This is a genomic window from Streptomyces sp. NPDC096040, assembly GCF_040303265.1.
In the GTDB taxonomy this organism is placed as follows: domain Bacteria; phylum Actinomycetota; class Actinomycetes; order Streptomycetales; family Streptomycetaceae; genus Streptomyces.
In genome coordinates this window covers 1-56,969 of the sequence record NZ_JBEOTA010000042.1, presented here as the reverse complement: position 1 = coordinate 56,969, position 56,969 = coordinate 1, and the positions used below count along the sequence as shown (strand labels likewise).

Here is a 56,969-nt window from a genome sequence, read left to right as displayed (position 1 = left end):
GGATGCCACCTGCCCGCCCACAATCACCACCCCGAAACCGGCTCAGGATCAGTCAGAAGATCACTTTCAGACCACGTCGGTGGATCAAGGCTAAGGCGGTCAGGTCTTCCTTGGCGTCCAGGAGCATCTGCCTGACCTTGGGGAACTGCTGCCCGAGCACGTCGGCCACCGCATCGAGCTGGTGATGGACGCTCTCGGCGGTGGGCTGGAGCGGTGCTCCGAACCTGCGGCGGCCAGCGTCCATCCAGCTCAGCGAAGGCGTCGAAACCTTCGCGGAGCGGATCTCCCTTCCAACGCGCAAAGGCTCCGCCCCGGGTAGCGGGAGCGCAGTCATTGCGGCCGTCATCTGGGAAATGAGGCTTCCGGTTCAGGCTTCAATCGGCTTGGTGTTCAACCTCAGCCGTTCACCGGACCCGCTGATCTTGGTTCGTTCCCGGGACAGCAGGGCGGCCGTTCTTCACGCTTCGAGGTGTCGAGCAACGTCGTGTGAAGGAGCGGCCGCTGGTGAAGAGTCCCGCCGCTGAACAGTCCGCTGACGCCGCGTTGGGCGTCCTGTTCCACTTTCGTATCCAGTTCTACGGCTGCCTTTACACCCGGGCGGATGCGCTCTTCGAGCTGACCGACGCGGTGCTGGCTGTGACGGAATTGCGCAGGTTGCCCGGTGCCACCGAGTCAGGACGTATCACGCGCTCTGTTTGTGGAGACCCCATAACCGGGGCTGCGGTCAGCATGGTTCTGGAGAGGGTGGGTGTTCTTGCGCGCCGTGGGAGGAGCAATTCGCCGGCGACTCGGGGTGCGGGTCCGAGGACGCCGAGGTGAGTGTGGCGCGTGAAGCGAGAGTGGAGCCCTCCCCAGAGATCTGACTAACTGTCAGTAGAGTCGGCGTTGGGCGGTATTGGGTCAGCATCAGTCCGATCAAAGCTGACTACGGCTGGCGAAACCTGCACTTTGAGGCGCGATGGAACGAGTGCTGTGACGGGGGTTTGCTTCCACCGTCTGGGCGAACCGGGCGGGGTGCGTTTCACCTCGCCCGGCGATGCGTGCGATGAGCTGCGAAGTACCAGCTCAGCGCACTCGGCCTCGCGGCTTCAGTGGTGTCGGCGGCAGTTCGGGGGCAGGGAGAGGTGCCCCGTCGTAACCCTTCACTTCCCCAAATCTTGTCCCGCTCATCCAGTCCTCGCGGGCCTGTTTGATCTCCTCCTGCGTGCGCCCGACGAAGTTCCACCACATCACGAGCTCCTCCTCGAACGGCTCGCCGCCGAGGAGCATGATCGCCGCGTCCGACTCGGCGCGCAGCGGTAGTTCGGCGCGGCCGCAGCCGAGGTAGAGCATCGAGCCCGGGAGCACCGGTACGCCGTCGACACGCACCTCGCCGGACATCGCCAGCACGCCGTACTCGAAGTCGGGCTCCAGTGGCAGCCGTAGATCGGCCCCCCGCGTCAGCGCCAGGTCGGCTCCGACGATCGGGCTGAACGTCGTACCGGGCGAGGCGGCGCCGTCGAGGGTGCCGAGGATGAGGGTCGCGGTGAGGCCGGGCGCGGTGACCTTCGGCAGGTCGGGATGGTGCTCGAACATCGGCTCGGTGTGCCGGTGGGCGTCCGGCAGCGCGACCCACAGCTGGGCGCCGTGCAGGTACCGCGCGTGCGACTTGGGGCTCTCCTCGGAGTGGCTGATCGCCCGGCCCGAGGTCATCAGCCCGAGTTCCCTGGGCCGGATGGTCTGCAGGCTGCCGGTCGAGTCGCGGTGCAGCACCTCGCCCTGGTGCAGCCAGCTGACCGTCTGCAGCCCGATGTGCGGATGGGGCGGGACCTGCATCCCGGGCTCGTCGGCGATGTCGTCGGGGCCGTAGTGGTCGACGAACGCCCAGGCGCCGATCATGCGACGGCCGAGGTTCGGCAGCAGCCGGCGCACCTCGGTCGACTCGCCGAGTTGCACGTGGCGGGGGCTCAGCAGCTCGCGGACGGGTTCGGCGACGACGAATCCGCGGCCACCGCACACGCTCGGTACGGGCGCGCGGTCAAGGTTGCTCATGCCGCCCAACCTAGCGGCCGAAGGTCACGGTTGCCGAGCGGTCGGCCCGTCGTGCGGAACCCGTCCCTCACGTTGTCGAAGACCGGCCGGTAGGTCTCCCACGTGGCCCCCGGCGCGGAGAGGTAGATGTCGTATTCCCGGCCGCCCTCCCTGCCGTAGCCCAGGTCGATGGCGCGGAAGGCGCGGGCCCGGCCCTGGAAGGTGAACTCCCAGATCGCGGCGGGCTGCCCCCGGAAGTCGGTCCGCTGCATCCGCAGCCTGCGGTAGGTCGGGTAGTTGACCTTGGTGTTGGTCTCGATGTCGGCGAAGTGCGTGATCGGGTTCGCACCGGCCGGGTCCACCGTTCCGATGGTGACACCGGCCAGGCCGGTCGGGTCCTTGTAGATGACTCGTCGGTGGCGCGGGTGCCGACGGTCCAGTCGTCGGGCACCGGGAAGGAGACGCCGAGGCTCTTGTCGGTGACGCGGTGGTATCCCCCGGGGAGCGGGGAGGACGCGGGCGTGCTCGTCGGCGTCCTCCTGGCGGGCGTGTGCAGGAGCGTCACGGCGGTGCCCGCGGCCGCCGCCAGGGCGACTGCACCGGCGACAAGGGCGAGGCGGCCGCGTCGGCCGCGCCGCCTGCGCCGGGCACCGGGGGCTGCCGGGGGAGCAGGGGCCCGCACCGGCTCGGTCGGCAGCACCAGCTCCGTCACGGCTCCCGACCAGGTGGCCAGCAGCGCCCGTTCCGCCTGCTCGGCCGAAGGTCGGTCCGCCGGGTCCTTGGAGAGCAGCAGTCGGACGAGCGGCTCCAGCGGGCCGGCCTGTTTCATCGGCTCGACGGGGTCGGTGACGATGGCGTACGCCGTCTCCATCGCGGTCTCGCGCCTGAACGGCGGCCGGCCCTCCACCGCCTGGTACAGCGTGGCCCCCAGCGACCACAGGTCCGAGGCCGGTCCGGGCGTCAGCCCGCGCAGCCGCTCCGGGGCCATATAGGGGATCGAGCCGACCATCTGCCCGGTCTGGGTGAGCGTCGACGACCCGGCGGTCAGCGCGATACCGAAGTCGGTGAGGACGACCCGGTCGTCCGGTCCGAGCAGCACATTGCCGGGCTTGACGTCCCGGTGCAGAACGCCGGCGGCGTGCGCGGCCCGCAGGGCGGCGACCATGCCGAGCCCGATCCGGGCGGCCTCCTCGGGCACAAGCGTCCGTCCGCCGTCCAGGAGGTCGGCGAGGGTGGTCGCGGGGACGTACTCCATGACGATGCAGGGGCGGCCGCCGTCCTCCACCACGTCGTGCACGACGACGACATTGGGGTGCACGACCCGTGCGGCGCTGCGGGCCTCCCGGCGGGTGCGTTCGTAGAGGGTGGCCAGCTCGTCGTCGGAGAGCTGCGGACGGGCGTGGATCTGCTTCAGCGCGACCTGCCGGTCCAGCACCTCGTCGTCGGCCCGCCACACGGTGCCCATGCCGCCGCGACCGATCCGCTCGGTCAGCCGGTACCGCCCGGCGACCAGCCGCCCTTCCTCCGACACCGCCCCGTCCTCCGCCAGCTCTGTCCGTGTTCGATCAGTCCCGTCACGATAACCGCCCGTTCCTGATCACCTGTGGGGATGTTCCGGAGGCCCGGGCAGCCGGCCTGCGAAGGCGCGGCCGCTCGGGCCTTTTCTGCTGCGAATCAAGAGGGAAGACCGTTGTACGGCTACGATTCCCGGCTCCAGCCTCTCCCGGGTGTGCGGTGGTTCACTGTCGGGTACGTCAGCGCGCTGTCAGCTTCCAGAGGTGGTCGGCGGTGCCGTTGTCGTCCCACTGGAGGACCTGGGCGCCGGACGAGGTGCTCATGTTGTTCACCCCGAGCAGTAGCCCGCTGTTGTAGTTGGCGATCTTGTAGTAGCCGTCGCCGGACGGGATCAGCTGCCAGAGATGGTCGGCGGTGCCGTTGTCGCCCCAGATCAGGGCCGTACCGCCGTCGCTGGTACCCATGTTCGTGATGCCGAGGAGCAGCCCGCTCGCCTGTTGCTGGATCTTGTAGAGGCCGTTGCCTGCGGCCACCAGGGTCCAGTTCTGGTCGGTGCCCGTGGTGGCGGTCGCCTGGACGACGGCGGTGCCCTGTGCGGTGCCCGCGCCGTTGGTGTCCAGGGCCAGGCCGCTGTTCCTGTTGGTGATCTGGTAGCGCCCGGCCAGCGAGGTGGCGGTGCCGCTCGGGGTGATGGTCAGGTGGTAGCCGTCGGAGGCGTTCATGGTCACGGGCACGGTGATCGAGCCGCCGCTGACCGTGTAGTCGGTGTCCGAGACGGTGATCGGCCCGGAGACCGCGGTCGTGCGGCCCTTGGAGGGCGTGTACTCCAGCTTGACGTGCACGGTGCTGCCGAAGGCGGAGAGTGACGACAGTCCGTTGACAGTGACGGCACACGAACCGGTGCAGCCGCCGGTGACCACGCTGATCTGGTTGCCCGCGCCGTTGCGGGAGGCGAAGCCGTCGATACCCGTCTGCGCTGGGGGTGTGGTGACCAGCATGTTCCCGGACATGTCGCCGTACCACTTGTACAGCCAGTACGCCCCGTTCGGTGAGCCGCCGGTGTCGGTGAGGGTGTCGCCGAGGGTGCCGTAGTGGTTCCAGAAGGCGAGTTCGGCGTCGTGCACGCCGGCCCGCTCGAACTTGGCGACATAGCTCGCGAGCGGTCCGGGGACGCCTACCTCGCTCGTGGTGCCGTACTCCTCGATGGCGATCGGGCGGGGGCTGATACCGAGGCTGGTCTCCAGGGCTCGGTAGGCGGCGACATGGGCGGCGATGTTCTGCGAGCCCTGCAGCTCGTGCCAGGCGATGATGTCGGGGACGGTGCCGCTGGCCTTGGCATCGGTGAGGAACGTGCTCATCCAGCTCTGGTTCCACGCCGAGTAACTCGGGCCCTGGATCGGGGTGCTGGAATCCTTCGCACGGACCTCCTTGTACGTCGTCGCCCACCCGGAGTCGAAGCTGCCGGCCGCCGAGGTGTCCCACGTCCAGTCGGGCTCGTTCCACAGCTCGTAGGCGGCGACGTTGGTGGCGCCGGAGGACTTCACCGAGGCGACCTGCTTGTCCACGGCGGCCAGCCAGTCGCTCCAACTCACCCACTTGTAGGGGAAGTTGGGATACCAGTCCGGCATGCGTATCACGACCTTGGCGCCGGCCCTGGCCGCCTCGGGGGCGACGACGAGGGCGTCACCGCCGGGGCTGGGCTCGCCGTTGGGCAGCTGGCTGCCGCCGGGCGCCATCTGCACGAAGGTGTTGGGCTTGAGCGGCTCGACCAGACCGTCGGCCGGGACGCTCGCGGTGTCCAGGCCGTACAGGCTGCCCGAGGCCACGTGCGTGACCGGGCGCAGGGTCTGGTTCGCGCTCACCACCAGGGTGGTGGAGGAGGTGGGCGCCGCCTGGGCGGGGGCCGCGGTGCCGAGGGCGGCGGCGAGTGTCAGGGCGCCGAGGGTGAGTCTGAGGGTGATGCGGCTCATGACATGGATCTCCTCAGGGAATCGGGGGAGTCGGAGGGTTCAGTCCTTCACCGCGCCCGCGGTCACGCCCGCGGCCACATAGCGCTGGGCGAGGACCAGGAGGACGGCCGCGGGGATCGACGCGACCACGGCGGTGGCCATGATCGCGTTCCACTCCTGGTTGTTGTTGCCGATGTACTTGTAGATGCCGAGGGTGATCGGCTTCCAACTGCCGCCGCCGTCGAGGGTGTTGGCGAAGACGAAGTCGGACCAGGCCCACAGGAAGCCGAACAGCGAGACGGTGACGATCGCGTTGCGGCTCAGGGGGAGAACGACCGACCGGAAGGTGCGCCAGGTGCCGGCGCCGTCGATCCGGGCTGCCGAGATCAGCTCGCCGGGGATGCCCGACATGAACGCGGTGAAGATCATGACGCCGAACGGCACGGCGATGGTGGAGTCCGCGACGATCAGGCCCCCCCAGGAGTCGAGCAGGCCGAGGTCCAGAAAGATGCCGTAGAAGCCCATCGCCATGACGATCCCGGGGACCATCTGCGCGATGAGGAGGGCCAGGCCCAGGGCACCGGCGCCGCGCGGACGCAACTTCGCCAGCGCGTACCCGGCCGGGGCGGCGAGGAGGAGGGTGAGGGCGACCGTGCCGAGGCCGATGAGCAGGCTGGTGCCGAGGTAGGGCAACTGGTCGTCCAGGACGGCCCGGTAGCCCTCGAAGGTGGGGTGCAGCGGGAACAGGTCCGGCGGGCTCTTGCGCATGTCCTGCTGTGGGGTGAGGGACACGTTGAGCATCCAGTACACCGGGAACAGCATCAGCGCGGTGAGGAGAAGGCCGATGACGGTGTACCGACGGTCTCCTGTACGGGGCTTCACGCCTCCTGCCTCCTCTGGACGCGGATGTACAGCAGGCCGAAGGCCAGGGCGATGAGGATCAGGATGTCGCCGACGGCCGCACCGGGACCGAACTTGGGCAGCAGCGTCCCGAAGCCGAACTGGTACGACCAGGTGGCCAGGGTGGAGGAAGTGTCGCCGGGACCGCCCTTGGTCATGATCCAGATCAGGTCGAACACCTTGAGCGTGTACACGAGCCCGAGGAGCAGCGTGATGGCCGACACCGGGCGCAGCAGCGGGAAGGTGATCCGGCGGAACTGCTGCCAGGCGCCCGCGCCGTCCAGCGCCGCCGCCTCGTACAGCTCGCCGGGGATGTTCTGCAGGCCGCTGTGCAGGATGACCAGGTTGAAAGGGATGCCGATCCAGATGTTGGCGACGATCACCGAGGTCAGCGCCCAGTCCGGCGAGGTCAGCCAGCCGACGGGGGCCACGCCGAAGAAGTGCAGGAAGTAGTTCACCACTCCCGATTCGCTGTTGAACATCCACGACCAGGTCGACGCGGACACGATCAGTGGCAGCAGCCAGGGAATCAGGAACAGCGCCCGCAGCACGGTCGACAGTCTGAAGTGCCGGTTGAAGAAGACCGCGAGGGCGAGCCCGATCACGTACTGGAAGACGATCGACACGAGGGTGAAGACCATCGTGTGCCGCATCGCCGGCCCGAACGTCGGATCGTCCAGCACTGTCCGGAAATTGTCCCAGCCGGAGAAGGGCGCGTCGCCCGCCACGAAGGACCGGACGGTGTAGTCGCGCAGACTCAGATCGAGGTTGCGATAGAGCGGATAGGCGTAGAAGGCGGCGAGGTAGGCGAGCAGCGGTGTCACGAAGGCGAGTGCGGTCATTCGCCGCCTGCGGCGCAGGGACCGGGCACCGGCTTCGCTCGCCTCCGCGGCGGCGGCCGGTGCGCGCCGCCGATGGTCGACCCGGGCGACGGTCATACCGGGCCTAGCCCTTCTGTGCGCTGGACTGGGCCGTGTTCAGCGCCTCCTGCGGGCTCTTGCTCCCCGAGAGCGCCGCCTGGACGGCCGTCCACAGGGGCTGGGAGATCGTCGGGTACTTGGTGCCGAGACCGCCGCTGGTACGGCCCCGGGCCGCCGCGACCGCCGTCACCCAGGGCTTCAACTCCGGGTTCTTCTTGACCTGTTCGGCCTGTACGGCGGAGGTGGGTGCCACGTACATGAGCGTGGTGTCGGTGGCCAGCAGGCTGGAGTCGCTGGTCAGGCAGGTGACGATCTTCTTGCTGACGTCGTAGCGTGAGGAGTCCTGTTGCACGGGCACGGTCACGAACTCGCCCCCGGTCGGCACCGGCGCCGAACCGCCGTCCTGTGCGGGGATGTTGATGACCCCGTAGGGGAAACCGGCCTTGTCGGCGTTGCCGAGCTGCCAGGTGCCGTTCTCGCTGAACGCGTAGTCGCCCGTGGTGAACTCCTGCCAGCTGGTGGTCTGGGTGTTCTGCAGTACGTCCTTCGGCGCGTATCCCGCGTCCACCCACTGCCGCCACAGTGCCAGGGCGGCAACTCCCTTGGCGGAGTCGAGTTTCGTGAGGTCGCCGCCCGCGCCCCAGAACCACGGCAGGAACTGGAAGCTGCCCTCCTCCGTGTTGATCGCCGAGAAGGTGATCCCTTTCTTCCCGGCCGCCTTCACCTTCTTCAGCGCGGCCGTGAGCGACCCCCAGTCCTTGACCGAGGCCGGGTCGACACCGGCGGCGGAGAGGATCTTCTTGTTGTAGTAGAGCGCGAGGGTGTTGGCGCCGATGGGGACGCCGTAGGAGGCGTTGTCGATCGCGCCGGCCCCGATGATGTTCTTCTGGATCGACGAGGTGTCCAGCCCGAGGTCGCCGGTCTTGTTGAGGATCCCCGCCTCCACCAGCGTGGAGACGACCGGGTTGTCGACCAGCATCACGTCCGGCGCGTTGCCCTGCTGTGCGGCCAGCAGCGCCTTGTTGCCCAGGTCGGTGGTGTCGTACGTGGTCCGCTTGAGCTTGACCCCGGCCGCGGTGCCGCACGCGGTGACCCGCTTGCCCCAGTCCGAGGAGGCGTCGAACTGCGGGTACGGGTCCCAGAAGGTGTACGTGCCGCCGGCCGGGGACGACGATCCCGAGGAGCCGGAACCGCCACCGCAGGCGGTGAGGGAGGCGAGGGTGCCGAGGACGACGGCGGTGACCATGAGGGTACGGCGGGTGGGTATCACGGGGTGACCTCGTTGTCGTAGGACTGGGTGTCTCAGGTGGTGGGGAGCCAGACGCGCATGCTGCCGTCCTCGCGGTTGGCCCACACGTGGTACGGGATCGCGGTCAACTCGACCGGTTCGCCGTCGGGTTCGGGACCGGTTTCGTCCGTAGTGGCGTACGGCCACCAGCCCTGGTCGGGGATGTGCCGCCGATGTCCGGCGGCCACCACGGTGGTGACACCGCCGAGCAGGTCCGGGCGGTGCTTGACGGCCGGCGGACGGGACGGGTCGAGGACGATGTCGTCCAGACCGCCGCCCGGATGGTCGGCCTGCTCCAGGCAGTACACGAGCGGCCCCCGCTCGATCGCCACACAGCCGCGTACGGCGTCCACCCGCGGGTCGGCCGCGGTGAGCCGGGGTTCGAGGCCGAGTTCGAGGAGTACCCGGTCGCCCGGCTCCCAGGTGCGCGTAAGCCGCAACCAGCCTTCGTCCACCGGGGCGTCGGACCGCTCGTATGTCTCGGTGCCGCACCGCACCCGGAAGTCCCGGCACCACTGCGGGATGCGCAGCGACAGTGTCCAGGGGGCGTCGGCCGGTGTCTCCTCGACGGTGAACCCGATCGTGCCGTGCCAGGGATAGTCCGTCTCGGCGCGCACCCGGACCCGGTCGGTCTCGTACGTCCCGGTCACGAACTGGTGGATCTGCAGGCCCTGTCCGTCGCTGGACGCCAGATAGTGCTCCAGGCCGGCCAGCAGCCGCATCACATTGGGCGGGCAGCAGGCGCAGCGGAACCAGCGGGTGCGGCGGGCCGACTGGTCGCCGCCGGTGTCGGTGTGGCCGTCGCGGACCTGGAGCGGGTTGACGTACAGCCACCGCTCGCCGTCCAGTGAGACCCCGGCGAGGAAGCCGTTGAAGAGGGTGCGCTCGATCAGGTCGGAGTAGCGGGCCTCACCGGTGAGGAGGGCCAGCCGCCAGCTCCACTGCACCGAGGCGATCGCGGCGCAGGTCTCGCAGTAGGCCCGCTCGTTGGGCAGTTCGTAGGGATCGCCGAAGTCCTCTCCGTCGTGGTGGGCGCCGAGCCCGCCGGTGAGATGCGTCTTGGTGGTCGTCATGGCGTACCACAACCGCTCTCCAGCCGACCGCAGTTCGGCGTCCCCGGTCTCCGCCGCCAGGTCCGCCGCGGCCGCCAGCAGATACAACTGCCGTACGGCATGGCCCTCGACATTCGTCGCCTCGCGCAGCGGGACCCTGTCCTGGCAGTAGGCCTCGCCGCCGAGCAGGCCATGGCCGTGCCGGTCCACGAAGTAGGCGGCCAGGTCCAGATAGCGGCGCTCACCGGTCTCCCGGTACAGCTCCACCAGGGCGGTCTCGACCTCCGGGTGGCCGTCGATGCCGTCGATGGGCCTGCCGCTGCCGGGAAGGCCGAAGACCGAGTCGATGTGGTCGGCGAAACGGCGTGCCACGTCCAGGAGTTCGGGGCGGCCGGTGGAGCGGTGGTGGGCCACGGCCGCCTGGATGAGATGGCCCGCGCAGTACAACTCGTGCCCCCAGCGCAGGTCCTGGTAGCGTTCGCCGCCCTTGACCAGCTGGAACCATGTGTTGAGATAGCCGTCGGGCTGCTGCGCGGCGGCCACCAGGGCGACGATCCGCTCCACGGCGGCGGCCAGTGACGAGTCGTCCCCCTGGGCGAGTTGCCAGGACGCCGCCTCCAGCCACTTGTAGACGTCCGTGTCGACGAACGGGTACGCGCCCTGGAACTCGCCCTCGGCCGTGCCGGCCGCCAGCCGCAGGTTGTGCAGGTTTCCGGCGGACTCCAGCAGGTCCGGGCCCTGGGGGAGGGAGATCCGGGCGTTGGTGGTGCGGCGGTCGTGCCAGAAGCCGCCCTCGATGGCGACGGCTGCCGGGCGCAGCGTGCCGCGGGCGTCGGGGGTGAGACGGATCGGGCCGGTCGGGGCGGGCCGACCGGGGCGGTTGCGGGGCATGGCTCTCCGAGGGTGGGGAGGGGCTGAGTGCCTGGGCGCTGACGTTTTCGAAATGTCGAACGCCGTCCGGGACTTGGGGTGCGATGCGGCGCGGAACCACTCTGCGCAATCGTTTTCTCGCCGAGAAGTACAGGGCAGTCAAGGGGAGGGGTCAAGACGTCCGGCACGGTTTTTTCAACTTGCCCGGCAGGTCTGGTCCTTCGTGCCGGTGACTGCGACGATGTGGGGCGGCTATGTCGTCGCAAGGCCCGCGGTACCGCCGACTCATCGTCCAGGAAAAGGTTTGCCCGTGACCTCTGCTCCAGACTCTCCGCCTGCCGGCCGGGCCAGGCTCGCCGATGTCGCCGCACTCGCCGGCGTCAGTGTGGGCACGGCGTCCAAGGCGTTGAACGGCGCCGGCCGGATGCGCCCGGAGACCCGGCAACGGGTGCTGGACGCGGTGGAGGCGCTCGGGTTCCGGCCCAACCAGCATGCGCAGAGCCTGCACAGCGGCCGCAGCTGGACGGTCGGCCTGATGACGACGGACGGCATCGGCCGATTCAGCACCCCGGTGCTGCTCGGCGCCGAGGACGCGCTCGGCGCCGGGAAGATCTCCGTGATGCTCTGCGACACCCGCGGCGACGCCATTCGCGAACAGCACCATCTGCGCAACCTCACCGACCGAAGGGTCGACGGCATCATCGTCACCGGCCGCCGTACCGACCCCCGTCCGCCCCTGTCCGGGATCGATCCGGCGATCCCGGTCGTGTACGCCCTCTCGCCGTCCACCGACCCCGCCGACACCTCCGTCGTCACCGACGACCGGGGCGGCGCCCGGCTCGCCGTGGAACACCTGCTGGCCACCGGTCGTACCCGGATCGCCCATGTCACCGGGCCCGAGCACCACCAGGCCGCCCGGGACCGCGCCGAGCACGCCGTCCGGCACCTGGCCGGGGCGTCCCTCCAACTCGCCACCGGGCGGGTGCACTTCGGGGAGTGGAGCGAGGCCTGGGGGCGGCGGGCCGCCGACGCGGTGCTGCGGACGGCACCCGGCACGGACGCCGTCTTCTGCGGCAACGACCAGATCGCCCGAGGGGTGGCGGACGCGCTGCGCGAGCGCGGCAAGGATGTGCCGGGGGACATCGCCGTCGTCGGTTACGACAATTGGGACACGATGGCCCTCGCCTGCCGTCCGCCGCTCACCACTGTCGACAGGAACCTGACCGAGATCGGGCGGATCGCCGCGCTGCGACTGCTCCAGGCCATCGACGCCGAACCGGCGCCCGGGGTGCACACGGTGCCGTGCCGCCTGGTGGTGCGCGAGTCGAGCTGAGCCGGATGGCGGGGGCGGCCGGCGGCAGCAAAACGGGGGCACGTGCGGAATCTTCACCTCCGTCGCACAGGATCCGACTGTACTTGCTTAAGTAAATCAAGTGACTTACATTCGGGAGCGTCGTGCAGACTCGAGTGGCCCTACGGAGGCTCGACCATGTCCCATGCACAGCCCCGGCCGACAGAGGCAGGGGAGTCCGCCGCGCCGCGGACCAACGTAGTCGTCGCGGTGCTGGCCTTCGGCGGGATCGTGGTCTCGCTGATGCAGACCCTCGTGATCCCCATCGTGCCGCAGCTGCCGAAGCTGCTCGACGCCTCGGCGTCCAATGCGGCCTGGGCCGTCACCGCCACTCTGCTCGCGGCCGCCGTCGCCACGCCCGTCATGGGGCGGCTCGGCGACATGTACGGCAAGCGGCTGATGCTGCTGACCAGCCTGGTCATGCTGGTCGTCGGCTCGGTCACGGCCGCGCTGAGCGACTCCCTCGTGCCGATGATCGTCGGCCGGGCGCTGCAAGGCCTGGCCTCGGGTGTGATCCCGCTCGGCATCAGCATCATGCGCGACGAACTCCCCGCCGAACGGCTCGGCTCCGCCACCGCCCTGATGAGCGCCTCCCTCGGCGTCGGCGGTGCGCTCGGTCTGCCCGCCGCCGCGCTGATCGCCGACCACTTCGACTGGCATGTGCTGTTCTGGACCTCGGCCGCGCTCGGCGTCGTCGCCGCCGTGCTGGTCATGCTGCTCGTGCCGGAGTCCAAGGTGCGCACCGGCGGACGCTTCGACCTGCTCGGCGCCCTCGGCATGGCGGCCGGCCTGGTCTGTCTGCTGCTCGGCATCTCCAAGGGCGCCGACTGGGGCTGGGACAGCGGCACCACGCTCGGTCTGTTCGGGGCCGCCGTGGTGGTCCTGCTCGCCTGGGGCTTCTACGAACTGCGCACCCGGGAACCGCTGGTCGACCTGCGCACCACCGCCCGCCGTCAGGTCCTGGTGACGAACCTCGCCTCGATCGCCTTCGGGTTCTCCATGTTCGCGATGTCCCTGGTGCTTCCGCAGCTCCTGCAGTTGCCTGAGGCGACCGGCTACGGTCTTGGCAAGTCACTGCTCGACGCGGGGCTGGTGATGGCCCCGACCGGCCTGGTGATGATGGCGATGGCGCCCGTCTCGGCCCTCATCTCCAAGAACTTCGGCCCGAAGATCACGCTGATGTGCGGCGCGGTGATCGTGGCCGCCGGGTACGGGCTCAACATCGTGCTGATGGACGCCGTCTGGCAGCTCGTCCTGGTCTCCTGCATCGTCGGCGCCGGTATCGGCTTCGCCTACGGTGCGATGCCCGCGCTCATCATGGGCGCCGTCGACCCGCACGAGACGGCCGCAGCGAACAGCCTCAACACCCTGATGCGGTCCATCGGTACGTCCACCGCGAGTGCGGTCGCCGGGGTGATCCTGGCCCAGATGACGAACGTCTTCGGCGGTGTCACCGTGCCCTCCGAGAACGGCTTCAAGGTGGTCATGGCGGTCGGCTCCGGCGCGGCCGTCCTCGCGCTGCTGGTGGCCGCGTTCATCCCGCGCCGGAAGCCGGCCGCGGCGGTGGCCGGGGCGCCGGAGGCCCTGACCGAGGCGGCACCCGAAGCACCGGTGGGTGCCAAAGGAACCCCGGTGACCGTCTCCCTCGCCGACGACGGCGTCCAGGTACACGGACGGGTGCGCGGCGCCGACGGAACCGGCGTCGGCTGGGCGGCCGTCACCCTGATCTCCCTGGGCGGCCGCCAGCTCGGCCGCGCGGTCGCGGACGCCGAGGGCCGCTACGCCGTGGCGGCGCCCGGCGAGGGGACGTACGTCCTCATAGCCTCCGCCGACGGCTGCCAGCCACAGGCCACCACCCTGGTCGTGGGCACCGAACCGGTCGCGTACGACGTGCTGCTCAGCGGCACCAGCGGCCTGGCCGGACTGGTGCGGGCCGCCGACAGCGGGGCGCCGGTCGCCGGAGCCGTGGTGGTCGTCACCGATGTGCGCGGGGACGTGCTCACCACCCAGCAGACCGACGGGCTCGGTGAGTTCGCGGTCGGCGACCTGGTGCCGGGCACCGTGACCCTCGCCGTCAGCTCGCCCAAGCACCGGCCGCTCGCCCTGCCCGTCGAGATCGCCGGGACGGGGGTCACCCGTATCGAGGTCGAGCTGCGGCCGGGCGCCCATGTGCGCGGCACGGTACGGGGCGCCGGGGGCCCGCTGGGCGACGCCCGGGTCACGCTGGTGGACGCCGCCGGCAATGTCGTCGCCACGACCACCACCGGGGACGACGGCGCGTACGCCTTCTCCGACCTGGACATCGGCTCGTACACGGTCATCGCGACCGGCTACCCGCCGCAGGCCGCCGGGGTGCTGGTCTCCGGTGCCGACGTCCACGACCACGACATCGAACTCGCCCATCCCGGCGCGTAGTTCACCGTACGATCGCGGACCGGCGGGCAGCACCCGGAGTGGCTTGCTCCCGCCCGCCGGTCCGGCCCGGGCGAAGGCGGCCGCCGGTCAGCCCTGCGCCGCGGATGCGCTCGCCCGTGCGTCAGGTCAGAACGGGTACGCCGCCTGGGCGGGGCCAGTCCCTGGGCTCCTACGTGTACGCGGTGTTCGCCGTGCGCCGCACCGAACGGTCGGCGGCCGCCGAGGCCGAACCGGCGCCGGTGACCGCCCTGCGGACCTGACGGCACCCGAGCCCCCCTCGGTGGAGATCATCCACCGCCGGGTGATCTCCACCCCCGAATGGCGCTCCTGACTTGACAGGAAGACGATGGGTGGTGGAAGGGAGGACACCGTCATGCTGGAGATAAAGACGGTCGACAAGCCCGACGAACGGCGTGACTTCCCCCGAGGCCACCTGGAGGCCGTGCACATGACCGGCCTCGACTTCGCCGTCGCCACCTTCGAGCCCGGCTGGCGCTGGTCGGAGTCGGTGGGACCGCTCGCGGGCACCGAGAGCTGCATGGTCCACCACAACGGCTTCGTCGTGCAGGGCAGGATGCGCCTGGTCATGGACGACGGCGGCGAGGGTGAGGTCGGCCCGGGCGACATCTTCGTCTGCCCGCCGGGGCACGACGCCTGGGTCGTGGGCGACGAGCAGGTCGTCGTGTACGACTTCGCCGGCGGCATGGCGACGGACTACGCGAAGGCCGAGGAGAGCTGAGAGCAACACCGGGTGCCGTCACCGTGGCTGGGAGACGGCACCCTCTTCTGTGCCCAGGCGCTGGGCGACCCGGTCCGGCTGTCACACCGGCAGCAGCCGTGCGATCAGGGCGCTCAGCTGGCGGGCCGTACGGCACTCGTGCATCTCCACCAGCTCCGCGTAGTCGGGTGCCGCCGAGTCGCCGGTGCCCCACAGGGAGCGCGCCTCGGGGTTCAACCAGTAGACCCGGCGTGCCTGTCCGGCGATCTGGCGGACGGCGGGGAGGTTGGGGTCGAGGTTGTTGGTGCGGGCGTCGCCGAGCACGAACACCGTGCTGCGCGGGCCCACCGCCGCGCCGTAACGCTCCGCGAACTCGCCGAGCGCGACCCCGTAGTCGCTGCTGCCGTGCCAGCCGGTGAGTGTCGCCTCTGCGCGGATCCGGGCGCCGAGCCCCTCCGGGTCGGCCCGGCCGTGTTCGAGGAGACCGGTCACCTCGTCGATCCGGTTGACGAAGGCGAACACCCGGACCTTGCTGAACTGGTCGTGCACCGCCTGCACCAGCAGCATCGTGAAGTCCGAGAACCCCGACACCGAGCCCGACACATCGCAGAGCAGCACCAGCTCGGGCCGGACCGGTCGGCGCCGGCGCAGCACCGGTCGCATCGGCACCCCGCCCGTGGACAGCGAGCCGCGCAGGGTGCGGCGCAGGTCGATGGTGCCCCGCGCGGCCCGGCGGCGGCGCGCGGCCAGCCGGGTGGCGAGCTTGCGGGCAAGCGGCTGAACGGCCCTGCGCAGCTCGGTGAGTTGATCCCGCCCGGCGAACAGGAAGTCCACCCGGTCGGCGCTCGGTGCCACCGCCCGCCGGGCGATCTCGTCCCGCCCGCGCCGCTCGGCCACCCGGCGCCGGGCCTCCGCCGCGACCATGCCCCGGAACGCCTCGATCCGCCGCCGGATCTCGTCATCGAGCAGCCGGTCCGCGAACCCCGGATCCGTGCCTCGTGCCCGGACGTCCGCCCGCACCCGCGCCAGCAGCGTCTGCGGCCGCAGCCGGTCCAGTGTCTGGTACGACGACCAGCCGTCCGAGCCCGGCGAACTCCCGTATCCGCCCAGGCCGTCCACCGCCTGCGCCGCCAACTGACGCAGCAGCGCGGTGTCGTCGTCGGCCAGCGCGGCCGCGAGCCGCTCCCGCAGCTCGTCCCGGTCGGCGGACTCGGCGCCGGGCCCGCCCACCCCGCGCGGGAAGTAGAGGTCGAAGACCTGGTCGAACACGGCCCGTTGGCCCGTGCCGTGCAGCAGGGTCGCGGCCAGTCCCTCGCGCAGCAACTCCCGGTCCGCCAGGCCCAGCGCCGCCACCGCCCGTCCCGCGTCCACGGTCTCCCCGGTACCGACCCGCACCCCATGCGCCCTGAGCGCCCCCACCAGACCGGTGAGCCGGTCGGCGAGGTCGGCCCGAGGGCTCACAGCGCGTCCAGGTCCAGCTTGGCGGCCGCCTTCTGGATGTCGTCCTGGTGCTTGAGGATCACGCCCAGGGAATCCCGTACGACCTGCTGGTCCAACGTGTCGGCGCCCAGCGCCAGCAGGGTGCGCGCCCAGTCGATCGTCTCGGCCACCGACGGCACCTTGCGCAGATCCATCGCCCGCAGCGCACCGACCACCCGGACGACGGACTCGGTGAGCGCCTCGGTGAGCCCCGGCACCTTCAGCCGTACGATCCTGCGCTCCAGCTCCTCGTCCGGGAACCCGATGTGCAGGAACAGACAGCGGCGGCGCAGCGCCTCGGACAGCTCACGGCTCGCGTTGGAGGTGAGCACGACGAAGGGGCGGCGGGTCGCGGTGACCGTGCCCAGCTCGGGGACGGTCACCTGGAAGTCGCTGAGCACCTCCAGGAGCAGGCCCTCCACCTCGACGTCGGCCTTGTCGGTCTCGTCGATCAGCAGCACCTTCGGGTCGTCGCCCCGGATCGCGGTGAGCAGCGGGCGGGGGAGCAGGAACTCCTCGCTGAAGATGTCGGTGCGGGCCTCGTCCCAGGTCTCGTCCCGGCCGGCGCTGATGCGCAGCAGCTGCTTGGCGTGGTTCCACTCGTACAGCGCCCGGGACTCGTCCACGCCCTCGTAGCACTGCAGCCGCACCAGCCGGGCGCCGGCGACCTCGGCCACGGCCTTCGCCAGCTCGGTCTTGCCGACGCCGGCGGGGCCCTCGACGAGGAGCGGTTTGCCCAGCCGGTCGGCCAGGAAGACGGTGGTGGCGACGGCGGGGGAGGCGAGATAGCCGGTCGCCGCGAGGCGGGCGGAGACGTCGTCGACGGAAGTGAACAACGGGGGCCTCCGGCTGATCAGGGTCATGGAACACATACGTCAAGCAGGTGCGGGCTCCTATCTAAGCGCTTGTTCACCTCGCCTGCCACCCTGTATACCGATCGGTTTCCCAACTGGTTCTCGCGCGGTAACCTCGGGCCTATGGCCACCACCGACAAGGCGTCCCCCCGCGACCGGCTGCTCGACGCCGCCGCCCAGCTCTTCTACCGCGACGGCGTCTCCATCGGCGTCGAGGCGCTGTGCAGGTCGGCCGGGGTGTCGAAGCGCTCGATGTACCAGCTCTTCGACAGCAAGGACGAGATGCTGGCCGCCAGCCTGGAACGCCGCAGGCCCTGGTACGAGGCGCAGCTCACGCCCACCGACGACGCCGACGTGTCGGCCACGGCCCGCGAGCGGATCCTGTACGTCTTCGAGCGGCTGGAGAAGGGCTCCGTGAACCCCGACTACCACGGCTGCCCGTACCTCGCGGTCCTGGTAGAGCTGAAGGACCCCGAGCACCCGGCGAGCGCGGTGGCCCGTGCGGCCAAGGACCGGCTGGAGACCTTCTTCCGGGAACAGGCCGAACAGGGCGGCGCGACGGCTCCGGCCGTCCTGGCCCGCCAGCTGATGCTGGTCTTCGACGGCGCCAGCGCCCGCGCCGGCGCCCACATCGAACGACTGGACGACGGCCTGGCCACGGGAACGGCGACGGCGCTGATGGACGCGGGAGGTATGGAGTAGCGCAGCCGACCGGGACGCGCCGGGGGACCGGTCGCCACTCGTCGTGGATCGGCACATTCGGCCCAGGCGCCCCTGGCCGCCGCGGCGTGTGTCCGGGCCGGAGGTGACATGGAGGGTCCCGCTGCGGTTCGGTATGAAGTGGCGCGTTCGACCCGGACGTTCTTGCTGCTGCGGTCTGTGCTCGGGGGTGCCGTGGTGTAGCGCGTTCCTTCGGTTTCGCCGGTTCGGATGCCCTCGTGGGAGCGGTCGCCGTCTGGCTTGGAGGTCCCCGTGGGGGCCGCTGCCGTCTGCCAAGGGGGGCGCGTTGGGCCCCTCGTGGGAGCCGTCGCCGCCCGGTCCGGATGCCCCCGTGGGACCGACCGCCTTCCGGCGATGATCGGCGCGCCTGGCCCACGTGTCCTGCCGCCCCCGCCTGCCCCGTCGGCGACCCGGACGGGTGACCACAACGCGCCGAGGCTGCTGGCCGCCCGATGCAATGGACAGGTGACCGCGCCCCCGAACGACTGCCTCGCGCGCAACGAGTGGATCTGCGGTGCCTACCTGAGCAGCCGCCGCCAGATCCTCCTCGACGCGGTCGGTCAGCACCTCCAGCTCACCGCGGTCTCGGTGCTCATCGCCCTTGTCATCGCCGTCCCGCTGGCTGTGCTGGCCCGCCGCTGGCGCTGGTCGGCCGGCCCCGTCCTCGGCGTCACGACGATCCTCTACACCATCCCCTCCCTGGCGATGTTCTCCCTGCTCCTGCCGGTCTACGGCCTCTCGGCCACTCTTGTCGTCGCCGGGCTGGTGCTCTACTCGCTCACCCTGCTCGTCCGGAACATCCTCGCGGGCCTCAGGGCCGTCCCGGAGGAGACCCGGCAGGCCGCCCGCGGCATGGGCTACGGCCCGATTCGCCTCCTGCTCACCGTCGAACTGCCCCTCGCGCTGCCTGCCGCGATGGCCGGACTGCGCATCGCCACCGTCTCGGCGGTCTCCCTGGTCACCGTCGGCGCGATCGTCGGCTTCGGCGGGCTCGGCAATCTCATCTACGCCGGCATGAACACCTACTTCAAGGCCCAGGTGCTCACCGCCTCCGTACTGTGCGTACTGATCGCCGTCGCCGCCGACCTGCTGCTGCTCGGTGTGCAGCGACTGCTCACCCCGTGGTCACGGGCGGCCCGCGCATGACGACGCTCGCCGATGCCTGGGACTGGCTCACCGACCCCGCGCACTGGGCGGGCGACGACGGGATCGGCCACCGGCTGCTCCAGCACCTCGTCCTCACCGTGGTGTGCCTCGTCATCAGCTGTCTGATCGCACTGCCGGTCGCCCTGATCCTCGGTCATCTCGGCAAGGGCGGCGCGCTCGCAGTGAACATCTCCAACGTCGGCCGCGCCGTACCCACCTTCGCCGTCCTGGTCCTGCTGCTCCTCACCCCCATCGGCAGATGGGGCGAGGGCCCCACGGTGGTGGCCCTGGTGCTGTTCGCGGTACCGCCCCTGCTCACCAACGCCTACGTCGGGATGCGCGAGGTCGACCGGAGCATCGTGCAGGCGGCGCGCGGCATGGGGATGACCGGGCGACAGATGCTGTTTCACGTAGAACTGCCCCTTTCGCTCCCCTTGGTTCTCAACGGGGTGCGGATCGCCGCCGTCCAGCTCGTGGCCACGGCGACCATCGCCGCGCTGGCCGGCGGGGGAGGGCTGGGGCGGATCATCACCGCCGGATTCAACCTGGCCAGCACACCCCAGGTGGTCGCGGGGGCGATCCTGGTCGCCGTGTTCGCACTGATCGTCGAGGGCGTCTTCGAACTCACCGAGCGGCTCGCCCCGGTCTGGGTGCGGGGCTCGCGATGAGAGTCCGTACGGCGGCCGTCGCCGTACTCCTCGTCCTCACCGCCTGCACCACCGGCCCCTCCCTGGAGAACCGCGGCGAGGTCACCGCACCCCCGGGCGACAGCCGGCACCTGACCATCGGCTCCGCCGGATTCACCGAGAGCGACCTGCTCGCCCAGATGTACGCGCAACTGCTGAACCAGGCCGGCTACCGGACCTCCTTCATCACCGTGGCCAACCGCGAGATCTACGAACCCGCCCTGGAATCCGGGCAGATCGATGTCGTCCCCGAGTACGCCGCCACCTTCGCCGACTGGCTCGACGCCAAGGCCAACGGCCCCGACGCACCGCCGGTGGGCTCGCCCGACCTCGCCACCACGATGAAGGCGCTGCGCCGCCTCGCCACACCGCGCGGCCTCACGGTCCTGGACCCCGGGCGGGCGGTGGACCAGAACGCCTTCGCGGTCACCGCCGCCTACGCCCGGCAGCACCACCTCAAGACGCTCAGCGACCTCGGCGCCTCGGGACTGCAGGTGCGGCTCGCGGCGGGTGACGAGTGCGTACAACGGCCCTACTGCGAACCGGGGTTGAAGAAGGTCTACGGCATCGACATCACCGGCGTCGACCCCAAGGGCGTCGGCACCACCCAGGCCAAGCGGGCCGTGCAGAACGGGCAGGACCAGATGGTGCTGACCACGACGACGGACGCGACCCTCGACCAGTTCGGCCTGGTCCTCCTCGCCGACGACAAGCACCTGCAGAACGCCGACTACGTCGTCCCGGTCGTCAACCGCGCGCGGGCGGGTAGCGAGCGGGTGACGAAGACGCTCGGCAAGCTCAACGACGTCCTGACGACCGCCGACCTGGCTTCCATGAACCAGCAGGTCGACAGCTGGCGACGGCTGGCCCAGGACGTGGCCCGGACGTATCTGCGGGACAAGGGCCTGGTCAAGTGACGGCCGGTGCCCGTTGTCAGTGGCGGGCGGTACGTTTCGGGGCATGGGGATCTATCTGGTGAGCGTCGCCGCACAGGAGTGGTTCGACGAGGACGCGGAGGAGGGCGGCAAGGGTGCCGTCGCCACGGCCCTCAACGGGGAGTTGGGACGGCGCGGCCTCGCCACGTACGAGTCGGTGCCCGAGGCGGCCGGCCTCGTGCGCGGCTCGGGGCTGTCGTTCGAGGAGAAGCTGGTGCCGTCCATGGACGGGTTCGGCGCGCTGTGCCGGAAACATCTGGCACCGGGGGAAGTGGAGCTGCTGCTGGGCTGGTCGGTACTGGTGCCGGTCTCGCTCGACGAGGAGATCCGGCTGCCCCTCGAAACCGCCTACACCGACGAGACGGTGGTCGCCGGCGCTCCCGAGGTGCTCGCCCTCGCAGAGCGGCTGGCGGCTGCGATCGGGCTTCCCGTCGACGTGATACCGGAGGCCTGCGACAACCTCGACCTGACGATGTGGTTCCTGGAGGGCCAGGCCGAGGGCGCGGCCGCCGCCCGCCCCGGCCCGTGGGGCGAGGACCTGGACGCCGCCTTCTATGTCGCGCTGTATCTGCGGGCCGCCCAGCACTCGCTGCGCCGCGGTTGCCCGATGACGTACTCCTGACGAACACCGTCCGACACCCTGCCGCTCTGCCGGTCAGGCGTCGGAGACCGAGTCGAACGGCACCTGACCTCGCGAGACGCCGCGTGCGTCCGCGTCCACCGAGCGGCGCAGCGCCTCGTGCAGCTTGGCAGGGGTCAGCACGCCCAGGAAGCGTGAGCCGTCGAGGACCGCGACCCACCCCGCGTCGTGCTGGAGCATCACACCGAACGCCTGCTTCAGCGGGGCGCCGACCGGCACCCACGCGGTCATCCGGTGCGCGAGGCCGCCCACCGTGCCGCCCGCCGCCAACTCGTCCCGGCCCACCCAGCCGTGCAGGTCGCCGTTCGGGTCCAGGACCACCGCCCAGCGGGCGCTCTCCGCCCGCAGCCGCGCGGCGGCGCTCTCGGCGGACTCGGCCGGGCGCGCGACCGGCGGCTGCTCCAGGTCGTCCGGCTCGATCTCGGTCACCGACAACCGCTTCAGCCCGCGGTCCGCGCCCACGAACTCGGCGACGTACGGCGTGGCGGGCGTCCCCAGCACCGCACCCGGCGTGTCGTACTGCTCGATGCGCCCCTGCCCGTACACCGCGATCCGGTCACCGAGCCGCACCGCCTCCTCGATGTCATGGGTGACCAGCAGCACCGTCTTGCGCACGGCTGCCTGCATGCTGAGGAACTCGTCCTGCAACTGCTCCCGCACCACCGGGTCGACCGCGCCGAACGGCTCGTCCATCAGCAGTACAGGCGGATCGGCGGCGAGCGCGCGGGCCACGCCGACCCGCTGCCGCTGGCCGCCGGAGAGCTGGTCCGGGTAGCGCGGCCCGAACGTCCCAGGGTCCAGGCCCACCAGGTCGAGCAGTTCGGCGGCACGCTCGCGGGCCCTGGCCCGCTTCCAGCCGAGCAGGGCCGGGACGGTCGCGGTGTTGTCGAGGATGGTGCGGTGCGGGAAGAGGCCCACCTGCTGGATGACGTAGCCGATCCGGCGGCGCAGTTGCACGGGGTCGACCTGGGCGATGTCCTCGCCGGCGACGAGGATCCGGCCGGAGGTCGGTTCGATGAGCCGGTTGACCATCATCATCGTCGTGGTCTTGCCGCAGCCGGACGGGCCCACGAGCGTGACGAGTTCACCCTCCGCCACCTCGAAGGAGAGGCCGTCCACGGCGGTCGTGCCGTCCGGATACCGCTTGGTGACCTGCTCGAACCGGATCATTCCCTCACGCTAGCCGCGAGCGTTCCGGACCGCTCGCCCGCCGCCGGACGGCGTACCGCATCCGGGTCACCCGCTACGGCGCACCGGTAGGGGACAGCAGCCCCGTCCCCGGCCCCCGACTCGGTCGCCGTACGCTACGGCGGCCCCGGCCCCGGCCTCGCGGCCGGCAGTCGGCGGGCACCCGTTCCAGCCGGCTCCTACGAGTTGACCTCGGTACCCGGCTGACCATCGCCGACCAGCACCACCTCCAGGGTGCGCGGGCCGTGCACCCCCTCGACCCGGTCCAGCTCGATGTCGCTGGTCGCGGACGGCCCGGAGATCCAGGTCAAGGGGCGGGCCGGGTCGAGGCGTTCGAGGGCCTGGGGCACGGACGACACGACCTGGTCGGGTACCCGCACCACACAGATGTGATGGTCCGGGACGAGCGTGATACGGCGGCGGCCCTGGTCCGGGCCGCCGTCCAGCACGATCGTCCCGGTCTCGGCGATCGCCACCGCACACCCGGTGACCACACTGCCGACCCCGTCGAGTTCGTGCGGTGTGCTCTCGGCGCGATCCGGAATCACCTCGGCATCGGCCACCGAGACCCACTCCGGGTCCAGCCCCGTCGGCACGACCACCGTCCCGACCCCACGCTCGGCGACCAACCGGCCGATCAGGGAGGCCAGTTCACCCTCCGCGCACCGATGCACGACCGCCCGGTAGTCCGCCAGGTTCTCGGCGAGCAGTTCCACCGTCTCCGCGACGCTCCGCTCCCCGTGCTCGCGCAGATACGTCCGCTCGACCGGCGCGTCCTCGCCCGGCACATCGGCAAGCGCGCGCCGCACCCGCCCCAGGACCCGCTCCCTGCTGCTCACTTCGCACCGCCCTTTCCGCCGTTCGTCCGCTGCCACCAGTCCCGGAACGGCTCCGCCGGTACGGCCGGCAGGTCCCGCGTCGCGCTCCACGCCCTGCCGGGACCCGGCAGCGTACGAGGGAGGAGGCGACGGCTGCGGGAGGCGAGCCGCTGGCCGGTGCGCAGGGCGGCCGGGTGGGAGAACGCCCAGCGGGCCGCACGCATCGCCGCCCGCTCGGCCGCATGCCCCTTGGCCGGCTTGAGCAGCACCCTGTTGCCGTTCCTGACCGCCTCGCCGCCCTCCACGACCCGCTCCCGCAGATGCACCAGCACCTCGGGGATGTCGATGGCGACCGGGCACACCTCGTAACAGGCCCCGCACAGCGACGAGGCGTACGGCAGCGAGGCGTCGATCTCGCTCGCCGTCCCCCGCAGCTGGGGGCTGAGGATCGCACCGATCGGGCCCGGGTAGACCGAGCCGTAGGCGTGGCCGCCCGCCCGCTCGTACACCGGGCACACATTGAGGCAGGCCGAGCAGCGGATGCAGCGCAGCGCCTGGCGGCCGACCTCGTCGGCGAGGGTGTCGGTGCGGCCGTTGTCGAGGAGCACCAGGTGAAAGGTCTGCGGGCCGTCCCCGTCGGTGGTGCCGGTCCACATCGAGGTGTACGGGTTCATGCGTTCGGCCGTCGACGAGCGGGGGAGGGTCTGCAGGAAGACCTCCAGGTCCCGCCAGGTCGGCACGATCTTCTCGATACCGACGACCGAGATCAGCGTCTCGGGCAGGGTGAGGCACATCCGGCCGTTGCCCTCGGACTCGACGACGACCAGGGTGCCCGTTTCGGCGACCATGAAGTTGGCTCCGGAGATACCGACCTTGGCGCGCAGGAACTTCTCGCGGAGGTGGAGCCGGGCCGCCTCGGCGAGTTCGGCCGGAGTGTCGGTGAGCCCCTCGGGCGCGGGGCGTCCCCACTCACCCATCTCACGCCGGAAGATGTCCCGGATCTCCGCCCGGTTCCGGTGGATGGCCGGCACCAGGATGTGCGAGGGCCGGTCCCTGCCCAACTGCACGATCAGCTCGGCGAGATCGGTCTCATAGGCCCGGACGCCCTCGGCCTCCAGAGCCTCGTTCAGCCCGATCTCCTGCGTGGCCATCGACTTGACCTTGACGACCTCCGACTCGCCGGTCTCCTTGACCAGCGCGGCCACGATCCGGTTGGCCTCGTCGGCGTCGGCAGCCCAGTGGACCGTACCGCCGGCCGCCGTCACCGCCTGCTCCAACTGGACCAGATACCGGTCGAGATGACGGAGCGTATGATCCTTGATCTGTTTGCCGGCCTCCCGTAGCGCGTCCCAGTCGGACACCTCCGCGACGGCCCTGGCCCGCTTGGCGCGGATGGTGTGCGTGGCGTGGCGCAGATTCCCGCGCAGCGTCCGGTCGTTGACGGCCTCGTGCGCGGCCTTCGGAAAGGCCGGCATCCCCACATACGTCCCGCTCATACGGCCGGTTCCTCCTCCGTGCTCGCCAGGATCTCCGCGATGTGCACCGGCCGCATACCGGTACCGAGCCGGGTCATGGTGCCGCCGATGTGCATGAGGCAGGAGTTGTCGGCCGAACACAGCACCTCGGCGCCGGTGGACTCGGCGTTGCGCACCTTGTCCGTGCCCATCGCCGCCGAGACGTCGGGATTCTTGACCGCGAAGGTGCCGCCGAACCCGCAGCACTCCTCGGCCCCCGGGAGCTCCACCAGCTCCAGCCCCTTCACCGCCCGAAGCAGCCGGTGCGGCCGGTCGCCGAGCCCCAGGCTGCGCAGCCCGTGACAGGTCGGGTGATAGGTGACCCGGTGGGGGTAGTAGGCCCCCACGTCCGTCACCCCGAGCACATCCACCAGGAACTCGGTCAGCTCGTACGTCTTCGGCACCACGGGCGCCAGCGTCGCCGCCAGCCCGCTCCCGCGCCCCTCCGCCCTGGCCCGTTCGCCCATCCTCGGATACAGCTCCCGCACCATCGCCCCGCATGACCCGGACGGGGTGACGATCGCCTCGTACTCCCCGAAGACATCGGAGAAATGCCGGGCGAGGGGCTCGGCCTCATGGCGATAGCCGGTGTTGTAATGGGCCTGTCCGCAGCAGGTCTGGGCCATCGGGAAGTCGACCTCGACGCCCAGCCTGGTCAGGAGTTTCACCACGGCGCGCCCGGTGTCCGGATAGAGCGTGTCATTGACGCAGGTCAGGAACAGGGCGACACGCATCGCGGCTCCTAGAGGTCGATCATCGGATGAGTGCAGAGTAGTAGGCCGGTGCGGGCAGCGGGAGACCCGGTCACCGTGTGGCGAGTCGTGCCTCGGCCGCCGCCCAGCGGGCGGTGTCGCCGCGCGGCGCGTACCGGGTGAGCGGCTGGGTGCGCGTGAGCAGCCGCCGCATGTCGGCGAGGTCGCCGACGAGACCGTGCGCACGGGCCTGGACCAGCACGTTCCCGAGGGCCGCAGCCTCCGTCGGACCCACCACCACCGGCAGCCCGCAGGCGTCGGCGGTGAGCTGGCAGAGCAGCGCGTTGCGGGTGCCACCACCCACCACATACACCGTGTCCACCGGATGATCGGCGAGCCGCTGCGCGTCGGTGACCGCCCGCCGGTGGGCAAGCGCCAGGGAGTCGAGGATGCACCGGGTGATCTCACCGGGAGTGCGCGGCACCGGCTGTCCGGACGCCCGGCACGCCTCGGCGATCCGCTCCGGCATCCGGCCGGGGGCCAGGAACACCGCGTCCCCCGCGTCCACCACCGAGCGCAGCGCCGGCACGCCGGCCGCCTCCCGCAGCAGCCCGCCCAGATCCGGGTCACCCCAGGCCCGTACGCACTCCTGGAGCAGCCACAGCCCCATGATGTTGCGCAGATAGCGGACCGTGCCGTCCAGCCCCAGCTCGTTGGTGAAGTTGGCGGTCCGGCTCTCCTCGGTCAGCACGGGCGCGGCCAGTTCGAGCCCGGCCAGCGACCAGGTGCCGGTGCAGATATAGGCGAACCGTTCACCGGCCGCCGGTACGGCGGCCACCGCCGACGCGGTGTCGTGCGAGCCGACGGTGGTCACCGGCACCGGCCCGGTCAGCCCGGTCTCCTCCAGCACCCCGGGGCGCAGCACCCCGGCCGGATCCCCGGGCCGCCGCAGCGGCGCGAACAGCCCGAGGTCGATCCCCAGCCGGTCCGCGACGTCGTACGACCAGTCGCGCGTCCGGGGGTCGATCAGCTGGGTGGTGGAGGCATTGGTCAGCTCGGTGCCCTGTTCGCCGGTCAGCCAGTACGACAGCAGGTCGGGGATGAGCAACAGCCGCTCGGCATGCGCGAACTGCGCGCCCGAACGCGCCGCCACCACCTGGTAGAGGGTGTTGAAGGGCGCGTACTGGAGCCCGGTACGGGCGTACAGCTCCGCCGGTGGCAGGGTCGCCCACACCTTCTCGGCGACCCCCTCCGTGCGGGCGTCACGGTAGTGCACCGGGTTGCCGAGCAGCGCCCCGTCGGCGTCCAGTAGCCCGTAGTCCACGGCCCAGCTGTCCAGCCCGACCGAGTCCACCCGCCCCGCCGCCCTGAGCCCCTCCAACACCCCGGCGTACAGGGCGAGTACGTCCCAGCGCAGCCCCTCCGGCAGCCGCACCGGCCGGTTCGCGAACCGGTGTGCCTCGGTCAGCTCCAGGGAGTCCGGCCCCGCCCGGCCGACCATGACCCGCCCGCTGGACGCGCCGAGGTCGACCGCGGCATAGGTCCTGTGGGCGGTCATCGCAGGAACGCGGCCGCCACACCCGCGTCGACGGGCACATGCAGCCCGGTGGTGTGGGTGAGTTCCCCTCCCGTCAGCGCGAACACGGCGTTCGCCACATGCTCGGGCAGCACCTCACGCTTGAGGATGGTCCGCTGCGCGTAGAACTCGCCCAGCTTCGACTCCTCCACCCCGTACACGGCGGCCCGCTGGGCTCCCCACCCGCCGGCGAAGATCCCGGACCCTCGCACCACACCGTCGGGATTCACCCCGTTGACCCGGATCCCGTGCTCGCCCAACTCGGCTGCCAGCAGGCGCACTTGATGGGCCTGGTCGGCCTTGGTGGCCGAGTAGGCGATGTTGTTGGGTCCGGCGAACACGGCGTTCTTGGAGGCGATATAGACGATGTCACCGCCGAGCCCCTGGGCGATCATCACCCGGGCCGCCTCTCGCGACACCAGGAAGGAACCGCGGGCCATGATGTCGTGCTGGAGGTCCCAGTCCTTCGCCGAAGTCTCCAGCAGGGGCTTGGAGACGGAGATCCCCGCGTTGTTGACGACGAGGTCGACCCCGCCGAAAGCCAGCACGGCCGCCCGGAAGGCCGCGAAGATCTGCTCCTCGTCCGTCACGTCGACGGTGACGGCGACGGCCTTGTCGGACCCGCCGAGCTCCTCCGCGACGGCGGCGGCCCTCCCGGCCTCGACATCGGCGACGACGACACAGGCCCCCTCGGCGGCAAGCCGGTGCACGATCGCCTTGCCGATCCCACTGCCGGCCCCCGTCACCAGCGCCACCCGGGTCGCCAGAGCCTTCGGCTCCGGCATCCGCTGAAGCTTGGCCTCCTCCAGCGCCCAGTACTCGATCCGGAACTTCTCCGACTCCTCGATCGGCGCGTACGCCGACACGGCCTCGGCCCCGCGCATCACATTGATCGCGTTGACATAGAACTCGCCCGCGACCCGGGCCGTCTGCTTGTCCTTCCCGAAGCTGAACATGCCGACGCCGGGCACCAGCACGATCGCCGGGTCGGCGCCGCGCATGGCGGGGGAGTCGGGCAGGGCGTGCCGCTGGTAGTAGGCGGCGTACTCCTCGCGGTAAGCGGAGTGCAGCTCCTTGAGCCGGGCAATGGCCTCGTCGAGCGGCGCGGTCGGCGGCAGGTCAAGGACGAGGGGCCGTACCTTCGTCCGTAGGAAGTGGTCCGGGCACGACGTCCCCAGCGCCGCGAGCCGCGGATGCTCGGCCCGGGCCAGGAAGTCGAGAACGACCTCGGTGTCGGTGAAGTGCCCGACCTGCGCCTTGTCCTGGGAGGCGAGGGCCCGCACATACGGCGCGAGCGCGGCGGCCCGCTCCCGCCGTTCGGCCTCCGGCAGCGCGCCGTACCCCTCCACGACGGACCCGAAGGGCTCCGCCCTGCCACGTTCGGCGAGGAAGGCCTCGGCGGTGCGGATGATGTGCAGCGAGTTCCGCTCGCACTCCTCGGAACTGTCGCCCCAGGCGGTGATCCCGTGCCCGCCGAGGACGCACCCGATGGCCTGCGGGTTGGCGGCCTTGACGGCTGCGATGTCCAGCCCGAGCTGGAACCCGGGCCGTCGCCAGGGCACCCACACGACGGTGTCCCCGAAACACTCGGCGGTCAGCTTCTCCCCGTCGGCGGCACAGGCCAGCGCGATCCCGGAGTCCGGGTGCAGATGATCGACGTGCGGGGCGTCGACGAGCCCGTGCATGGCGGTGTCGATGGAGGGAGCGGCACCGCCCTTGCCGTGCAGGCAGTAGTCGAAGGCGCCGACCATCTCGTCCTCGCGCTCGACGCCCGGATAGACACCGGTGAGCGCCCGTAGCCGGTCGAGCCGCAGCACGGCGAGCCCGGCCTCGGTGAGGGTGCCGAGATCCCCACCGGACCCCTTCACCCACATCAGCTCGACGTCACCACCGGTGACGGGGTCGATGGCCGCGCCTTTGGCGGAGGCGTTGCCGCCGGCGTAGTTGGTGTTACGGGGATCGGAGCCGAGCCGACGGGAGCGGGCGAGGAGGGAGGCGGCTTCGGGATGAGCGGGCATAAGAGATTCCTTACTTCTCGAACGAGCGTGAGTGCATTTCCCCAGGGGCGCGGGGCTGTGTTTCCTTTGCGGCTTCGCCGCGTGGGCGCGAGCGGCCACGTCGGACCCGCAGGCCGCGAATCACAGATCCCGGCAGACGCTTACGCCCCCCACCCTGCCTGCTGCCCCCCAACCCGCTCAGCGACAACCTTCTCGGCCCACCCGGACCGCCGGTACGCCTTCATCGGGTCGGGGTCCAGCCCCATCTCCTCGCGCACCTCGCAAAGCAACGGCCGCACATCCGTGTCATACGCATCCATCAGCACGGCATTCGCACCGAGCACATCCCCCGCGGCCTGCGCCGCGGCCAGCGCCCCCCGATCCACCAGCAACGCCTTCGCCGTGGCCTCCTGCACATTCATCACCGACCGGATGATCGCGGGGATCTTCGCCTCGATGTTGTGACACTGATCGAGCATGAAGGCCACATCGGAGGTGAACCCGCCCCCGCCCACGACCTCGCACATGATCCGGAACAGCTGGAACGGATCCGCGGCCCCGACCATGAGGTCGTCGTCCGCGTAGAACCGCGAGTTGAAGTCGAACCCGCCGAGCTTCCCCTCCCTCAGTAGCGTGGCGACGATGAACTCGATGTTGGTGCCCGGCGCGTGGTGCCCGGTGTCGACCACGACCTTCGCCTTCGGCCCCAGCTTCAGACAGTGGGCGTAGGCCGTGCCCCAGTCCGGCACGTCGGTCGTGTAGAAGGACGGCTCGAACAGCTTGTACTCCAGCAGCATCCGCTGCCCCTCGCCCAGCCGCCCGTACACCTCGGCCAGCCCCTCCGCGAGCCGGTCCTGGCGTGCTCGGATGTCGTCCTGCCCGGGGTAGTTGGTGCCGTCCGCGAACCACAGCTTCAGGTCGCTGGACCCCGTCGCGTCCATGATGTCGACGCACTCCAGCAGATGGCCGACGGCCTTGCGCCGCACCGCCGCGTCCGGATGGCAGATGCTGCCCAGCTTGTAGTCGTCGTCCTGGAAGGTGTTGGAGTTGATCGCCCCCAGCTTCAGCCCCTGCTTCTCGGCGTGCCCGGCCAGGTCCGCGTAGTCGTCCACCCTGTCCCAGGGGATGTGCAACGCCACCGTCGGCGCGACCCCGGTCACCGCGTGCACCTGCGCCGCGTCGTCCAGCTTCTCCTTCGGCGAGCGCGGCACGCCCTGCTGGGCGAACACCTTGAAACGGGTCCCCGAGTTTCCGTACGCCCATGACGGCGTCTCGACGGCCTGGGTCTTCAGCGCGGCCTTCACCGCGGCGAGGTCGGTCACTTCGGGGCTCCTGGAGTCTGCGCGGTGAAACGATTCAGAACGGCAAAGTATGAGTCTTCCCGAAGGGGTGTCAAGGACTCCGACCAACCCGGTTTTCCGTGACTCCGCCGTGAACTTCGGCTATCGAAATTTTTTCGATACGGACCCATTGACGTGACATGCCCGTGGTGCCTACGGTCCCGGCAATCCAGTTGAAACCTTTCACGACGCTGTGGAGTCGGTGCGGACCGTCCCGCCGGTGTCGTCGAGGAGCCCCCATGACCCACCCGTCCGACACGGGACCGGCCCCGGTGCTGGCGCTGAAGGACGTCTCCAAGTCCTTCGGTGCCGTCCGCGCCCTGCGGGACGTCTCCCTGGAGCTGTTCCCCGGCGAGGTGCACGCCCTCGCCGGCGAGAACGGCGCAGGCAAGTCGACGCTGATCAAGACCCTCGCCGGGGTGCACCGACCGGACGCCGGTCAGGTGCTGCTCGACGGCGAGCCCGTCGTCTTCCACGGCCCCGGCGACGCCCGCGACGCCGGAATCGCCGTGATCTACCAGGAACCCACGCTCTTCCCCGACCTGTCGATCGCCGAGAACATCTTCATGGGCCGTCAGCCCCGGCGGGCGCTGGGCCGGATCGACCACAAGGCCACCCGCGCGGCCACGGCCGCCCTGATGAAGCGGCTCGGCGTCGCCCTCGACCCCGACCGCCCCGCCCGCGGTCTGTCCATCGCGGACCAGCAGATCGTCGAGATCGCCAAGGCCCTCTCCTTCGACGCGCGGGTCCTGATCATGGACGAGCCGACGGCCGCCCTGACCGGCAGCGAGGTCGCCCGGCTCTTCGGCGTCGTCCGCACCCTGCGCGAACAGGGCGCCGCCGTGCTGTTCATCTCGCACCGGCTGGAGGAGATCTTCCAGATCTGCCGGCGGGTCACCACCCTCCGGGACGGCGCCTGGATCGCCAGCGAGCCCGTCGACGGCATGACCGAGGACGACCTCGTACGCCGTATGGTCGGCCGGGACCTGGACGAGCTGTACCCCAAGCAGGACGTGTCGGCGGGTGAAGTCGCCCTCTCGGTGCGGCGGTTGACGCGGGAGGGCGTCTTCACCGACATCTCCTTCGAGGTGCGCTCCGGTGAGATCGTCGGCCTCGCCGGACTGGTCGGCGCCGGCCGCACCGAGGTCGCGCGGGCCGTGTTCGGCGTCGACCGCTGGGACGCGGGGGAGGTGGAGGTACGGGGACGCAGACTCACCAACGGCGCCCCCTCCACGGCGATGGCCGCCGGCCTCGCCCTCGTCCCCGAGGACCGGCGCGCCCAGGGCCTGGTGATGGACATGTCCATCGAGCGCAACATCGGCCTGACGGGACTGCGTACGACCGTCAGGGCGGGCCTCGTCGACCGGGCCGCCGAGCGCAGCCGCTCCCTCGACTGGGCGGTCAGGCTCCAGGTGAAGTACGCCCGGATCGCCGACGCGGTCTCCACCCTGTCCGGCGGCAACCAGCAGAAGGTCGTCCTCGCCAAATGGCTGGCGACCGGACCGAAGGTGCTGATCGTCGACGAGCCGACCCGTGGCATCGACGTCGGTACGAAAGCCGAAGTCCACCGGCTCCTTGGTGAGTTGGCCGCCGACGGGGTCGCCGTCCTGATGATCTCCTCCGACCTGCCCGAGATCCTCGGTATGGCCGACCGCGTACTGGTGATGCACGAGGGCCGGATCACCGCCGAGATCCCGCGCTCCGACGCCACCGAGGAGACCGTGATGGCCGCAGCGACCGGGAGGGCCGCCGCATGACGACCGCCGCCGTGGGGAGGGCCGCCGCATGACGGTGACCACCTCCGAACAGACCTCCGTCGCCGAGGCGCCCGAGTCCAGCGGGACCCGGCTCGTCGACCGTGTCTTCAAGATGCGCGAACTCGCCATCCTGGTCGTCTTCCTGGTGATGATCGCCGTCACCCAGGCCGGCAACAGCGAGTTCCTCTCCCAGCAGGGCATCAAGGACCTGCTCCTCAACGCGACCATCCTGGTGCTGGTCGCCACCGGACAGTCCCTGGTGGTGATCAGCAGGAACGTCGACCTGTCCGTCGGCTCCACGCTCGGCATCACCGCCTTCGCCGCCGGCGACTATCTTCACGGCGGCGGAAACACGGTCGTCGCGATCCTCCTTGCCGTGCTGCTCGGCATCGGCTGCGGGCTCCTCAACGGCCTTCTCGTGAGCCTCGGCCAGGTGCCCGCGCTGGTCGTCACCCTCGGCACGCTCTACATCATCCGGGGCGTCGACTCCATCTGGGTCGGCTCCCGGCAGATCACGGCCGCGGATCTCCCCGGCGGCTTCAACGACTTCGGCTCGGGCGGACTGTCGGCCGTCCCCTGGCTCGCGCTCATCGCCCTCGCCGTCCTGGTCGCCACCGCCTACTACCTCAAACACTTCAGCAGCGGCCGGGAGTTGTACGCCCTCGGCTCCAACCCGGAGGCCGCCCGGCTGGCCGGCATCCCGGTGCGCAAGCGGATCCTCACCGCGTACACCTTCTGCGGTGCCCTCGCCGGGCTGGCCGGAGCCATGTACCTGGCCCGCTTCGGCAACGTCGACTCCGGAACCGGGAACGGCTACGAACTCACCGTCGTGAGCGCCGTGGTGGTCGGCGGTGTGGTCTTCACGGGCGGCTCCGGGAGCGTGTACGGCGCCGCGCTGGGCGCGCTGCTGCTGACCTCCGTCAACAGCGTGCTGCCCGCCCTGGGGGTCAGCTCCGTGTGGGTCCTCGCCATCAACGGCTTCCTGCTGCTGCTCGCCATCGCCGTCGACCGGGTCGTGGCGCTGCGGGTGGCGGCCGCGCTGAAGAAGAAGTCGGCCCTCAAGAGGACCGCGATCAGCAAGGAGAGCACCAGCCATGCCTGAGTCCTTGACGCGTGCGATTCGCTGGGACACCGTCGTCGGCGCCCTGCTGGCCGTCCTGCTGCTGTTCTCCTTCGGCTTCGTGGACGGCTTCGGCAACTCGCTCAACCTGTCGTTCCTGATCGGCAACACGCTTCCGATCGCCCTGATCGCGCTGCCCATGACCCTGCTGGTCGTCGCCGGCGAGATCGACCTGTCGGTCGCCTCGACCGCCGGGCTCTCGGGCGCGGTCATGGGCAGGCTCTGGAACGAGGGCATGGCGATCGAGACGATCATTCCGCTCTGTCTGCTGCTGGGCGTGGTGTGCGGGCTGGTCAACGGGCTGCTGGTGACCCGCCTTGGCCTGCCGTCGCTGGCCGTCACCATCGGCACGCTCGCGGCCTACCGGGGCATCGCGCAGATCGTGCTCGGCTCGGACGCGGTCACCGACTTCCCCACGCAGTACCTGGACTTCGCGGCGGGGCGACTCGGCGACACGTTCCTGCCGCGGGCCCTCCTGCCGTTCCTGGTGCTGCTCGTGATCGCGGTTGTGGTGCTGCATGCCACGTCGTTCGGGCGGTCGCTGTTCGCGGTCGGGGCGAGTGAGGAGGCGGCGCGGTTCGCCGGGATCCGGGTGAAGCGGCACAAGCTGATCCTGTTCGTCGCGACCGGGTTCATGGCGTCTCTGACGGGGATCTTCTGGGCCCTCCACTACGCGAGTGCGCGGTACGACAACGCGACGGGGCTCGAACTGTCGGTCGTCGCCGCCGTGTTGCTCGGGGGGATCGACTTCGACGGGGGGCGCGGGACGCTTGGCGGAGCCGTCGCCGGTGTGTTTCTGCTCGGGGCGTTGCAGAACGTCATGAGTTTGCTCAATGTGTCCGCGCAATCCCAGATAGTCGTGACCGGTGTGCTGCTCGTCGTGTCGGTGCTGGGGCCGAGGGTGGCCAAGCAGGTCTCCCTCGCCAGGCACAAGGCCGCAAAGGCCGTCTGAACACTGCGGGTTGTGTGTGGTTGATCGCGCCCACGCGGCGGAGCCGCAAATGAAATGCAGCCCGGCGCCCCTGACGGGGCGCTCCAGAGTACCTTCGTGCAAAGGAACCCTTATGCGTAAGTCATCCCTCCGGCGTGCCTCCGTCGCCCTCGCCGCCGTCTCCTCCCTCGCCCTCGCCGCCACCGCCTGTGGTGGTACCACCAAGAACAACTCCAGCAGTGACGACTCAGCGGCCACCTCCACCGCGAAGGCCGATCCGACCGCCGCCCTCAAGAAGGGCCTCACCGTCGGCTTCCTCCCCAAGCAGGTCAACAACCCCTACTTCACCTCCGCCGACAAGGGCGGCGAGAAGGCGCTCACCGAGCTGGGTTCCAAGTACAAGGAGGTCGGGCCCTCCAGTGCCACCGACACCTCCGGGCAGGTCTCCTACGTCAACACCCTCACCCAGCAGCAGGTCAACGCCATGGCCGTGTCCGCCCAGGACCCCGGCGCGCTGTGCACCGCGCTCAAGCAGGCCATGAGTAACGGGATCAAGGTCGTCACCTACGACTCCGACACCAACGCCGGCTGCCGCAACGCCTTCGTCTCGCAGGCCGGCGCCGAGGACCTCGGCCGTACCGAAGTGCAGCTGCTCGCCCAGCAGATCGGGTACAAGGGCGAGATCGCGGTCCTGTCCGCCGCACAGACCGCGACCAACCAGAACACCTGGATCGGGTACATGAGGGAGGAGCTGAAGGACCCGAAGTACAAGAACGTCAAGCTGGTCAAGATCGCCTACGGCAACGACGACGCGCAGCAGTCCTTCCAGCAGACCCAGGGCCTGCTCCAGCAGTACCCGAACCTCAAGGGGATCGTCTCCCCGACTACCGTCGGCATCAAGGCGGCCGCCCAGTACCTGTCCGGCTCCAAGTACAAGGGCAAGGTCAAGCTGACCGGACTCGGCACGCCCAACGACATGCGGCAGTACGTCAAGAACGGCACCGTCGACGCCTTCGAGCTGTGGGACCCGGCCAAGCTCGGCGACCTCGCCGCCCGCACCGCCGTCGCCCTGGCCTCCGGGCAGATCACCGGCAAGGAGGGCGAGACCTTCAAGGCCGGCTCCACCACCTACACCATCGGCAAGGACGGCGTGATCAACCTCGGCAAGCCGACCGTGTTCGACGCGAAGAACATCGACCAGTTCAACTTCTAGGCGCGTTCAAGGGGCGTTGATGCAGCGCGTCTGTTTCCTCCTCAAGGTCCGGAAGGACCGCATCGCCGAGTACCGCGAACGCCATGCCACCGTGTGGCCGGAGATGCGCGAGGCGCTCTCCGCCACCGGTTGGCACAACTACTCGCTCTTCCTGCGCGACGACGGCCTGCTGGTCGGCTATCTGGAGACCGAGGACTTCGAGGCCGCCCGCGCCGGCATGGAGGCCACCGAGGTCAACGCCCGCTGGCAGGCCGAGATGGGGCCGTTCTTCGAGTCGCTGGACGGCACCCGGCCCGACGAGGCGATGAAGCCGCTCACCGAAGTGTTCCACCTCACCTGACCCGTCCCCTCGCTCAGGAGCCGCTCATGAGACGCCGTACCGTGCTCACCACCGCCATACTGGCCGGCGTGGCAACGCCGGGCATCGCACGGGCCGCCGATCCCGGCCCCTCGGTCACCAAGAAGGGCATCACCCGACTCGACGCCCAAGCCGTCTACTTCGTCTCCTACGACGGCCTGGTCAACAACAACTCCTTCCAGAAGAACGGCCTGTTCACCTACAAGGGCCACCAGTACGCCGGCTGGTACACCTCGACCGGCGCCGCGGTGATCGGCCGCAGGGTGCTGGGCGGGTCGTCGTGGTCCACCGTCACCCTCGCCCACCGGCTGAAGTCCAGCGACTCCCACAACGTCATCTCCATGGGCGTCTCCAGGACCGACGGCCGTCTCCACATCAACATGGACTCCCACAGCGACGGCTTCTTCTACGTGAGGTCGGTCGCGGGGCTGCTGGACAACCCCGTTTCCACGGCGTGGACTTCGGCCGTTTTCGGTGCCGTACAGACATCGCTCGACGGGGTGTCGCCGACCTCGCGGTTCACCTACCCGCAGTTCATCTCCACGCCCGAGGGGAAGCTGCAGCTGAGCTATCGGGTGGGGATATCCGGGAACGGCCGTAACGCCCTTGCCGAGTACGACGGTTCGAGCTGGACCGTGCTGGGGGAGTGGACCAGCTCCAGCGGGACGTACGGGAGCGAGCACGGCTCGTCCACCGCCCGGAACATGTATCTGCACGGCATCGACTACGGCGTCGACGGGCGGCTGCACGCGTTCTTCACCTGGCGGGAGCAGAGCAGCGCCGTGATGTGCAACAGCGGTGGCATCACCAACCACGACACCGGCTATGTCTACTCCACCGACCGCGGCCGCACCTGGCGCAACGACACCGGCGCCCTGGTCGCCACCACCGGCACCTCGGACACCGTCGCCGTCACCGACCCGGGTCTCGTCGTCGACCCGCTCAACCCGGACCACTCCCTGATGAACCAGGAGAGCCAGTGGACCGACTCCGCCGGCCTTCCGCACGCGATCATCAGCTATGTGCCCGGCCGCTTCGGCCAGTGCACCACGAACTACGTCAGCGACCGCACCGCGAACGGCCGTGCCTTCCATGTCCGCAGGAACTCCTCCGGCACCTGGCAGAAGACCGAGATCCCGGTCGCCCTGAACTCCAGCCAGCGCACCAAGCTGCTCCTGGACAGGTACGACAACGCCTACGCGGTCTTCCCCTTCGGACGGATCGCCGGCGCGTCCAAGGCCTCCGGGTACACCGACTGGGCGCTGCTCCACGACGGCAGCGAACTGAACGCCTTCGGCGAGGTCGTGATCGACGAGATGCGGGTCGGGGCGGACAACGTGCTGTCGTTCATGTACCAGGAGACATCGAGCGGTACGACCCCCTCGGCGCTCCATGTCGTCGACTTCGCCCTGCCCGCCTGACCCGGGCCGGTGTGCGAGTCATGTCGTAATGTGAAGCCCTTCCGGATGTGCCCTTCCTCGCTGTGGAGGTGCCGTCCACGGTTCCCTGGAGGTCTCGACCGATGGTCCAGTCGGTGGGTATCAAGGACGTCGCCCGCGCCGCCGGAGTCTCGGTGGGCACGGTCTCCAACGTCATCAACCGCCCGGACACCGTCGCCGGCGAGACCCGGGCCCGGGTGCAGTCGGCGATCGACCGGCTCGGCTATGTCCGCAGCGAGTCCGCGCGCCAGCTGCGCGCGGGCCGCAGCCGGATCATGGGCCTGCTCGTCCTCGACATGGGCAACCCCTTCTTCGTGGACGTGGCCCGGGGTGCCGAACGGGCGGCCCGGGAGGCCGGGCTCGGTGTGATGGTCTGCAACAGCGCCCAGAACGCCGGCGAGGAGGCCGACTACCTCTCGCTCTTCGCCGAACAGCGGGTGCGCGGCGTCCTGCTCACCCCGGCGGACGCCACCGGCCGCAACATCGAGACCTTCCGCCGGCACGGCATCCCCTTCGTGCTGGTCGACCGGGTCGCGGAAGGCACCACCGAGTGCTCCGTCAGCGTCGACGACGTGGCGGGCGGGGCGCTCGCGGTCCGCCATCTCGTCGACGCCGGGCATCGGTCCCTCGCCTACGTCAGCGGGCCGCCCGGGCTCAACCAGGTCCGCGACCGGCGCACCGGCGCCCTGAACGCCCTCGCCGAGGCGGGCCTCGGTCCCGACGCGCTGCGCGAGCTGCCGACCGAGCGTCTGGACGTCGCGGCCGGGCGGGACGCGGGGGCCCGGCTGCTCGGCCTCGCCGACCGGCCCACCGCCGTGTTCTGCGCCAACGACCTGCTCGCCCTCGGTGTCCTCCAGGCCATGTACGCGGCCGGGGTGGTCGTCCCGGACGACCTGGCGATCGTCGGCTACGACGACATCGAGTTCGCCGCCGCGGCCGCGGTACCGCTGACCTCGGTCCGCCAGCCGGCCGTGACCATGGGCGCCATGGCTGCCGACCTGCTCCTGGAGGAGACCGAGGAGCGCGAGGGACAGGCGGCGCACGAGCACCGCCGGGTGGTGCTCCAGCCGGAACTGGTGGTGCGCCGCTCCAGCCTCGCCGCCCGCTGATCGGTTATTCAGTAACGATTTCATGATCCCGGGGGGTGAACCGGCCCCGGACGTGTGCTGAACTGGGTCGCGACCACACGTCCGTCCCGGGAGAAACGTTGAGCCTCAGCTACCGCCAGCCCGGCGTCGTCCTCAGCGACCGCCACTTCACCGTCCCTCTGGACCACGCCGCCCCGGACGGCGAGACCATCGAGCTGTACGCCCGGGAGGCGGTCGCGAGCGACAAGGCGGACGAGGAGTTGCCCTGGCTGCTCTATCTGCAGGGCGGCCCGGGATTCGGGGCGAATCGTTTCGTCGGACGGCAGGCCTGGCTCGACCGGGCCCTGCAGGAGTACCGCGTCCTGCTCCTCGACCAGCGCGGCACCGGCCGCTCCACCCCGGTCAACCGGCAGACGCTGCCGCTGCGCGGCGGCGCCGCCGCCCAGGCCGACCACCTGGCCCGCTTCCGTGCCGACTCGATCGTCCGGGACTGCGAGGCGATCCGTCCGCGGCTCACCGGCGGCGCCCCCTGGACCACCCTCGGCCAGAGTTTCGGCGGCTTCTGCACGGTGACCTATCTGTCGTTCTTCCCGGAGGGTCTCAAGACCTCCCTCATCACCGGTGGCCTGCCCGCCCTCGACGCCCACGCCGACGACGTGTACCGGGCCGCCTACCCGCGCATGGAACGCAAGGTCACAGCGCACTACGACCGCTACCCGATGGACGTCGAACGGGTCCGGCGGATCGCCGAGCACCTCCTCGAGCACCAGGTGGTCCTGCCGAACGGCTACCGGCTCACCGTCGAGGCCTTCCAGTCCCTCGGCCTGATGCTGGGCATGAGCGACGGCAGTCACCGCCTCCACTTCCTCCTGGAGGACGCCTTCGTCCGCACCCCGGCCGGCGCCGAACTCTCCGACGCCTTCCAGGAACAGGCCCAGGCCCTGCTGTCGTACGCGAGCAACCCGCTCTACGCCCTCGTCCACGAGCCGCTCTACGGCCAGGACACCCGCCCCACCGCCTGGGCGGCCGAGCGGGTGCGCGCCGAGTTCCCGCAGTTCGACGCGGCCAAGGCGCTCACCGACGACGCCCCGGTGCTGTTCACCGGCGAGACGGTCCACCCCTGGGTGTTCGAGACCGACCCGTCCCTGCGCCCGCTGCGCGAGACCGCCGAACTGCTCGCCGCCCGCACCGACTGGCAGCCGCTGTACGATGCGGCCCGCCTCGCTGTCAACGAGGTCCCGGTCGCCGCCGCCGTGTACCACGACGACATGTACGTCGACTCCGGGCACTCGCTGCGGACCGCCCGGGCCGTGCGGGGCCTGCGTACCTGGGTCACCGACGAGTTCGAGCACGACGGACTGCGCACCGGCGCCCCGCGGGTCCTGGACCGGCTCCTCGCGCTCGCCCGCGACGAGGTGTGACGGGTCGTCACGTCCCGTGGTGACGGCCCGCAAAAAGGGTTGCGGGCAGGGCGTGTCCGCATAGTCTGCGGCCATGACCGAGCCGAAGATCACCCCGCTCGAGCCCATGCCCCGACGACTGGCGACGCGCCCTCGCCGTGGTCGCCCACCCGGACGACCTGGAGTACGGCTGCTCCGCGGCGATCGCCGCCTGGATGGACGAGGGCCGCGAGGTCACCTATGTCCTCACGACCCGTGGCGAGGCGGGCATGGACACCCTGGAGCCCGCCCGGTGCGGCCCACTGCGCGAGCGGGAGCAGCGGGCGAGCGCGGCCGTGGTGGGTGTCCCGGCCGTGGAGTTCCTCGACCACCGGGACGGGGTGATCGAGTACGGGCCCGCGCTGCGCCGGGACATCGCGGCCGCGATCCGCCGCCGTCGCCCCGAGCCGGTCATCACGCTGAACCACCGGGACACCTGGGGCGGCCTCTACTGGAACACCCCCGACCACCGGGCCGTCGGCCGCGCCACGCTCGACGCGGCGGGCGACGCCGGCAACCGCTGGATCTTCCCGGAGCTCACCGACCAGGGCCTGGAGCCCTGGAACGGCGTCCGCTGGGTCGCCGTCGCCGGGTCCCCCGCGGCCACGCACGCCGTCGACGCCTCGCCCGGCCTGGAACGGGCGATCCGCTCCCTCCTCGAACACCGCACCTACATCGAGGCGTTGACCGACGAGGACCCCGAGTCGTACGTCGGCGACTTCCTGACCGAACACACCGCCGCGCACGGTGAACGCTTCGGCGGGAAGCCGGCCGTCGCCTTCGAACTCTTCTCCCGGTAGGGCGCGCACATGACCGAGAACACGGAACTGCTGGCCCGCCGCTTCGAGGAGCACCGCGACCATCTGCGCGCGGTGGCCTACCGGATGCTCGGCTCGATCGCCGAGGCCGAGGACGCGGTCCAGGAGGCCTGGCTCAAGCTCGGACGCACCGACGCGGACGAGATCCGCAACCTCGGCGGCTGGCTGACCACGGTGGTCGGCCGGGTCTGCCTCGACATGCTGCGCTCCCGCACGGCGCGGCGCGAGCAGCCGATGGACGAGACGTTCGTCCCGGACCCGCTGATCAGGCCGCTGTCCGGCATCGACCCCGAACAGGAGGTGCTGGAGGCGGACGCCGTCGGACTCGCCCTGCTGATCGTCCTGGAGACGCTGGAGCCCGCCGAGCGGCTGGCGTTCGTCCTGCACGACATGTTCGCGGTGCCCTTCGACGACATCGCTCCGATCGTGGAACGCGGTTCGGCGGCGACACGTCAGCTGGCCAGCCGGGCCCGCCGCCGGGTACGGGGCGCCACCCCGTCGGCCGACCCGGACCTGGAAAGGCAGCGCCAGGTCCTCGACGCCTTCCTGGCCGCCTCCCGGGGCGGCGACTTCGAGGCGCTGCTCGCCCTGCTCCACCCGGACGTGGTGCTGCGCGTCGACTCGGGCAGGCTGGTGCGCGGAGCGGCGGCGTCCAAGGTGCTGCGCGGCGCCCGGGCGGTGGCCGAAGGGGCCTTCACCTTCCGGCAGTACTCGGTCTGGTCGCGCCTGGTGCTCGTCAACGGCACGGTCGGCGCGGTCACCGCGCCCGAGGGACGCCCGCTGTCGGTCATGGCGGTCACCGTCGCCGACGGCCAAATCACCGAGATGTACATCCTCGCCGACCCGGACCGGCTCGAACACCTGGACGTGCCCGCCGAGGAGGAGTGATCCACGTCCCACCCGGCGGCGCGATGTCACACTCGTCGCCGTCGGGCCCCTCTCAGACGGCAGGAGCAGGGGAGGGGAAGACATATGAAACTCGTCGTATTCGGGGCAACGAGGTGTTCGGCTATCTCGACACCGAGATCGCCGGCATGCTCGACCGCAGCCCCGCCTCGGTAGGCCAGCTCGCCCGCCGCCCCCGCTACCGCGCCCACCCCCGCGTCCGGCGGGAGGCGACCGAGCGTTTCGTCTCGGCCGCCCTCGGCGGCGACATCCACGCGCTCATGGAGATCCTCGCCCCGGACGTGACGGTCTGGATCGACGGCGGAGGCGTACGGCAGGCGGCAGGGCTGCGCCCGGTCCACGGCCGGGAGAACCTCGCCCCGATGATCGAACGGGAGATCCTGTGGCGGCTGATCACCGGCGAGCAGGGCGTGCTGGTCCGGCAGATCGGGCTCGCCGACAGCCGCCTGACCCAGATCGGCCGGGCAGTCCGCTTCATCCGTGACCACTTCACCGACCCGCTGCGGGTCGAGGACCTCGCCCGGCTCGCCGGGATGAGCGCATCCCCGTTCCACCGGCACTTCCGGGCGGTCACCGCGATGACCCCGATCCAGTGCCAGAAGCACATCCGCCTCCAGGAGGCCCGGCTGCGCCTGATGAGCAGCACGGAGGACGTGGCCGACATCGGCCACGCGGTCGGCTACGACAGCGCATCCCAGTTCAGCCGCGAGTACCGGCGCCGGTTCGGCCGGCCTCCGGGGGCGGACGCGGCCCGCCTGCGCACGGCCGACGGGGACGTCTTCCAACGCCTGGAGAGCGTCTGAGCCGCGGCCGCCCAGGTCAGTACGCTGGGCGGATGCGAGAACACATATCCGAACGGTCTCCGCTGCGAAGCCTGCGCGGGGACTGCGCCCGCTGCTTCGGCCTGTGCTGTGTCGCTCTGCCGTTCACCGCCTCCGCCGACTTCGCGGTCGGCAAGCCCGCCGGGAAGCCCTGCCGGAACCTCGGCGGCGACCACCGCTGCGGTATCCACACCGGCCTGCGGCAGCGGGGGTTCACCGGCTGCACGGTCTACGACTGCTTCGGGGCCGGTCAGCGGGTCTCCCAGGTCACCTTCGGCGGGCAGGACTGGCGGACCGGGACCGCGGAGCACGCCCGCCGGATGTTCGACGCGTTCCCGGTCGTACGGCAGCTGCACGAACTGCTCCGGTACCTCACCGAGGCGCTGGACCTGCCCGCCGCCCGCCCCGTCCACGGCGAGTTGAGGCAGCTGCTGGAGACCACCGAGGAACTCACCCTCGGCACGCCCGAGGAACTCGCCGCCCTGGACGTGGCCGCCCACCGGCAGCAGGTCAATGTGCTCTTGCTGCGCACCAGCGAGCTGGCTCGCGCGGGCGTGCGGAACCAGAAGAAGGACCGCCGGGGCGCGGACCTGATGGGCGCCCGGCTCAGGGGCGCCGACCTGCGCGGCGCGAGCCTGCGCGGGGCCTACCTGATCGCCGCCGACCTCACCGGCGCCGACCTGCGGGACACGGACCTGATCGGCGCCGACCTGCGCGACGCCGATCTCACCGGCGCGGACCTCACGGGCGCGTTCTTCCTGACCCAGCCGCAGCTCGACGCGGCCCGGGGCAGTGCCGGCACCCGGCTGCCGGTGTCAGTCACCCGCCCCGTGCACTGGACAGCCGCCGCCCTCTGACGCGGGGACGTCCGGCACGGTCACCGGCGCCGGGGCGGGACGGCGCCGCTCAAGGCGCAGCCGCAGCCCGTCCGGCATCAGCGTCAGCCGCTCGGTCACCCGCAGCCGGTAGCCGGGGTCGGCCTCCAGGTCGTAGCGGCGCAGCAGCAGGCCGAGCACCAGGGTGGCCTCGTGCAGGGCGAACTGGCGGCCGATGCAGGCCCGCGCACCCGTGCCGAACGGCTTGAAGGTGTGCGGGGCCCGGCCACGTGCCGCCTTCGCTTCGAAGCGGTCCGGATCGAAGCTCTCGGGGTCCGGGCCCCACACCTCGGGGTCCCGGTGCAGCATCGGGGTCAGGACCAGGGCCCAGCCACCCCGGCGCATCGGATGGTCCCCGGCGAGCACGGTGTCCTGGCGGGCCTCGCGGGCGAAGGCGGGGGCAGTGGGCCACAGGCGTAGCGACTCGTCGAGGACCCGGCGGACGTAACGGAGCTTGGCGACCTGGTCGTACCCAGGCACGGGCGTGTCGCCCCAGACACGGTCCACCTCGGCGGCGGCTCTGGCGGCGATCTCCGGGTGCAGGGCGAGATAGTGCAGGGCGAAGGAGAGCGCGCCCGAGGTGGTCTCGTGGCCGGCCACCAGGAAGGTGATCACCTGCCGCCGTACGTTCTCGGCGGACAGTCGCTCCCCGGTCTCCGGGTGGGCCGTCTCCAGCATCCGGTCGAGCAGATCGCCCTCCCCGCGGCCGGTCCTGCGGCGCTCGGCGACCAGGTCGTCGACCGTGCGGTCGAGGTGGTCGATGTCGGCCGCGTTGCGCCGCGCGGCCTGCCGCAGCAGCAGCGGGGCCAGCGGCGAGGGCACGCTGTTGAGGCGCTGGGCGTAGGTGAGCGTGCCGATCATCGCGGTCACGAAGGGGTGCGGCCGGTCCCGCTCGAACGAGCCGAAGTCATGGCCGAAGCCGGTGCGGGCGATCGTCTCCAGGGTCAGCTTGGTCATGTCGCCGGGTACGTCGACCCAGCGGCCGGCCGCCAGCTCCCGGTCCCAGTGGCCGGTCAGCCGGCCGGCCACCGACAGCATCATCGCGTGATAGCCCTCCATGGCCTCCCGGCTGAAACCCGGGGCCAGGACATCGTGCGCCAGCTGCCAGTTCGGCTCGTGGTTGTACGCCGTGAACAGCCCGTCCCCGGCGATCGGGCGCAGGTTGGCGACCCCCAGGCCCACATGCTTGGCGAACCGCGACTCGTCGGCCATGTCGGCGGCCAGTTCGGCGCCCCACACGAACACGAACTCGTTGCCGAACGCCCGCCGCCGGAAGATCGGGCCCAGCTGCCGGGCGAATCGCATCGAGTCCTGGAGCGGCTTGCGCCGGTCGACGCCCAGGACGTCGCCGAGGAAGGGCACCCGATGCGGCGGGTGTGGTATTCGGTGCAGCTCGGGCCAGCCCTGCTCGGCGCCCCGGAACCCCTTCGGCAGCGGGCCGTCGGCCCCCGTCGCCGTCTGCGTGGCCGTCTCCGCCATGACGCGATCTCCCTTGATGCTGCGGCAGGTTGAGCTAGTTGTACGTGGGTTCAATAGGCGTTTCAGTCTCATCCCGTTGTTGAACTCACGTCAAGTAAAGTGCGGGCATGGTCGCGAACCAGGGTGAGCGCAGCCGCCGCAGACTCAGCACCGCGGAACGCCGTGAGCAGCTCCTCTCGGTCGGGGCCAGGCTCTTCTCCGAGAGTCCGTACGACGACGTCTGGATCGAGCAGGTCGCCGAGATCGCCGGTGTCTCCCGGGGCCTGCTGTACCACTATTTTCCGACCAAGCGCGACTTCTTCGCGGCGGTGGTGGAGCGGGAGAGTGAGCGGATGCTGCGGATGACCGCGGCCGACCCCGGCGTACCCGCCCGGGAGCAGCTCACCGCCGGCCTCGACGTCTACCTCGACTACGTGCATACCCACGCGCACGGCTTCCGGGCATTCCATCGCGCCGAGGCCTCCGGCGACCAGGCCGTGCGCCGCGTCTACCGGCAGGCCCAGGCCGCCCAGGAGCGCCAGATCCTCGCCGCCCTCGCCGCCGACCCCGAGTTCGGCCCCGCCCTGGAACTACGCCCCGACACCCGGCTGGCGGTGCGCGGCTGGCTCGCCTTCACCACGCACGTCTGCCTGGAGTGGCTGCGTACCGAGGAGTTGACGCGGGAGCAGGTGCGGGACCTGTGCGCGCGGGCCCTGCTGGGCGTCATCTCCTGAGTGCTCCGGCGCGTTTCCCCACCCTGTTCTTCGCGTCCGTGACGCTCCGTGGTTGGCGTACTCCCCGATCTTCGCTAAGTTAGGTGAGGCTTACCTAAGGAGGTTCGGGATGGGTGAAGAACAGGCGGCCTGGGCGGCCGTCCCCGGCGCGGCCGAACAGGCCCGGTCACTGCTGGCCGCAGCGTGGTCGTGCATGGTGACCGCGGACGGGGGACGTGAGGAGTTCGTCGGCGCGCACGCCGTCGCCGACGACGGCCGGGTGCTGCTGCACGTGCCGGAGGACAGCGCCCTGCTCGCGGCCGCGATCTGCGCCCCGCGCGGCGAGCCGTCCGCGGTGCTGGAGTTCACCGACGTCGCACCCGTACCGGTGCGCAACCGGATCCGGGCCCGGCTGTGGATGGCCGGCTGGTTCGTGCCCTCCGACGAGCACCTCGTCTTCCAGCCCACCCGTGTGGTCCTGCGCCGGCCCACCGGCGCGGTCGTCGTCGACCTCGACGAGTTCGCCGCCGCGAACCCCGACCCGCTGGCCGGTGCAGAGGCCGGACTGCTGACCCACCTCGCCGACGCCCACCCGGACGCCGTCGAGCGGCTCACCAGGCTCGTCGAGCCCGAGAGCCTGCACGCCGCGACCCGCGTCCGGCCCCTCGCCGTCGACCGGCACGGACTGACCCTGCGCATCGAACGCACCCGCGCCCACGGCGACGTACGACTGGCCTTCCACGCGCCCGCCGACGACGTCGCCCGGCTCACCGAACGCATGCACGTCCTGCTGGCCCAGGCCGCCGCCTCCTGCCCGCGGACGCTACAGCGGCAGCGCGCAGACGGCGACGGGTGACGCGAACGGCTCACCCACGAGCCGGAGTTCACCGCTGCGCGCATCGACGGTGAAGACACTCACGGTGCCGGACCGCTGGTTGGACGCGAACAGCAGCCGGCCGTCCGGCGAGAACGCGATCTGCCGGGGGAAGTCCCCTTCCACCGGGACCGTGTCCAGCAGCCGCAGCCGGGCCCCGTCGGCCTCGACCGCGTACCGTGCGAGCGTGTTGTCGCCGCGGTTGGCGAGGTAGGCGTAGGCGCCGTCACCGGTGACCAGGATCTGGGCCGGGTAGTTGGTGGTGCCCGCCTTGCTGCCGGAGGACTGGGGTTCGCCGATCGAGAGGCGGCCGCCGGCCGGGTCGTAGCCGCACACCGCGATCGTGTCGTCCACCTCGTTGGCCAGGTACGCGTACCGGCCGCCGGGATGGAAGGTCAGATGGCGCGGGCCGGCCCCCGGCCTGGTGTGCGCCTGGGCGACCTCGGTGAGTGTGCCCTTCGTGAGGCCGAGGCGGTAGCTGTAGACCGTGTCGGTGCCCAGGTCGACGGCGAGGACATGGCCGCCGTCCGGACCGGTGATGAACTGGTGGGCGTGCGGGCCCTGTTGGCCGGGGCCGGGTGACGGGCTCGAGTGCGTGACCAGGTCCGTGCGCTCGCCGAGGGCGCCCGTGGCGTCGATCGGATGGACGGCCACACTGCCCGAGGTGTAGTTGGCGCTCAGCAGCCAGCGGCCGCTCGGGTGCACCGAGAGATGACAGGGGCCCGCCCCGCCCGTGCTCCGGCTGCCGAGGATCTTCCGGTCCGCCAGGCGTACGGCGGTCACCCCGCCGTCCGTACGCTCGTTCACCGCGTACAGCGTGCTGCCGTCCGGATGGACGGCAAGATACGACGGATCGGCGACGCCGGTGAGCGTGCCGGTGCCGGTGATCCGGCCGCTGTCGGGGGCGTAGGTGGCGAGACCGATGCCGGTGCCGCCGCCGTCCACGGAGGTGTAGGTGCCGAGGTAGAGAGGGCGCGGGCCGGCCGGCGACTTCGTCGGGGACTCGGTCGCCGGGCGCGGCGCCGGGTGCGTCTTCTCGGGCGGTGCCGCCGGTGCGGGGACCGCCACCACCGCCGCGGCGCCCGCCACCGCGCCGACGAACCGGCGCCTGCTCCAGCCGCCGCGCCGCGCTTCCGTACCACTGCCCATGCCCGCACCTCAGGTCGTCGGTCGCCTCGGTCGTCACAGCAACCTTGGCGCGCGCCCAGGGGCAAAGGCAAGACGGGCAACAGTCGTTGCACACCCTGCAACGACTGTCACCAGTCGCCGTCCTCCACCGGCTTGCCGGGCGGGTCCTTGAGGGGGATCACCTGCCCCTGGGACGGCGGGTGCCAGGGCTCCATGTCGTCGCCGAGCCAGTCGCCGACCGGTTTGACCGCCTCCAGGGCGTCCGTGGGGGCGAGATCCTGGGCGTCCTGGTCGTAGTAGTCGAACCAGGGCAGCCCGGCGCGGTTGTACGCCGCCCGGTCCACCGGGGACGGCGGGGGCGCCTCGCCTGTGATGCGGCGCCACTCCGGGGGCGTGACCAGGTGCACGAAGACCCGCCCGGCAGGGCTGTCGGCCCAGTCCCGCGGCGGCCGGTCGTCCTGGTAGACCTCCTGGTGCATCGAGCCGCCGACACCGAGGCCCATCCCCGCCGAGCGGGAGCGCGGGGCGGCGCCGGGCGCGGCGGGTGCCGCGGCCGTCATCGGCAGTGCCGCGCCGTAGCCGCCGAGCGATCCCGGCGCGCGCGTCCGCTTCCGCCGCCGCAGCCGCTCCTCACGCCGCCACTCGGCGAGGGGCCCCTCCTTGAGCGCGAAGGACTGGAGCTGCACTCCGCCCCACACCTCCTCGCCGGTGACCTGCCCCTCCACGGTGGCGCCGAGACCGAGCGGCACCGCCACGAACTGGCGGACCGTGCCCTTGCCCGAATTGATGCCGTCCAGCCAGGGCTGCCGGGGCAGCACCAGATAGTTCTGCGGATCCCGGGACAACCGCTCGCTCCACGGCTCGCCGGACACCGCGCACACCTTGCCGACACCGACCTGGAGGGCGGCCGGTTCCACCGTGCCCGCGAAGCTCAGCCACATCGCCTCGCGCAGATACACCGGCAGCATCACCCCGCCACGCGCCCGCCATGCGGCCGGAACCGTGTCCGGATAATCGCTCACCCGCCGGACCGGGAACTCGCCGAGCCCCGGCGGCAGCGGATGCGTCCCCGTTTCCGGCAGCCGCAGCGTGCGTACGAAGCGCACCGCCACTCCGCCGGGCAACCGCAGTGTGGTCCCGTCGATCCGTACCGCCGTGTCGGTCACAGGCGTGCCCCCTTCCCCGTCCTGGACTGAGAACGCTCCGCACCATCCGCCCGGTTCCGCTGCAGCCGCTCCGGTGCGCCGACCCGCTCCCGCAGCCAGGTCAGCCACGGCCGCTTGGCGCGCTGCTCGGCGGAGACGCGGTCCAGCTCCTCCAGCAGACGGCGGGTGCGGTGCTCGGTGTCCAGTTCGTCGAGGAGCCGGTTGACCTCGGTCAGGACGGCCCCCGGCAGCTGCCAGTTCCGGTCGTCGCGGCGGGCCTCGTCCCGGAGCAGCTCGGCGAGCTTGTCGCGGGTGCCGGTCGCGGTGTGCAGTTCGGCGGAGAGCCGCGCCTCGGCCGACTCGGCACTCTCGCTGATGCTGGTGGTCACCAGCACCGCGAAGCTCACCACGGCGTCGGCGATCTGGGACAGCAGCTGCTCCACTGCCGCCCCCGCGTCCGAGGCGAACAGCGGCTCGGGCTCGCGGACCTTGGCCAGGTCGGTGAAGGTGCGGGCCAGCACGCGGAGCACGACCGTGCAGATCTCCAGCGTGTCCAGACCGGTGCGCAGCACCACCCGGTGCAGCAGGCCCTCCTTGACCCGCGGATTGAGCCGCAGACTGTCCTCGGCCTGCCGCAGCGCCGCGTCCACCTCGACGATGGCGTGGTCGAGCCGGCGGGCCTCGTGCAGCCGCTCGGCCGCCTGCTGCCACGGCGTCAGCCCCGACGCCTCCTCGCCCATGCGCAGCATCAACTGCCGCAGCCGGCGGGCCAGGCCCTCGATCGACTCCCCGGCCTCGTCCACCCACACCGGGGGAGGGAGCAGCAGATTGCAGGCCATTCCGACGACCGCGCCGATCAGCGTCTCCACGATCCGCGCCCACGCCGTACTGCTGATGGTGGTGACCCCGAGCACCAGCATGGCGCTGATCGCCACCTCGGGCACGTACTCGTCCACGCGCACCAGACGCCCCACCGCCAGCGAGGCCACGATCAGCAGCGCCAGACTCCACCAGGTCAGTCCCACCAGCTGGCTGAACGCGATGGCGACCAGCACACCGGCCACCACCGAGTTGACCCGGCGGAAACCGTTGGTGAGGGTGGCGTACAGGGTCACCTGCACGACCAGGAGCGCGGTCAGCGGAGCGGTGAGCGGTGCTGGTTCCGGGCTCAGGCGGAGCGCGACGACGTAGGCGATCGTGGCCGCGGCGGCCGACCGCAGCGTCTGGACGACCACCGGGTCCCGATGGCGCCGCAGCAGTTGCGGCAGACCCTTGGCCCACTTCCGTACGTCTTGCATCCCTTGGCCTGTTCCCACTCACGTGTCACGTCGAACGTGTTTTCCGCGGATCACTCGCGCGCCGGTGGCCGGATGACCAGGGTGGACTACGGAGAGTTTCCGAAGACCGCGCCCCAGCGTCCGCAACCGAACACCAGGCCGACGCGTCTCCTGCTCCCGAGGTGCTGAACGGACAGGCGGGGCGGAAGGGTTGGGACGTTGAACTTCGGTGCGGTGCTGTGCACGGTGGTGGGCCTCGGACTTCTCGGGGTCGCGATGCGTGAGGGTGCGGTGGTACGGCGGCTGCGCCGGCACGGGCTGCACACCTGGGGGCTCGTCGTGGACAACGTGCGCACCAACGACAGCGACGGGCCCAAGTGGATCCCCGTCATCGCCTTCACGGACCGCTCCGGCTACCGGGTGGAGTTCTCGCCGCGGATGCACGGTTCCGGCATGGGCCTGGCCACGGGACGGCAGGTGGAGGTCGTCTATCTGGCGGCGTACCCGCAGGTCGCCCGGGTGCGCATGTGGCGGCACGTCGTGGGGCCACTGGTGTTCCTGGTGTTCGGCGGGGTGATCTTCCTGGGGGCCGGGGTGTTCATCGCCGTGACGAGCTGACCCCCGCGGCGAAACGGCCGCGACCGGGCCGGCCGTGATCGGCTAGGGTCGGCGGGCACCGGACGGGCGGGGACGGGGCCGCGGGGGAGGGGAGCCGATGGAACTCGCGGACATCGGGACGGCACGGGCCGCGGCGGCGCTGCGCCATGTGGCCGGGCTGTCCTCGGGCCCTGCCCTCGACCCCGGTCTGCGCATCACCCTGAACTTCCACCCCGACCGGCTGTCGGCCGGGCTGCCGATCCTGGAGGCGCTGGCCCGGGACGGCGCCTACCACTCACAGTTCGTCACCGGAACCAGCAACGGCGGGCTCACGGCGCACCCCGGCGGCGACCGTCGGCGCTGGGAGAGCCGGATCTTCGGCGGGATCTACGACGACGCCGACCCGGCCGAGCGACCGGTGTACGGGGCGCTGAACTTCCGCCGCCAAGTGGTCGGCGCGGCCCCCCGCTTCGGATCCTCGCACCTGCGGCTGACCGGCCCGGCACTCCACCGCGCGACCTTCTGCTACCCCGACAGCGCCGCCGAGCCGACGGACTTCGGGGTCGCCGCCGGAACGCACCTCCTCGCCCTGGCCGAGGCCGACGAGCAGGACGCCCTCAACGACTACATCGAGACACAGGTGCACGGCGGTGTACGGCTCGACCGGGACGTGGCAGCCCTCGTCCTGGACGCCTGCTACCAGGGCACGCCGGTGGAAGCGGCGGCCCGTCGGCTGCCCTGCGCGGTCGAATGGCACCCCGGCTACCGGCTCACCGTGTCCGACCTGCGTCGCCACGCCGACTACCGGGGCCCGCAGTACGCGGAACTCGGCGCCGTGATCGCCGAGAAGGGCGTCGTGGACCCGCGGATCATCGGCGACGCGGCCCGCACCGGCCGCCACGCGATCCAGGACCTCAAGATGGTCTGGCACACACTCGCCCGCTTCGGCGCTCCGGAAGGCGCGGGCACCGCCTGTCCGGACGGAGCGGACGGCCACACGCCGGGGGTCAGTACGCCCAGGGCATAGGCGCGGGCGACCAGTTCGGTGCGGTTGGCCGCGGCCCAGCGGGCCGACAGGCGGCGCGGATGGTAGGTGACGCCGTCCTTGGTGAGGCCCAGGTCGCGGGCGGCCCGGGCCGTGCCGGCGCCCCGGGCCAGCAGCGCGAGCACCCGCCCCTCGACCGGGGTGACCCTCGCCGGCTCCGCCTCGGGCGCCTCCCGCTCGCCGTCCACCCGTAACATCACCAGCAGCGACGGCGTCTCGCCCACGGCCTCGCTCACCGGGTCCGCCGTAAGCTCCCCGTACCGCTCGGCCCCGCCGCGCGGCCGCCACCGTACCGACACCTGGTAGCGCGAGCGATGCCGCAGCCGCAGCGCCTCGGCGATCCGCTCCACCTGCGCCTCCTCCTGCGGACGGAACAGCTCCAGCACATCCCGGCCGCGCAGCCGTCCCGGGGTCGTACCGCATTCGGCGGCCATCGCCGGATTGGCCAGCAGCACCAGCCCGTACACATCGCACACCGCGACCGGCACCGCAACCCGGTCGAAGAGCGTCAGGGCACGGTTGCGTCAGACCACACCGTCGAGCCGGTCCGTCGCCATGTCCACCTCCGCGCCTTTGCCCGCCATCCAAGGCGACCACGCAGGTCAGAGGCAACTTCACCGGCACGGCGCAAGAGCCGGCGGCCACTTTCGACTGCACGATCGTGTAGTGCGGCGGCGCCGTGCCGCATTTCCGGAGGGCCACGCTTGATCGGAGGAAGAATGGCTTGACTCCCTGGTGGCGGACGGCCGTTACGTGGAGGATGTATACGCGGCATCCTGATCGACGCCCTCGCCCGAAGCGCCACGCAAGGGGCGCTCCCCGTACTCGCACCTCCCTGCGGTACCCTTCACTCACAGCGTGAACTAAGGGTTGGGAAAATATCGCTTCCCACCGCCCGAAGGAGTATGTTGCAGGTCGGGCAGGGTTCGTGAAGGGAGCCACATGGCGGGGCGGAACGGGCGCACGGTACGCGACCTCAGGAGGGCCAACCGCACGGCCGTGCTCCAGCGGCTCTATTTCGACGGCCCCCTCAGCCGCTTCGAGCTGGGCCCGGCCACTGGCCTGAGCTCCGGCTCGGTGAGCAACGTGGTCGCCGACCTGGTCGCCGACGGCCTGGTCGAGGAGGCCGGCAGCGTCGACTCCGACGGCGGCCGCCCCCGCACCCTGCTGCGTGTCGCCCCGCACAGCGGTCAGATGATCGGCGTCGACGTCGGCGAGACCCGGGTCCGGGTCGAGCTGTTCGATCTGACCCTCACCGAACTCGCCCGTGTCGAGCGTCCGTTGGAGCAGCAGGGCTACGACGTCGAGGTGATCGTCGGCCACATCCGGGACGGCATCGCGGAGGTCCTCGCGACCGAGGGTGCCTCGCCCGAGCTGCTGCTCGGCGTCGGTGTCGGCGTCCCCGGCATCGTCGAGCACACCGCCGACCGCGGTGCCCTGGTGCACGGCCAGACCATCGGCTGGGACGCCGTTCCGCTGGAGAAGCTGCTCCGCACCGGCTGCCAACTCCAGGATTCCGTACGGTACTTCATCGACAACGGCGCCAAGACCCTGGGCCAGGCCGAGATGTGGTTCGGCGCCGGGCGCGGCGCGGACAACGCCGTCGTGGTGCTGTTCGGCTCCGGCGTCGGCGCCTGCCTGGTCACCGCCGAGGTGGAGCACGGCCGGGCCGTCGAGTGGGGCCACCTGACGGTACGGGTGCGGGGCCGCCGCTGCCGCTGCGGTGCGCTCGGCTGTCTGGAGGCGTACGCCGGCGCCGAGTCGCTCCTTGCCCGCTGGCGGGAGGAGGGCGGCCGTCCGGCCGAGGGCACCGACGAGGAGACCGCGCTCACCGCGATGCTCGCCGCCGCCTACCCGCCGGAGGGCACCGAGCCCGACCCGGTCGCCCTCGCCGTCCTGGAGGAGACCGCCGAGTACCTGGGCGCGGGCCTCTCCGACCTGATCAACCTCTTCCAGCCCGAGCGGATCCTGATCGGCGGCTGGGCCGGCCTCCAGCTCGGCGCCCGCTTCCTGCCCGCCGTACGCCGGTACGCGACCATGTACGCGCTGCGCCACCCCGCCGAGCGGGTCACCATCGACCTCGGCCGGCTCGGCCCGGACGCGGTCACCGTCGGTGCCGCGATCCTGCCCCTCGCCGACTTCTTCGGACGCGGCGGCCGGCGCGCGGAACCGGCCACCGAGGACCGCCTGCCCGCCTGGCGCACGGCGCTGGAGGAGCGGGCCCCGCGCTGAGCCCGCCCCGGCTCGCACTCGCGTTCGACGACTCCCCGGCGGCCTCCCGCGTTGGCTCGGCGCCGAGCCCCGTCATGGCGCATCCCGCGTTTCACGATCTCCCTTCGAGGTACTCGCGGGAGCCTCGGAACGACGCGAGGGAGTACGCCGTGGGTGAGAAGGCCGTGGGTGGGAAAGCCGTGGGAGACAAGCAGGGCGACAGGCCGGTGCCGCGGGACATGCCCGACCAGCAGGCCGGGCAGGGCAAGGACCAGTGGGACGCGGCAGAAGACCGGACCGACGAGGGCCCCGACGCCGGCGTCCCCGACACCGACGAGGCCGGGACGGGCCCCCGGGGTGCACCGCGCTCGGGCTCGGTGCACCCTGAGAATCCACTGCCGGACGAGCCGTCGGCCTGAGCCTGGGAAGGGACGGCAGCCATGACCCTCGCAGACCGGTTCCGCTCCTGGCCCGTCTACCGCCAGCTCACCGGCCCCGACCGCACCGGCCGGGGCGCGGCCGCCAAGTCGTCGTACACCGGGAACCTGCGCCCCCGCACCGAGGACGCCGAGCGCGTGGTGCAGTCGGTGTGCCCGTACTGCGCGGTCGGCTGCGGCCAGCAGGTCTACGTCCGGGACGAGAAGGTCGTCCAGATCGAGGGCGACCCCGCCTCCCCGGTGAGCCGCGGCCGGCTCTGTCCCAAGGGCTCGGCCACCCTCCAGCTCACCACCGGGCCCGCGCGGGAACACCAGGTCCTCTACCGGCGGCCGCACGGCACCGACTGGGAGCCCCTCGACCTGGACACGGCGATGGACATGGTCGCCGAACGCGTGATCCGCACCCGGCGCGAGACCTGGGAGTGGGAGCACGACGGCATGCGCACCGCCCGCACCATGGGCATCGCCAGCCTCGGCGGCGCGACCCTCGACAACGAGGAGAACTACCTCATCAAGAAGCTGCTGACCGGCCTCGGCGTGGTCCAGGTGGAGAACCAGGCCCGGGTCTGCCACAGCTCCACCGTCGCCGGCCTCGGCACCTCCTTCGGGCGCGGTGGCGCCACCACCTTCATGCAGGACCTCCAGCACTCGGACTGCATCGTCATCGAGGGCTCCAACTTCGCCGAGTGCCACCCGGTCGGCTTCCAGTGGGTGATGGAGGCCAAGCTGCGCGGCGCCACGATCATCGACGTCGACCCGCGCTTCAACCGCACCAGCGCCCTCTCCGACCTGTACGTACCGATCCGCGCGGGCACCGACATCGCCTTCCTCGGCGGGATCATCAACCACGTCCTGACCGAGGAGAAGGACTTCCGCGAGTACGTCCTGAAGTACACCAACGCGGCCACCCTGGTCAGCGAGGACTTCCAGGACACCGAGGACCTCGACGGCGTCTTCTCCGGCCTCGACGAGGAGAAGGCCCACTACGACCCCCGCAGCTGGCAGTACGAGGGCGTGGAAGTCCAGCAGCCCACCGGCGAGGCCGACGAACAGTACGAGGAGCGCACCCGCAAGGCGGCGGGCGCCGAGGCGCACGGCTCCGGCGGCGCCCGGACCGGACACCGTGCCCCCGCCGACGAGACCCTCCAGCACCCGCGCTGCGTCTACCAGATCCTCAAACGGCACTACGCCCGCTACACCCCCGAGATGGTCGAGAACGTCTGCGGCATCCCGCGGGAGACCTTCCGGAAGGTCTGCGACGCGCTGACGGCCAACTCCGGTCCCGACCGCACCAGCGCCTTCGCCTACGCCGTGGGCTGGACCCAGCACTCCACCGGCAGCCAGTTCATCCGCGCCGCGAGCGTCCTCCAGCTGCTGCTCGGCAACATCGGCCGCCCCGGCGGCGGCATCCAGGCCCTGCGCGGCCACGCCTCCATCCAGGGCTCCAGCGACATCCCGACCCTGTTCAACCTGCTGCCCGGCTACATCCCGATGCCGCACGCCCACGCCGACATGAACCTTGACAACTTCATCGAGGCGAGCCGCACGGTGAAGGGCTTCTGGTCGAACATGCGGTCCTACGTCGTCAGCCTCCTCAAGGCGTACTACGGCGACGCGGCCACCGCCGACAACGACTTCTGCTTCGACCACCTGCCGAGGCTGACCGGCTCGCACTCCACCTACGACACGGTCATGGCCCAGCTCGACGGCGACTGCAAGGGCTACTTCCTGCTCGGCGAGAACCCCGCCGTCGGCTCCGCCAACACCCGCCTCCAGCGCCTCGGCATGGCCAACCTCGAGTGGCTGGTGGTCCGGGACTTCTCCCTGATCGAGTCGGCGACCTGGTGGCGGGACGGCCCCGAGATCGAGACCGGCGAACTGCGCACCGAGGACATCGGCACCGAGGTGTTCTTCTTCCCGGCCGCCGCCCACACCGAGAAGTCCGGCTCCTTCACCAACACCAACCGCTGGGTGCAGTGGCACCACGCCGCCGTCGAACCCGAGGGCGACGCGCGCAGCGACCTGTGGTTCATGTACCACCTGGGCCGCCGCATCCGGGAGAAGCTGGCCGGCTCCACCGACCCCATGGACCGACCGATCCTGGATCTGGCCTGGGACTATCCGGTCAGCGGCGAACTCGAGGAGCCGGTCGCCGACGCCGTGCTCGCCGAGATCAGCGGCCACGGACCCGACGGCGGCCCGCTGAGCGCCTACACCGAACTCAAGGAGGACGGCTCCACCCGCTGCGGCTGCTGGATCTACTGCGGCGTCTACGCGGACGGCGTCAACCAGGCCGCCCGCAAGAAGCCCGAGTGGGAGCAGGACTGGGTGGCCGCCGAGTGGGCCTGGGCCTGGCCCGCCAACCGTCGCATCCTCTACAACCGTGCCTCCGCCGCCCCCGACGGCACCCCGTGGAGCGAGCGCAAGAAGTACCTCTGGTGGGACCCGGATGAGGGGAAGTGGACCGGCCGGGACGTCCCGGACTTCGTGCCCGACCGCGCCCCCGACTACGAACCCGACGAGGACGCCGAGGGCGTGGCCGCGCTGCGTGGCGACGATCCATTCATCATGCAGGCCGACGGCAAGGGCTGGCTCTACACCCCGGCCGGTCTGGAGGACGGACCGCTGCCCACCCACTACGAACCCCAGGACTGATTCCGTTGGCGAAGTCGCTGAGTGTGGTTGTGGGACATTCGTGACGCTCGCCCACCAGGGGTGGGTGGGGCCTGTGTTGGGGGCGGACTGT

46 protein-coding genes and 4 pseudogenes are annotated in these 56,969 nt (G+C 71.0%); 28 read left to right on the top strand and 22 right to left on the bottom strand.

Annotation, left to right across the window (positions count from 1 at the left end):
• Positions 1-52: 52 nt before the first annotated feature.
• From ABTY98_RS37385 to ABTY98_RS37350, 8 genes and pseudogenes are all read right to left on the bottom strand, one after another.
• Positions 53-244 carry a hypothetical protein gene (locus ABTY98_RS37385; RefSeq protein WP_352225589.1) on the bottom strand — a complete coding sequence of 64 codons (192 nt, stop codon included), beginning with the start codon at positions 242-244 and terminating at the stop codon, positions 53-55.
• A gap of 821 nt (positions 245-1,065) precedes the next feature.
• Positions 1,066-2,031 (bottom strand): pirin family protein, encoded by a 966-nt coding sequence (locus tag ABTY98_RS37380; protein WP_352225588.1) that lies wholly within the window; start codon positions 2,029-2,031, stop codon positions 1,066-1,068.
• Positions 2,028-3,541 (bottom strand): annotated as a pseudogene (locus ABTY98_RS37375) (serine/threonine-protein kinase). Before ABTY98_RS37375 ends, ABTY98_RS37380 begins: the two are co-directional and overlap by 4 nt.
• A gap of 223 nt (positions 3,542-3,764) precedes the next feature.
• Positions 3,765-5,495, bottom strand: a complete 1,731-nt coding sequence (locus tag ABTY98_RS37370) for an RICIN domain-containing protein (RefSeq protein WP_352225587.1) — start codon at positions 5,493-5,495, stop codon at positions 3,765-3,767.
• A 39-nt stretch (positions 5,496-5,534) separates the two neighbouring features.
• Positions 5,535-6,356, bottom strand: coding sequence for a carbohydrate ABC transporter permease (locus ABTY98_RS37365; protein ID WP_352225586.1), 822 nt, complete (start codon positions 6,354-6,356; stop codon positions 5,535-5,537).
• Entirely contained in the window at positions 6,353-7,312 is a 960-nt protein-coding gene (locus ABTY98_RS37360) for a carbohydrate ABC transporter permease (protein ID WP_352225585.1), read from the bottom strand. The genes ABTY98_RS37365 and ABTY98_RS37360 overlap by 4 nt, the downstream gene beginning before the upstream one ends.
• Positions 7,313-7,319: 7 nt before the next feature.
• On the bottom strand, positions 7,320-8,564 hold the full coding sequence (locus ABTY98_RS37355; protein WP_352225584.1) for a sugar ABC transporter substrate-binding protein: 1,245 nt from the start codon (positions 8,562-8,564) through the stop codon (positions 7,320-7,322).
• A 32-nt stretch (positions 8,565-8,596) separates the two neighbouring features.
• Complete coding sequence (locus ABTY98_RS37350) at positions 8,597-10,525, bottom strand: glycoside hydrolase family 127 protein (protein ID WP_352225583.1); 1,929 nt, start codon at positions 10,523-10,525, stop codon at positions 8,597-8,599.
• Positions 10,526-10,814: 289 nt separating this feature from the next.
• On the opposite strand from ABTY98_RS37350, the gene ABTY98_RS37345 reads away from it, so the two are divergent.
• The 4 genes from ABTY98_RS37345 to ABTY98_RS37330 all read left to right on the top strand — a co-directional run bounded on the left by ABTY98_RS37345 (position 10,815) and on the right by ABTY98_RS37330 (position 15,009).
• On the top strand, positions 10,815-11,837 hold the full coding sequence (locus ABTY98_RS37345) for a LacI family DNA-binding transcriptional regulator (RefSeq protein ID WP_352225582.1): 1,023 nt from the start codon (positions 10,815-10,817) through the stop codon (positions 11,835-11,837).
• Positions 11,838-11,993: 156 nt separating this feature from the next.
• Positions 11,994-14,270, top strand: coding sequence for an MFS transporter (locus ABTY98_RS37340; RefSeq protein ID WP_352225581.1), 2,277 nt, complete (start codon positions 11,994-11,996; stop codon positions 14,268-14,270).
• A gap of 116 nt (positions 14,271-14,386) precedes the next feature.
• Positions 14,387-14,530 carry a hypothetical protein gene (locus ABTY98_RS37335; RefSeq protein WP_352225580.1) on the top strand — a complete coding sequence of 48 codons (144 nt, stop codon included), beginning with the start codon at positions 14,387-14,389 and terminating at the stop codon, positions 14,528-14,530.
• 113 nt (positions 14,531-14,643) lie between these two features.
• A complete protein-coding gene (locus ABTY98_RS37330; protein WP_352225579.1) occupies positions 14,644-15,009 on the top strand; it encodes a cupin domain-containing protein in 366 nt (121 codons plus the stop codon).
• A gap of 81 nt (positions 15,010-15,090) precedes the next feature.
• Here ABTY98_RS37330 and ABTY98_RS37325 read toward each other — a convergent pair whose 3' ends face one another.
• Positions 15,091-16,449 (bottom strand): VWA domain-containing protein, encoded by a 1,359-nt coding sequence (locus ABTY98_RS37325; protein ID WP_352225578.1) that lies wholly within the window; start codon positions 16,447-16,449, stop codon positions 15,091-15,093.
• Positions 16,446-17,303, bottom strand: a complete 858-nt coding sequence (locus ABTY98_RS37320; RefSeq protein ID WP_352225577.1) for an AAA family ATPase — start codon at positions 17,301-17,303, stop codon at positions 16,446-16,448. Before ABTY98_RS37320 ends, ABTY98_RS37325 begins: the two co-directional genes overlap by 4 nt.
• A gap of 141 nt (positions 17,304-17,444) precedes the next feature.
• Between ABTY98_RS37320 and ABTY98_RS37315 the strand changes: the two genes are divergently transcribed.
• From ABTY98_RS37315 to ABTY98_RS37295, 5 genes are all read left to right on the top strand, one after another.
• Complete coding sequence (locus ABTY98_RS37315; RefSeq protein WP_352225576.1) at positions 17,445-18,023, top strand: TetR/AcrR family transcriptional regulator; 579 nt, start codon at positions 17,445-17,447, stop codon at positions 18,021-18,023.
• 483 nt (positions 18,024-18,506) lie between these two features.
• Positions 18,507-19,187, top strand: a complete 681-nt coding sequence (locus tag ABTY98_RS37310; protein ID WP_352225575.1) for an ABC transporter permease — start codon at positions 18,507-18,509, stop codon at positions 19,185-19,187.
• A complete protein-coding gene (locus tag ABTY98_RS37305; protein ID WP_352225574.1) occupies positions 19,184-19,855 on the top strand; it encodes an ABC transporter permease in 672 nt (223 codons plus the stop codon). Before ABTY98_RS37310 ends, ABTY98_RS37305 begins: the two co-directional genes overlap by 4 nt.
• Positions 19,852-20,790: an ABC transporter substrate-binding protein gene (locus ABTY98_RS37300; protein ID WP_352225573.1), complete on the top strand. Its 939-nt coding sequence runs from the start codon at positions 19,852-19,854 to the stop codon at positions 20,788-20,790. The genes ABTY98_RS37305 and ABTY98_RS37300 overlap by 4 nt, the downstream gene beginning before the upstream one ends.
• A gap of 43 nt (positions 20,791-20,833) precedes the next feature.
• Positions 20,834-21,430: a hypothetical protein gene (locus ABTY98_RS37295; RefSeq protein ID WP_352225572.1), complete on the top strand. Its 597-nt coding sequence runs from the start codon at positions 20,834-20,836 to the stop codon at positions 21,428-21,430.
• A gap of 33 nt (positions 21,431-21,463) precedes the next feature.
• Here the strand turns inward: ABTY98_RS37295 and ABTY98_RS37290 are convergent, their stop codons facing one another.
• From ABTY98_RS37290 to rhaI, 7 genes are all read right to left on the bottom strand, one after another.
• The gene (locus ABTY98_RS37290; protein WP_352225571.1) at positions 21,464-22,618 is read right to left on the bottom strand and encodes an ABC transporter ATP-binding protein; all 1,155 of its coding nucleotides are present in this window, start codon (positions 22,616-22,618) and stop codon (positions 21,464-21,466) included.
• Positions 22,619-22,815: 197 nt separating this feature from the next.
• Positions 22,816-23,475, bottom strand: coding sequence for a LutC/YkgG family protein (locus ABTY98_RS37285; RefSeq protein WP_352225570.1), 660 nt, complete (start codon positions 23,473-23,475; stop codon positions 22,816-22,818).
• Positions 23,472-24,950 (bottom strand): LutB/LldF family L-lactate oxidation iron-sulfur protein, encoded by a 1,479-nt coding sequence (locus tag ABTY98_RS37280; RefSeq protein WP_352225569.1) that lies wholly within the window; start codon positions 24,948-24,950, stop codon positions 23,472-23,474. Before ABTY98_RS37280 ends, ABTY98_RS37285 begins: the two co-directional genes overlap by 4 nt.
• The gene (locus tag ABTY98_RS37275; protein WP_352225568.1) at positions 24,947-25,702 is read right to left on the bottom strand and encodes a (Fe-S)-binding protein; all 756 of its coding nucleotides are present in this window, start codon (positions 25,700-25,702) and stop codon (positions 24,947-24,949) included. Before ABTY98_RS37275 ends, ABTY98_RS37280 begins: the two co-directional genes overlap by 4 nt.
• 70 nt (positions 25,703-25,772) lie before the next feature.
• Positions 25,773-27,218, bottom strand: coding sequence for a rhamnulokinase (locus ABTY98_RS37270; protein WP_352225567.1), 1,446 nt, complete (start codon positions 27,216-27,218; stop codon positions 25,773-25,775).
• Positions 27,215-29,254 carry a bifunctional aldolase/short-chain dehydrogenase gene (locus ABTY98_RS37265; protein ID WP_352225566.1) on the bottom strand — a complete coding sequence of 680 codons (2,040 nt, stop codon included), beginning with the start codon at positions 29,252-29,254 and terminating at the stop codon, positions 27,215-27,217. Before ABTY98_RS37265 ends, ABTY98_RS37270 begins: the two co-directional genes overlap by 4 nt.
• A gap of 140 nt (positions 29,255-29,394) precedes the next feature.
• Complete coding sequence (gene rhaI / locus ABTY98_RS37260) at positions 29,395-30,555, bottom strand: L-rhamnose isomerase (RefSeq protein ID WP_352225565.1); 1,161 nt, start codon at positions 30,553-30,555, stop codon at positions 29,395-29,397.
• A gap of 257 nt (positions 30,556-30,812) precedes the next feature.
• On the opposite strand from rhaI, the gene ABTY98_RS37255 reads away from it, so the two are divergent.
• The 12 genes and pseudogenes from ABTY98_RS37255 to ABTY98_RS37200 all read left to right on the top strand — a co-directional run bounded on the left by ABTY98_RS37255 (position 30,813) and on the right by ABTY98_RS37200 (position 43,320).
• The gene (locus ABTY98_RS37255; RefSeq protein WP_352225564.1) at positions 30,813-32,330 is read left to right on the top strand and encodes a sugar ABC transporter ATP-binding protein; all 1,518 of its coding nucleotides are present in this window, start codon (positions 30,813-30,815) and stop codon (positions 32,328-32,330) included.
• A 28-nt stretch (positions 32,331-32,358) separates the two neighbouring features.
• A complete protein-coding gene (locus ABTY98_RS37250; RefSeq protein ID WP_352225563.1) occupies positions 32,359-33,432 on the top strand; it encodes an ABC transporter permease in 1,074 nt (357 codons plus the stop codon).
• The gene (locus ABTY98_RS37245) at positions 33,425-34,402 is read left to right on the top strand and encodes an ABC transporter permease (RefSeq protein ID WP_352225562.1); all 978 of its coding nucleotides are present in this window, start codon (positions 33,425-33,427) and stop codon (positions 34,400-34,402) included. The genes ABTY98_RS37250 and ABTY98_RS37245 overlap by 8 nt, the downstream gene beginning before the upstream one ends.
• 112 nt (positions 34,403-34,514) lie before the next feature.
• Positions 34,515-35,594, top strand: a complete 1,080-nt coding sequence (gene rhaS, locus ABTY98_RS37240) for a rhamnose ABC transporter substrate-binding protein (RefSeq protein WP_352225561.1) — start codon at positions 34,515-34,517, stop codon at positions 35,592-35,594.
• A 19-nt stretch (positions 35,595-35,613) separates the two neighbouring features.
• Positions 35,614-35,934 carry an L-rhamnose mutarotase gene (locus ABTY98_RS37235; RefSeq protein ID WP_352225560.1) on the top strand — a complete coding sequence of 107 codons (321 nt, stop codon included), beginning with the start codon at positions 35,614-35,616 and terminating at the stop codon, positions 35,932-35,934.
• 26 nt (positions 35,935-35,960) lie between these two features.
• Positions 35,961-37,373 carry a BNR repeat-containing protein gene (locus ABTY98_RS37230; protein WP_352225559.1) on the top strand — a complete coding sequence of 471 codons (1,413 nt, stop codon included), beginning with the start codon at positions 35,961-35,963 and terminating at the stop codon, positions 37,371-37,373.
• Positions 37,374-37,474: 101 nt separating this feature from the next.
• Positions 37,475-38,500, top strand: a complete 1,026-nt coding sequence (locus tag ABTY98_RS37225; RefSeq protein WP_352225558.1) for a LacI family DNA-binding transcriptional regulator — start codon at positions 37,475-37,477, stop codon at positions 38,498-38,500.
• Between the two features lie 98 nt (positions 38,501-38,598).
• Positions 38,599-39,900, top strand: a complete 1,302-nt coding sequence (locus ABTY98_RS37220; protein WP_352225557.1) for an alpha/beta fold hydrolase — start codon at positions 38,599-38,601, stop codon at positions 39,898-39,900.
• 73 nt (positions 39,901-39,973) lie between these two features.
• Positions 39,974-40,718, top strand: a pseudogene (locus ABTY98_RS37215) (PIG-L deacetylase family protein).
• Between the two features lie 9 nt (positions 40,719-40,727).
• A complete protein-coding gene (sigJ, locus tag ABTY98_RS37210; protein WP_352225556.1) occupies positions 40,728-41,624 on the top strand; it encodes an RNA polymerase sigma factor SigJ in 897 nt (298 codons plus the stop codon).
• 113 nt (positions 41,625-41,737) lie between these two features.
• Entirely contained in the window at positions 41,738-42,445 is a 708-nt protein-coding gene (locus ABTY98_RS37205) for a helix-turn-helix domain-containing protein (protein WP_352225555.1), read from the top strand.
• 32 nt (positions 42,446-42,477) lie between these two features.
• Positions 42,478-43,320: a pentapeptide repeat-containing protein gene (locus ABTY98_RS37200; protein WP_352225554.1), complete on the top strand. Its 843-nt coding sequence runs from the start codon at positions 42,478-42,480 to the stop codon at positions 43,318-43,320.
• On the opposite strand, the gene ABTY98_RS37195 is transcribed toward ABTY98_RS37200, so the two are convergent.
• Positions 43,279-44,817, bottom strand: coding sequence for a cytochrome P450 (locus tag ABTY98_RS37195; protein WP_352225553.1), 1,539 nt, complete (start codon positions 44,815-44,817; stop codon positions 43,279-43,281). The genes ABTY98_RS37200 and ABTY98_RS37195 overlap by 42 nt on opposite strands.
• Positions 44,818-44,924: 107 nt before the next feature.
• Here ABTY98_RS37195 and ABTY98_RS37190 point away from each other — a divergent pair, with 107 nt between their 5' ends.
• Positions 44,925-45,530: a TetR/AcrR family transcriptional regulator gene (locus tag ABTY98_RS37190; RefSeq protein ID WP_352225552.1), complete on the top strand. Its 606-nt coding sequence runs from the start codon at positions 44,925-44,927 to the stop codon at positions 45,528-45,530.
• A 109-nt stretch (positions 45,531-45,639) separates the two neighbouring features.
• Positions 45,640-46,365 carry a DUF2470 domain-containing protein gene (locus ABTY98_RS37185; RefSeq protein ID WP_352225551.1) on the top strand — a complete coding sequence of 242 codons (726 nt, stop codon included), beginning with the start codon at positions 45,640-45,642 and terminating at the stop codon, positions 46,363-46,365.
• Here ABTY98_RS37185 and ABTY98_RS37180 read toward each other — a convergent pair.
• The 3 genes from ABTY98_RS37180 to ABTY98_RS37170 form a co-directional block, all read right to left on the bottom strand.
• Complete coding sequence (locus tag ABTY98_RS37180; protein WP_352225550.1) at positions 46,333-47,532, bottom strand: lactonase family protein; 1,200 nt, start codon at positions 47,530-47,532, stop codon at positions 46,333-46,335. The two genes, ABTY98_RS37185 and ABTY98_RS37180, sit on opposite strands and share 33 nt — an antisense overlap.
• 107 nt (positions 47,533-47,639) lie before the next feature.
• Positions 47,640-48,677, bottom strand: a complete 1,038-nt coding sequence (locus ABTY98_RS37175; protein ID WP_352225549.1) for a hypothetical protein — start codon at positions 48,675-48,677, stop codon at positions 47,640-47,642.
• Complete coding sequence (locus tag ABTY98_RS37170) at positions 48,674-49,954, bottom strand: FUSC family protein (RefSeq protein WP_352225548.1); 1,281 nt, start codon at positions 49,952-49,954, stop codon at positions 48,674-48,676. The genes ABTY98_RS37175 and ABTY98_RS37170 overlap by 4 nt, the downstream gene beginning before the upstream one ends.
• Before the next feature lie 198 nt (positions 49,955-50,152).
• Between ABTY98_RS37170 and ABTY98_RS37165 the strand changes: the two genes are divergently transcribed.
• The gene (locus ABTY98_RS37165) at positions 50,153-50,551 is read left to right on the top strand and encodes a DUF3592 domain-containing protein (RefSeq protein WP_352225547.1); all 399 of its coding nucleotides are present in this window, start codon (positions 50,153-50,155) and stop codon (positions 50,549-50,551) included.
• A gap of 97 nt (positions 50,552-50,648) precedes the next feature.
• A complete protein-coding gene (locus tag ABTY98_RS37160; RefSeq protein WP_352225546.1) occupies positions 50,649-51,557 on the top strand; it encodes a DUF3626 domain-containing protein in 909 nt (302 codons plus the stop codon).
• Here the strand turns inward: ABTY98_RS37160 and ABTY98_RS37155 are convergent.
• Positions 51,506-52,087 (bottom strand): annotated as a pseudogene (locus ABTY98_RS37155) (PAS domain S-box protein); the annotation flags it as partial. The gene ABTY98_RS37160 and the pseudogene ABTY98_RS37155 overlap by 52 nt on opposite strands.
• A 430-nt stretch (positions 52,088-52,517) precedes the next feature.
• Here ABTY98_RS37155 and ABTY98_RS37150 point away from each other — a divergent pair.
• The 3 genes and pseudogenes from ABTY98_RS37150 to fdh form a co-directional block, all read left to right on the top strand.
• Entirely contained in the window at positions 52,518-53,807 is a 1,290-nt protein-coding gene (locus ABTY98_RS37150) for an ROK family transcriptional regulator (RefSeq protein WP_352225545.1), read from the top strand.
• 149 nt (positions 53,808-53,956) lie between these two features.
• Positions 53,957-54,205 (top strand): hypothetical protein, encoded by a 249-nt coding sequence (locus tag ABTY98_RS37145; RefSeq protein ID WP_502994447.1) that lies wholly within the window; start codon positions 53,957-53,959, stop codon positions 54,203-54,205.
• Between the two features lie 21 nt (positions 54,206-54,226).
• A pseudogene (gene fdh, locus ABTY98_RS37140) lies at positions 54,227-56,875 on the top strand (formate dehydrogenase); the annotation flags it as partial.
• Between the last annotated feature and the right edge of the window lie 94 nt (positions 56,876-56,969).

Bases quoted from the DNA above. Each gene is read 5' to 3' on its own strand.
- ABTY98_RS37385 (WP_352225589.1), bottom strand. From the start codon at position 244: ATGGACGCTGGCCGCCGCAGGTTCGGAGCACCGCTCCAGCCCACCGCC.
- ABTY98_RS37380 (WP_352225588.1), bottom strand. From the start codon at position 2,031: ATGAGCAACCTTGACCGCGCGCCCGTACCGAGCGTGTGCGGTGGCCGC.
- ABTY98_RS37370 (WP_352225587.1), bottom strand. From the start codon at position 5,495: ATGAGCCGCATCACCCTCAGACTCACCCTCGGCGCCCTGACACTCGCC.
- ABTY98_RS37360 (WP_352225585.1), bottom strand. From the start codon at position 7,312: ATGACCGTCGCCCGGGTCGACCATCGGCGGCGCGCACCGGCCGCCGCC.
- ABTY98_RS37350 (WP_352225583.1), bottom strand. From the start codon at position 10,525: ATGCCCCGCAACCGCCCCGGTCGGCCCGCCCCGACCGGCCCGATCCGT.
- ABTY98_RS37340 (WP_352225581.1), top strand. From the start codon at position 11,994: ATGTCCCATGCACAGCCCCGGCCGACAGAGGCAGGGGAGTCCGCCGCG.
- ABTY98_RS37330 (WP_352225579.1), top strand. From the start codon at position 14,644: ATGCTGGAGATAAAGACGGTCGACAAGCCCGACGAACGGCGTGACTTC.
- ABTY98_RS37315 (WP_352225576.1), top strand. From the start codon at position 17,445: ATGGCCACCACCGACAAGGCGTCCCCCCGCGACCGGCTGCTCGACGCC.
- ABTY98_RS37305 (WP_352225574.1), top strand. From the start codon at position 19,184: ATGACGACGCTCGCCGATGCCTGGGACTGGCTCACCGACCCCGCGCAC.
- ABTY98_RS37300 (WP_352225573.1), top strand. From the start codon at position 19,852: ATGAGAGTCCGTACGGCGGCCGTCGCCGTACTCCTCGTCCTCACCGCC.
- ABTY98_RS37295 (WP_352225572.1), top strand. From the start codon at position 20,834: ATGGGGATCTATCTGGTGAGCGTCGCCGCACAGGAGTGGTTCGACGAG.
- ABTY98_RS37290 (WP_352225571.1), bottom strand. From the start codon at position 22,618: ATGATCCGGTTCGAGCAGGTCACCAAGCGGTATCCGGACGGCACGACC.
- ABTY98_RS37280 (WP_352225569.1), bottom strand. From the start codon at position 24,950: ATGAGCGGGACGTATGTGGGGATGCCGGCCTTTCCGAAGGCCGCGCAC.
- ABTY98_RS37275 (WP_352225568.1), bottom strand. From the start codon at position 25,702: ATGCGTGTCGCCCTGTTCCTGACCTGCGTCAATGACACGCTCTATCCG.
- ABTY98_RS37270 (WP_352225567.1), bottom strand. From the start codon at position 27,218: ATGACCGCCCACAGGACCTATGCCGCGGTCGACCTCGGCGCGTCCAGC.
- ABTY98_RS37265 (WP_352225566.1), bottom strand. From the start codon at position 29,254: ATGCCCGCTCATCCCGAAGCCGCCTCCCTCCTCGCCCGCTCCCGTCGG.
- ABTY98_RS37255 (WP_352225564.1), top strand. From the start codon at position 30,813: ATGACCCACCCGTCCGACACGGGACCGGCCCCGGTGCTGGCGCTGAAG.
- ABTY98_RS37250 (WP_352225563.1), top strand. From the start codon at position 32,359: ATGACGGTGACCACCTCCGAACAGACCTCCGTCGCCGAGGCGCCCGAG.
- ABTY98_RS37245 (WP_352225562.1), top strand. From the start codon at position 33,425: ATGCCTGAGTCCTTGACGCGTGCGATTCGCTGGGACACCGTCGTCGGC.
- rhaS (WP_352225561.1), top strand. From the start codon at position 34,515: ATGCGTAAGTCATCCCTCCGGCGTGCCTCCGTCGCCCTCGCCGCCGTC.
- ABTY98_RS37235 (WP_352225560.1), top strand. From the start codon at position 35,614: ATGCAGCGCGTCTGTTTCCTCCTCAAGGTCCGGAAGGACCGCATCGCC.
- ABTY98_RS37230 (WP_352225559.1), top strand. From the start codon at position 35,961: ATGAGACGCCGTACCGTGCTCACCACCGCCATACTGGCCGGCGTGGCA.
- ABTY98_RS37225 (WP_352225558.1), top strand. From the start codon at position 37,475: ATGGTCCAGTCGGTGGGTATCAAGGACGTCGCCCGCGCCGCCGGAGTC.
- sigJ (WP_352225556.1), top strand. From the start codon at position 40,728: ATGACCGAGAACACGGAACTGCTGGCCCGCCGCTTCGAGGAGCACCGC.
- ABTY98_RS37200 (WP_352225554.1), top strand. From the start codon at position 42,478: ATGCGAGAACACATATCCGAACGGTCTCCGCTGCGAAGCCTGCGCGGG.
- ABTY98_RS37195 (WP_352225553.1), bottom strand. From the start codon at position 44,817: ATGGCGGAGACGGCCACGCAGACGGCGACGGGGGCCGACGGCCCGCTG.
- ABTY98_RS37190 (WP_352225552.1), top strand. From the start codon at position 44,925: ATGGTCGCGAACCAGGGTGAGCGCAGCCGCCGCAGACTCAGCACCGCG.
- ABTY98_RS37185 (WP_352225551.1), top strand. From the start codon at position 45,640: ATGGGTGAAGAACAGGCGGCCTGGGCGGCCGTCCCCGGCGCGGCCGAA.
- ABTY98_RS37180 (WP_352225550.1), bottom strand. From the start codon at position 47,532: ATGGGCAGTGGTACGGAAGCGCGGCGCGGCGGCTGGAGCAGGCGCCGG.
- ABTY98_RS37170 (WP_352225548.1), bottom strand. From the start codon at position 49,954: ATGCAAGACGTACGGAAGTGGGCCAAGGGTCTGCCGCAACTGCTGCGG.
- ABTY98_RS37160 (WP_352225546.1), top strand. From the start codon at position 50,649: ATGGAACTCGCGGACATCGGGACGGCACGGGCCGCGGCGGCGCTGCGC.
- ABTY98_RS37150 (WP_352225545.1), top strand. From the start codon at position 52,518: ATGGCGGGGCGGAACGGGCGCACGGTACGCGACCTCAGGAGGGCCAAC.